This is a genomic window from Cupriavidus sp. 2TAF22 (assembly GCF_052115045.1).
Classification (GTDB): Bacteria; Pseudomonadota; Gammaproteobacteria; order Burkholderiales; family Burkholderiaceae; genus Cupriavidus.
The window spans coordinates 1-57,671 of record NZ_JBFRFX010000003.1 but is presented as its reverse complement, the minus strand read 5'-3'; the positions used below and the strand labels follow the sequence as shown (position 1 = coordinate 57,671).

Annotated in this window: 42 protein-coding genes, 1 rRNA gene and 2 pseudogenes; 33 read left to right on the top strand and 12 right to left on the bottom strand. The window is 62.5% G+C overall.

Features of this window, described 5'->3' with window-relative positions:
• The first annotated feature begins 524 nt into the window (after positions 1-524).
• From AB4Z48_RS04995 to drmC, 10 genes are all read left to right on the top strand, one after another.
• Positions 525-665 carry a helix-turn-helix domain-containing protein gene (locus tag AB4Z48_RS04995; protein ID WP_441612776.1) on the top strand — a complete coding sequence of 47 codons (141 nt, stop codon included), beginning with the start codon at positions 525-527 and terminating at the stop codon, positions 663-665.
• Positions 666-794: 129 nt separating this feature from the next.
• Positions 795-1,841 (top strand): DNA cytosine methyltransferase, encoded by a 1,047-nt coding sequence (locus AB4Z48_RS04990; RefSeq protein ID WP_441612775.1) that lies wholly within the window; start codon positions 795-797, stop codon positions 1,839-1,841.
• 21 nt (positions 1,842-1,862) lie between these two features.
• A complete protein-coding gene (locus AB4Z48_RS04985; protein WP_441612774.1) occupies positions 1,863-2,312 on the top strand; it encodes a very short patch repair endonuclease in 450 nt (149 codons plus the stop codon).
• An 18-nt stretch (positions 2,313-2,330) separates the two neighbouring features.
• Positions 2,331-5,468, top strand: a complete 3,138-nt coding sequence (gene drmD, locus AB4Z48_RS04980; RefSeq protein WP_441612773.1) for a DISARM system SNF2-like helicase DrmD — start codon at positions 2,331-2,333, stop codon at positions 5,466-5,468.
• On the top strand, positions 5,465-9,808 hold the full coding sequence (locus tag AB4Z48_RS04975; RefSeq protein ID WP_441612772.1) for an Eco57I restriction-modification methylase domain-containing protein: 4,344 nt from the start codon (positions 5,465-5,467) through the stop codon (positions 9,806-9,808). Before drmD (AB4Z48_RS04980) ends, AB4Z48_RS04975 begins: the two co-directional genes overlap by 4 nt.
• A gap of 15 nt (positions 9,809-9,823) precedes the next feature.
• Entirely contained in the window at positions 9,824-12,955 is a 3,132-nt protein-coding gene (gene drmD, locus AB4Z48_RS04970; protein WP_441612771.1) for a DISARM system SNF2-like helicase DrmD, read from the top strand.
• A gap of 350 nt (positions 12,956-13,305) precedes the next feature.
• On the top strand, positions 13,306-14,577 hold the full coding sequence (locus AB4Z48_RS04965) for a hypothetical protein (RefSeq protein ID WP_441612770.1): 1,272 nt from the start codon (positions 13,306-13,308) through the stop codon (positions 14,575-14,577).
• On the top strand, positions 14,574-18,569 hold the full coding sequence (gene drmA / locus AB4Z48_RS04960) for a DISARM system helicase DrmA (protein WP_441612769.1): 3,996 nt from the start codon (positions 14,574-14,576) through the stop codon (positions 18,567-18,569). Before AB4Z48_RS04965 ends, drmA begins: the two co-directional genes overlap by 4 nt.
• Before the next feature lie 2 nt (positions 18,570-18,571).
• Positions 18,572-20,443: a DrmB family protein gene (gene drmB / locus AB4Z48_RS04955; protein ID WP_441612768.1), complete on the top strand. Its 1,872-nt coding sequence runs from the start codon at positions 18,572-18,574 to the stop codon at positions 20,441-20,443.
• 1 nt (position 20,444) lies between these two features.
• Positions 20,445-21,206: a DISARM system phospholipase D-like protein DrmC gene (drmC, locus tag AB4Z48_RS04950; RefSeq protein ID WP_441612767.1), complete on the top strand. Its 762-nt coding sequence runs from the start codon at positions 20,445-20,447 to the stop codon at positions 21,204-21,206.
• Between the two features lie 46 nt (positions 21,207-21,252).
• Here drmC and AB4Z48_RS04945 read toward each other — a convergent pair whose 3' ends face one another.
• Entirely contained in the window at positions 21,253-21,945 is a 693-nt protein-coding gene (locus AB4Z48_RS04945; protein WP_441612766.1) for a hypothetical protein, read from the bottom strand.
• Between the two features lie 536 nt (positions 21,946-22,481).
• Between AB4Z48_RS04945 and AB4Z48_RS04940 the strand changes: the two genes are divergently transcribed.
• Entirely contained in the window at positions 22,482-22,895 is a 414-nt protein-coding gene (locus AB4Z48_RS04940) for a helix-turn-helix transcriptional regulator (RefSeq protein ID WP_441612765.1), read from the top strand.
• A gap of 111 nt (positions 22,896-23,006) precedes the next feature.
• Here AB4Z48_RS04940 and AB4Z48_RS04935 read toward each other — a convergent pair whose 3' ends face one another.
• The gene (locus AB4Z48_RS04935) at positions 23,007-23,156 is read right to left on the bottom strand and encodes a hypothetical protein (protein ID WP_441612764.1); all 150 of its coding nucleotides are present in this window, start codon (positions 23,154-23,156) and stop codon (positions 23,007-23,009) included.
• A gap of 239 nt (positions 23,157-23,395) precedes the next feature.
• Here AB4Z48_RS04935 and AB4Z48_RS04930 point away from each other — a divergent pair, with 239 nt between their 5' ends.
• The 14 genes and pseudogenes from AB4Z48_RS04930 (at position 23,396) to AB4Z48_RS04865 (ending at position 37,425) form a co-directional block, all read left to right on the top strand.
• A complete protein-coding gene (locus AB4Z48_RS04930) occupies positions 23,396-24,031 on the top strand; it encodes a TnsA endonuclease N-terminal domain-containing protein (protein ID WP_441612763.1) in 636 nt (211 codons plus the stop codon).
• A 55-nt stretch (positions 24,032-24,086) separates the two neighbouring features.
• Positions 24,087-25,955: an integrase gene (locus AB4Z48_RS04925; protein WP_441612762.1), complete on the top strand. Its 1,869-nt coding sequence runs from the start codon at positions 24,087-24,089 to the stop codon at positions 25,953-25,955.
• A gap of 16 nt (positions 25,956-25,971) precedes the next feature.
• Positions 25,972-26,901, top strand: a complete 930-nt coding sequence (locus tag AB4Z48_RS04920; protein ID WP_441612761.1) for a TniB family NTP-binding protein — start codon at positions 25,972-25,974, stop codon at positions 26,899-26,901.
• Entirely contained in the window at positions 26,885-27,970 is a 1,086-nt protein-coding gene (locus AB4Z48_RS04915) for a TniQ family protein (RefSeq protein WP_441612760.1), read from the top strand. The genes AB4Z48_RS04920 and AB4Z48_RS04915 overlap by 17 nt, the downstream gene beginning before the upstream one ends.
• Positions 27,958-28,287 (top strand): annotated as a pseudogene (locus tag AB4Z48_RS04910) (TniQ family protein); the annotation flags it as partial. The gene AB4Z48_RS04915 and the pseudogene AB4Z48_RS04910, both read left to right, overlap by 13 nt.
• A gap of 945 nt (positions 28,288-29,232) precedes the next feature.
• Positions 29,233-29,805 (top strand): hypothetical protein, encoded by a 573-nt coding sequence (locus AB4Z48_RS04905; protein ID WP_441613060.1) that lies wholly within the window; start codon positions 29,233-29,235, stop codon positions 29,803-29,805.
• Positions 29,806-30,657: 852 nt separating this feature from the next.
• Positions 30,658-30,792 (top strand): annotated as a pseudogene (locus AB4Z48_RS04900) (hypothetical protein); the annotation flags it as partial.
• Positions 30,793-30,920: 128 nt separating this feature from the next.
• Entirely contained in the window at positions 30,921-31,382 is a 462-nt protein-coding gene (locus AB4Z48_RS04895; RefSeq protein WP_441612759.1) for an IS66 family transposase, read from the top strand.
• Between the two features lie 388 nt (positions 31,383-31,770).
• On the top strand, positions 31,771-32,106 hold the full coding sequence (locus AB4Z48_RS04890; protein WP_441612758.1) for a hypothetical protein: 336 nt from the start codon (positions 31,771-31,773) through the stop codon (positions 32,104-32,106).
• A 669-nt stretch (positions 32,107-32,775) separates the two neighbouring features.
• Positions 32,776-32,997, top strand: a complete 222-nt coding sequence (locus AB4Z48_RS04885) for a hypothetical protein (protein ID WP_441612757.1) — start codon at positions 32,776-32,778, stop codon at positions 32,995-32,997.
• 297 nt (positions 32,998-33,294) lie between these two features.
• Entirely contained in the window at positions 33,295-35,118 is a 1,824-nt protein-coding gene (locus tag AB4Z48_RS04880; protein ID WP_441612756.1) for an ATP-binding protein, read from the top strand.
• A gap of 396 nt (positions 35,119-35,514) precedes the next feature.
• Positions 35,515-36,465, top strand: a complete 951-nt coding sequence (locus AB4Z48_RS04875) for a M35 family metallo-endopeptidase (RefSeq protein ID WP_441612755.1) — start codon at positions 35,515-35,517, stop codon at positions 36,463-36,465.
• A 31-nt stretch (positions 36,466-36,496) separates the two neighbouring features.
• A complete protein-coding gene (locus AB4Z48_RS04870; protein ID WP_441612754.1) occupies positions 36,497-36,892 on the top strand; it encodes a hypothetical protein in 396 nt (131 codons plus the stop codon).
• Between the two features lie 2 nt (positions 36,893-36,894).
• A complete protein-coding gene (locus AB4Z48_RS04865; RefSeq protein WP_441612753.1) occupies positions 36,895-37,425 on the top strand; it encodes a hypothetical protein in 531 nt (176 codons plus the stop codon).
• Between the two features lie 129 nt (positions 37,426-37,554).
• Here AB4Z48_RS04865 and AB4Z48_RS04860 read toward each other — a convergent pair whose 3' ends face one another.
• The 4 genes from AB4Z48_RS04860 to AB4Z48_RS04845 form a co-directional block, all read right to left on the bottom strand.
• A complete protein-coding gene (locus AB4Z48_RS04860; RefSeq protein WP_441612752.1) occupies positions 37,555-38,115 on the bottom strand; it encodes a hypothetical protein in 561 nt (186 codons plus the stop codon).
• A gap of 339 nt (positions 38,116-38,454) precedes the next feature.
• Positions 38,455-38,661: a hypothetical protein gene (locus AB4Z48_RS04855; RefSeq protein WP_441612750.1), complete on the bottom strand. Its 207-nt coding sequence runs from the start codon at positions 38,659-38,661 to the stop codon at positions 38,455-38,457.
• Positions 38,662-38,763: 102 nt separating this feature from the next.
• Positions 38,764-39,234: a cyanase gene (cynS, locus tag AB4Z48_RS04850; protein WP_441612749.1), complete on the bottom strand. Its 471-nt coding sequence runs from the start codon at positions 39,232-39,234 to the stop codon at positions 38,764-38,766.
• Positions 39,235-39,294: 60 nt separating this feature from the next.
• Positions 39,295-39,783, bottom strand: a complete 489-nt coding sequence (locus AB4Z48_RS04845; protein WP_441612748.1) for a carbonic anhydrase — start codon at positions 39,781-39,783, stop codon at positions 39,295-39,297.
• A gap of 372 nt (positions 39,784-40,155) precedes the next feature.
• Between AB4Z48_RS04845 and AB4Z48_RS04840 the strand changes: the two genes are divergently transcribed.
• Complete coding sequence (locus tag AB4Z48_RS04840) at positions 40,156-41,556, top strand: dihydrolipoyl dehydrogenase (protein ID WP_441612747.1); 1,401 nt, start codon at positions 40,156-40,158, stop codon at positions 41,554-41,556.
• 24 nt (positions 41,557-41,580) lie between these two features.
• On the opposite strand, the gene AB4Z48_RS04835 is transcribed toward AB4Z48_RS04840, so the two are convergent.
• Positions 41,581-42,072 carry a cysteine hydrolase family protein gene (locus AB4Z48_RS04835; protein ID WP_441612746.1) on the bottom strand — a complete coding sequence of 164 codons (492 nt, stop codon included), beginning with the start codon at positions 42,070-42,072 and terminating at the stop codon, positions 41,581-41,583.
• 331 nt (positions 42,073-42,403) lie between these two features.
• On the opposite strand from AB4Z48_RS04835, the gene AB4Z48_RS04830 reads away from it, so the two are divergent.
• A complete protein-coding gene (locus tag AB4Z48_RS04830) occupies positions 42,404-42,640 on the top strand; it encodes a DUF2188 domain-containing protein (protein WP_441612745.1) in 237 nt (78 codons plus the stop codon).
• Positions 42,641-42,752: 112 nt separating this feature from the next.
• Here AB4Z48_RS04830 and AB4Z48_RS04825 read toward each other — a convergent pair whose 3' ends face one another.
• From AB4Z48_RS04825 to AB4Z48_RS04810, 4 genes are all read right to left on the bottom strand, one after another.
• Complete coding sequence (locus AB4Z48_RS04825) at positions 42,753-43,760, bottom strand: Bug family tripartite tricarboxylate transporter substrate binding protein (protein ID WP_441612744.1); 1,008 nt, start codon at positions 43,758-43,760, stop codon at positions 42,753-42,755.
• Between the two features lie 87 nt (positions 43,761-43,847).
• Positions 43,848-45,014 carry an acyl-CoA dehydrogenase family protein gene (locus AB4Z48_RS04820; RefSeq protein WP_441612743.1) on the bottom strand — a complete coding sequence of 389 codons (1,167 nt, stop codon included), beginning with the start codon at positions 45,012-45,014 and terminating at the stop codon, positions 43,848-43,850.
• Positions 45,015-45,057: 43 nt separating this feature from the next.
• Positions 45,058-46,266 carry a CaiB/BaiF CoA transferase family protein gene (locus tag AB4Z48_RS04815; protein ID WP_441612742.1) on the bottom strand — a complete coding sequence of 403 codons (1,209 nt, stop codon included), beginning with the start codon at positions 46,264-46,266 and terminating at the stop codon, positions 45,058-45,060.
• Between the two features lie 10 nt (positions 46,267-46,276).
• Positions 46,277-47,053, bottom strand: a complete 777-nt coding sequence (locus AB4Z48_RS04810) for an enoyl-CoA hydratase/isomerase family protein (protein ID WP_441612741.1) — start codon at positions 47,051-47,053, stop codon at positions 46,277-46,279.
• Positions 47,054-47,218: 165 nt separating this feature from the next.
• Here AB4Z48_RS04810 and AB4Z48_RS04805 point away from each other — a divergent pair, with 165 nt between their 5' ends.
• From AB4Z48_RS04805 to AB4Z48_RS04780, 6 genes are all read left to right on the top strand, one after another.
• Positions 47,219-48,046 carry an IclR family transcriptional regulator gene (locus AB4Z48_RS04805; RefSeq protein ID WP_441612740.1) on the top strand — a complete coding sequence of 276 codons (828 nt, stop codon included), beginning with the start codon at positions 47,219-47,221 and terminating at the stop codon, positions 48,044-48,046.
• A 471-nt stretch (positions 48,047-48,517) separates the two neighbouring features.
• Positions 48,518-48,664, top strand: coding sequence for a hypothetical protein (locus AB4Z48_RS04800; RefSeq protein ID WP_441612739.1), 147 nt, complete (start codon positions 48,518-48,520; stop codon positions 48,662-48,664).
• A 14-nt stretch (positions 48,665-48,678) separates the two neighbouring features.
• On the top strand, positions 48,679-50,733 hold the full coding sequence (locus tag AB4Z48_RS04795) for a CHAT domain-containing protein (RefSeq protein WP_441612738.1): 2,055 nt from the start codon (positions 48,679-48,681) through the stop codon (positions 50,731-50,733).
• A 1-nt stretch (position 50,734) separates the two neighbouring features.
• Positions 50,735-54,550: a WD40 repeat domain-containing protein gene (locus AB4Z48_RS04790; RefSeq protein ID WP_441612737.1), complete on the top strand. Its 3,816-nt coding sequence runs from the start codon at positions 50,735-50,737 to the stop codon at positions 54,548-54,550.
• A 75-nt stretch (positions 54,551-54,625) separates the two neighbouring features.
• On the top strand, positions 54,626-55,957 hold the full coding sequence (locus AB4Z48_RS04785) for a hypothetical protein (RefSeq protein ID WP_441612736.1): 1,332 nt from the start codon (positions 54,626-54,628) through the stop codon (positions 55,955-55,957).
• The gene (locus tag AB4Z48_RS04780; RefSeq protein WP_441612735.1) at positions 55,954-57,447 is read left to right on the top strand and encodes a C25 family cysteine peptidase; all 1,494 of its coding nucleotides are present in this window, start codon (positions 55,954-55,956) and stop codon (positions 57,445-57,447) included. Before AB4Z48_RS04785 ends, AB4Z48_RS04780 begins: the two co-directional genes overlap by 4 nt.
• A 123-nt stretch (positions 57,448-57,570) precedes the next feature.
• Here AB4Z48_RS04780 and rrf read toward each other — a convergent pair.
• A 5S ribosomal RNA gene (gene rrf, locus AB4Z48_RS04775) occupies positions 57,571-57,671 on the bottom strand; the annotation flags it as partial.

The following is a 57,671-nucleotide window of genomic DNA, read 5'->3' as shown; positions in this document are numbered from 1 at the left end:
CGACGTTGCTGTAGGTTTTCAGAATAGTTGCGAAAAATCACAAATAAATGACTCGGATTGGGTTGAGCACTGCGTCCGCCCTTGGCGTAGAACCTTCATGGGCAGAGTTACAAAGTCAGCTTGATCCGAGGCCTACAGCACAAATGAAATCAAGGGGGCGCAGGATTTTTCCTGTAGCCCTTTGTGTTTTGCGGGCCGTGTAACCGTCATGCAACGTACTTGGCTCCTCATCCATCGCCGGTCACGGGCCTTGTCGCTTTTCCGCGAGTCTCATATACATACCCCAATCGCCGATGTCATGGTTGTCGCTTGCCGAGCTCAATTCTGTAGCGATAGGGGGCAAGTGGGACTAGCGCGTCGCCACAGAAGCATCGGCGGCATTGGGCATGGCGGCGAAACTGGGGAGCTACCAAACCGGATGGAATCGGTCAAAACCAGATTAAAGCCGATCAGATCATCCTTGATCACGCTCCAGAAGGACTGATTTCATGCGATGATGAGACTAGAAAAGTCCGGCCCTTTCGATGGAAGCCGACATGATAGATCGCTGGCTATCAGTCGAGGAGCTTGCCGCATGTTTCGGCGTAAGCAGGGACACAGTATATGCGTGGATCAACAAGCGGAATATGCCTGATCATCGAATTGGTCGATTCTGGAAATTTTAATCCGAAGAAGTCGACGAATGGATTCGATCGAGTGGTGCAGCAGATACTGAATATCGGGAAGGGAAATGAAGGACGACTTGGCTTCCGTTTGTTCCGATCGTCTCTCGACACTGGAAGAAGAGATTTGATGTGAAAAAAATTGCTTGTGTCGATTTATTCTGCGGAGCGGGTGGACTGACGCATGGCTTCCATTTAGAGGGGCTTCCCGTTGTCGCAGGCATTGATCTGGATCCTGCCTGCCGCTTCCCTTACGAAGAGAACAATGATCATGCTCAGTTCATCGAACGTGACATAAGTAAGGTCACGACGGACGAACTAGAGGCATTGTTCGGCGACGCCGAACTGAAGATCTTGGCGGGCTGCGCGCCTTGCCAGCCTTTTTCGACCTATGCTCAGCGCTATGAGCTAGACGGCAAGGACGGCAAGTGGGGCTTGCTCTATCAGTTCGCGCGTCTCGTTAAAGGTTCGTTGCCGGACGTTATCACGATGGAAAATGTGCCGACCGTCGCTAAGCACGAGGTATTTCACGATTTTGTGGATACGCTAGAACGGCTTGGCTATGAGGTCTGGTTCGACGTCGTCGATAGCTCGCGTTATGGTGTTCCACAGATGCGACGTCGAATGGTGCTGCTTGCTTCTAAGCACGGTAGCATCAAGATGATCTCGCCGACCCACGAAAAGCCGAAGACGGTGCGGCAAGCCATCGGGCACTTGCGTCCCCTCGGTGCTGGAGAGTCCGCACCTAGAGATAGGCTGCACGTCGCCTCCACGCTGTCTGAAAAGAATCTTAAGCGGATCCAGGTCTCCAAGCCCGGCGGCACATGGCGCGATTGGCCCAAGCACTTGATCGCCGAATGTCACCGCGCCGAAAGCGGACGCACCTATCCGGGCGTCTACGGACGCATGGAGTGGGACAAGCCCGCGCCGACCATGACGACCCAGTGCTACGGGTTCGGCAACGGTCGGTTCGGACACCCCGAGCAGGATCGAGCCATCTCTCTGAGGGAAGCGGCGATCTTGCAGAGCTTTCCGCGCGACTACGCGTTCGTCCCGCAGGATGGCCAGGTGAGTTTCACGGTGCTCGGGCGTTTGATCGGCAACGCGGTTCCAGTCAATCTCGGCCGGGCCATCGCTCGCAGCATCAATCAGCACCTTGCATCACTCGCGGCTCGGTGATGGGCTAACGAAGGTTACCCAATGCGTCGACCCGCGTCCTCGTCATCCGATGCCAGTCGTCGCATGGCGAAAGTGCGGCAAAAGGGAACGGACGCGGAAATGGCATTGCGACGGGAGATGTACCGCATCGGTCTGCGCTACAGGGTCGACTACGAAGTGCTGAGAAATCCTCGTCGCGTCGCGGACGTGGCGTTCCCCCGTCGAAAAATTGCCGTCTTCGTCGATGGCTGCTTCTGGCACGGCTGTCCCGAACACGCCACGTGGCCGAAGCAGAACGCGGAGTTCTGGCGCGATAAGATCGAAGCAAACCAGCGACGTGACGCGGACACGAACGAACGCCTGCAATCGCAAGGTTGGACGGTGCTCCGGTTCTGGTCGCACGAACCACCGATTGACGCCGCCCGAGTCGTCGCGCACACAGTCGCATTGGCCGACGCGAAGTATCGCGCGGCGTCGCACCAGCGTGAATGAGAAGAACTGAAAAGAAAGATGGCCAGCGTCCAGCACGAACAACAACAACCCCAGGCATATCGCGCTCGTCCCGAGCCAGGGCAACTCGTCGAAGTGCGTCGCCGGCAGTGGGTGGTGGCCGACGTCGATGCCGCTCGACTTGATTCCGGTACTCCTCAACACTGTCTGAAACTGTCGTCGATCGACGAGGATGGTCTCGGCGAGGAACTGGAAGTCGTCTGGGAGATTGAGCCGGGCGCTCAGGTCATTGAGCGGGCTGGCTTGCCTTCGGTCACGGGGCAGGACGACTCCGCCACGCTCGACGCTTTCCTTGATGCTGTGCGTTGGGGGGCAGCCACCAATGCAGACCGGGGGTTTCTCCAAGCTCCGTTCCGCAGCGGCGTCAGTATCGAGGACTTCCAACTCGATCCGCTGGTGCGCGCAATCGACATGGCTCGCGTCAACCTGCTCATCGCCGACGACGTGGGCCTTGGCAAGACCATTGAAGCGGGTCTGGTTATTCAGGAACTGCTGCTGCGGCATCGCGCCCGCACCGTTCTGATCGTCTGCCCCGCGTCGCTTCAAGAGAAGTGGCGCGTCGAGATGTTGGAGAAATTCGGCCTCGACTTCCGCGTGGTTGATACCGATTACATCAAGCAGTTGCGACGCGAGCGCGGCATCCACGCCAATCCGTGGACATCGCATCCGCGACTCATTACGTCGATGGACTGGGCCAAGGGCGGAGAAGGCTTGCGCGCCATGCGTGACGTGATCCCGCCGCACGTCGGTCATCCCCGTAAGTTCGACCTGCTGGTCGTGGACGAAGCGCACAACGTCGCTCCCGCCGCAGGCGCGCACTATGCGTTGGAGAGCCAGCGCACGCGCTTCGTCCGTGCCATCGGCCCGCACTTCCAGCATCGTCTGTTCTTGACCGCGACGCCGCACAACGGCTACACCGAGTCGTTTACCTCGCTGCTCGAACTGCTTGACGACCAGCGTTTCGCACGCAACATCCTCCCCGATGAAAAGCGGCTGAGTCAGGTGATGATTCGTCGCCTGAAGAGCGATCTGGTCGATGCCGATGGCAACCCCCTGTACGCCCGGCGCGCCTTGCAGGCGCTCGAAGTCGCATACACGGCGGAAGAGCGCGAAATTCATCGCAAGCTCGACGACTACTGCATCAGTCGCGAAAAGGATGCCGAGAAGGCAGGCAATGGTTTCGGCACGGCCTTCGTCAATCGGCTCCTCAAGAAGCGTCTGCTCTCTTCTCCTGCCGCGTTCGCATCCACTCTCGAAAAGCATGTGGCGTCGTTGTCCGAAGCACGGCTAGCGAAGCCCGATGCTATGACTGAGCGTATCCTGCACAAGGCCATCCTGAAGGCCGACGAGGACTACGCCGACGATCGGGAATTCGAGAACGCACAAGAGGAAGCCATTGAGGAAGCGACGCGCCGCGCGTCGCCGTTGACAGCGGAGCAGCGGGCCACACTCGACGAATTGAGAGCGTGGGCGCAGCATGCCAGGAATCAGGCCGGCTCCAAGGCCCAAGCTATCCTTGACTGGCTCACGGCCAATCTCAAGCCGGACGGCCGGTGGAACGATCGCCGGGTGATTCTGTTCACCGAGTATCGCACCACGCACCAGTGGATGCATCAAATCCTGGCCAGCCACGGTTTTGGCAGCGAGCGTCTCGGCCTGCTACACGGTGGCCTGTCCCAAGAAGAGCGCGAACCCATCAAGGCGGCGTTCCAAGCATCGCCGGAGGACTCGCCCATCCGCATCCTGCTTGCCACCGACGCGGCGTCCGAAGGCATCGACTTGCAGAACCACTGCAATCGGCTCATCCACTTGGAGATTCCCTACAACCCCAATGTAATGGAGCAGCGCAACGGGCGTATCGACCGCCATGGCCAGCGTGAAAAAGAAGTACTGATCTGGCACCCGGTCGATGGTGGCGGCGCAAGCGGCGCATCGGTCGGCGGGCATGGCGAGGACATCCTGCGCGCATTGCGCAAACTGGACTTGATGCGTGCCGACATGGGTAGCGTCAACCCCGTCATCGCGCCGCAGATGACCGGCCTCATTGAAGGCTCGCTGAAGGATTTGGACACCCGCATGGCCGAGGCGCGGATCGCTCGTGCCAAGAACTTCGTTCGTGCCGAGCGCGAATTGAAGGAGCGCGTCGCCAAGCTGCACGATCGCTTGCTTACTACCCAGCAGGATTTCCACCTCACGCCCGACCACGTTCTTATGGCTGTGAAGACCGGCCTCGCGTTGGCGGGCCATCCGCCGCTGGAGCCTGTCGAGCTGGCGGGCATGCCGTCGCGCAGCAGCGTCTTCCGGATGCCCGCGCTTTCCGGTTCCTGGGCGCGCTGTCTGGAGGGATTGCGTCATCCGCACACTCAGCGGATACGGCCCATCACCTTCGACCACAACGTTGCCAGTGGCCGGGACGACGTCGTGCTTGTCCACCTGAATCATCGCTTGGTGCAGATGTGCCTGCGCCTGTTGCGCGCCGAGATCTGGGCGCAGGACGACGTGAAGAAGTTGCATCGCGTCACCGTCCGTACGGTGCCTGACGCGCACATCGACGGATCTGCAGTGGTCGTTGTCTCGCGGCTGGTCGTCACCGGCGGCAACCACCATAGGCTGCATGAAGAGCTGACTATTTCGGGCGGCTACCTGCGGGACCAATCCTTCCGTCGCGAGGAAGGCGTCACCCGTATCCAGCAATGGCTGGATGAGGCAAAGCCCACCACCGCAGCCCCATCCTTGTTCGATGCGCTTCGGACCCGTTTCGACCGCCAGCAGGAAGCCATCCTGAAAGCAGTCGATGCCCGGTCGAAGGAGCGCCTCCGGTCCCTGACCAACACCCTTCAGACGCGCAAGCAGCAGGAAATTGACGACATCGGCACTGTGCTCGACGAACTGGAACAAGCGATCCATTCCGAATTGAAGAAAGGGCAGCAGCCCGAACAGCTTTCGCTCTTCACCGAGGACGAGCGCACGCAGCTTCGGCGCGACATCACGGCGCTGGAAGTACGCCTCGCGCGCATTCCCAATGAGCGGCAAATGGAAACGCAGACCATTGAAGCCCGCTACGCCAAGCTCGACGATCGTACCTTCCCGGTCGCCGTGATCTTCATTATTCCGGAATCCGCCGGAGGATCCGCATGAGCATCCGCGACATCCACCACGACTGGCTCTCTCTCATCGAGATTTCCGGCCCGTTCCTCGCCGTTCCGGTGTTGAGCGAAGCCTTCCCGCAGGGGTTGGAAGATCTCGATGCGGCCAAGCGCAAGCGGCTGCGGCAAACCTACGACGAATGGCGCGAGGCGCAGGAAACTAACGATCCACGTTTTGTCGACCTGCATGGGGCGTGGATAGACGAAGTCTTGTCGCGCGGGCTGGAACTCAACGAGGACGGTCGTGGCGACGTGCTGAAGGGTAAGGACTGGTGCGCCCAGCATTCGAACGTCAGCTTGCCAGAGCATGGCGTGAGCCTATCCCCGGATTTTGCGGTCGTCGGCAACGGCGACAAGCTGTTGATGCTCGTCCATGCCTATGGGCCGGACATCAATCTCGATGCCACCTCGAAACAGGACGGCTGGGCCAGCACACCATCGGAACGCATGGTGACGCTTTGCCGCGCCAAGGGATGCCGTCTCGGCCTCATCACCAACGGCGAACGCTGGATGCTGGTCGATGCGCCGGTGGGCGCCATCACCACCTTCGCCAGTTGGTATGCGCGCATCTGGGGGCAGGAACCCGTCACGCTCCAAGCCTTCGTCCACCTCTTGGGCATCCGGCGTTTCTTCGTGGACGAATCCGAACAACTTCCTGCGCTGTTCGACCGCTCTCTGAAGTTCCAGGACGAAGTAACCGACGCCTTGGGTGAGCAGGTGCGGCGCGCGGTAGAGGTACTGGTCCAGGCGCTCGACAAAGCCGATCAGGACCGCTGCCGCGAGTTGCTGCGCGGTGTGAAGGAAGCCGAACTTTACGAAGCCGCGCTGACGGTGATGATGCGGCTAGTCTTCCTGCTGTCAGCCGAAGAACGCGGCTTGCTGCTCTTGGGCGACGAACGCTACGAAGCCAACTACGCAATCTCGACCCTGCGTATGCAGTTGCGTGCCGAATCGGACGAGATTCTGGAACGCCGCTGGGATGCCTGGTCACGCCTGCTGGCCGTATTTCGCGCTGTGTATGGCGGTATCGAGCACGAAAACCTGCGCTTGCCCGCGCTGGGCGGCTCCCTGTTCGATCCGGATCGTTTCCCCTTCCTCGAAGGCCGCGCCCGTGGCTCGGATTGGCGTACAGATGTCTCCAAGCCGCTGCAGATCGACAACCGCACCGTCTTGCTCTTGCTCGAAGCTATCCAGCAATTCCAGGGCCGTACGCTGTCATATCGCGCGCTGGACGTCGAGCAGATCGGCTATGTCTATGAAGGCCTGCTGGAACGTACCGTCAAGCGCACGACCGAGGTCACGCTGGAGCTCGATGCTACCAAGAGCGCTCAGTCGCCTTGGGTCACGCTGGCCGAACTCGAATCCGGACGGCTGGACGGTGCAGAGCGACTCGCAGAACTGCTCCAGCAGCGTTCCGGCAGTTCCGCTAGCCGTGTGCGCAACGATCTAGCGCGTCCGGTGGACGATGCACTCGCCGATCGGATTTTGACGACCTGCCACGGCGACACGGCGCTGCGGGATCGGATCAAGCCGTTCGCCCATCTGGTACGCACCGATCCTTGGGGCTATCCGTTGGTTTATCCCTCGGGAGCTTTCGTCGTCACCACCGGCTCCGACCGGCGCGAGACCGGCACCCACTACACGCCGAAGTCGCTCACCGAAGCCATCGTTGTAGAGACGCTTACGCCCATCGCCTACGTCGGCCCGGCGGAGGGCGCGCCCCGCGCAGACTGGACGCTGAAATCGCCCACTGAACTGCTTGACCTGAAGATCTGCGATCCAGCGATGGGGTCGGGCGCGTTCCTCGTGCAAGCCTGCCGCTGGCTGGCCGATCGGCTGGTGGAGGCATGGGCTCAGGCCGAGGCTCAGGGCAGTACGGTCGGTGCCGATGGGCGGGTGGCGGAAGCCTACGCCAACGTTGAGCCGCTGCCCCGCGACGTCGAAGGGCGCACCATCGTCGCCCGGCGCTGCATCGCCGAACGCTGCCTCTACGGAGTCGATCTGAACCCGCTGGCGGTCGAGCTAGCCAAGCTCTCCATTTGGCTGGTGACGCTGGCGAAGGGTCGGCCCTTTGGCTTTCTTGACCACAACCTACGCTGCGGTGACAGTCTGCTTGGCATCCATCGGCTGGAGCAACTCACCGAGCTTTCGATGGACCCCACGGGGCAAGGCCAGCTTCGCCTGTTCGGCCAGAACGTCGAACGAGCCGTGCACGAGGCTTCCGAACTGCGCTCACGCCTGCGCGAAGTTCCCATCCGTGACATCCGCGACGTAGAAGCCATGGTGCATCTGGATGCCGACGCGCGTCGAAGGCTCGACGCGCCGGAACGCATCGCCGATGCTCTCGTTGGGGAGGTATTTGCATCGGGTGGCCACGGTGCGACATTGGATAATGCATTGATGGCGCTGACCATTCGGGCCGAACAGGCCATCGGCGGTGACCGCAACGTGCTTGCCTCAATGCACCGGAGGTCGCTCACCGCGCTCTCCACCGATCTAATCGCCGACAAGCCTGCGCGTCGGCCTTTCCATTGGCCATTGGAGTTTCCTGAGGTGTTCGCGCGCGAGTGCGGCGGCTTCGATGGCATCATCGGCAATCCCCCCTTTCTTGGTGGGCAGCGCATCACTGGTGTCGCAGGTACTGCCTTCCGAGATTGGTTGGTCGCGCGCATCGCCGAGGGGCGCCGTGGCTCGGCGGATCTGGTCGCCTATTTCTTCCTGCGGGCTTGGGGCTTGTTGCGAGAAGGTGGTGGTTTTGGATTGCTCGCAGTTAACACGATTGCGGAAGGCGACACGCGGCAGGTAGGCTTGGAGGCAATGGTCGGCGGAGGCGCCGTCATCCATGCTGCCTACCCGAACGAGCCTTGGCCGGGAAAGGCTGCGGTTATCACCAGTCGCGTGCACGTCCACAAGGGCGACTGGCAGGGCGAACGCTCGCTGCTTGGACGGCCGGCTCGCTTCATATCGGCATTCCTGTCCGATCGCGAGGAATGGAGTCCGAAGCGGCTAAAAGCCAACGAGGGAAAGGCCTTTATCGGTTCTTACGTGCTCGGCATGGGCTTCGTGCTCTCACATGACGACGCGCGGCAGATGCTGGATGCCGATCCGAAGAATGCCGATGTCATATTCCCCTATATCAATGGAGATGATCTTAATTCGCATCCGGAGCAGCTGCCGAGTCGTAGGGTAATCAGTTTTTGGGATTGGACTGAAGAACGTGCACGGAAATATCCACTACCTTTCGAACGCGTGCAGTCATTGGTTAAGCCTGAAAGGGATAAGCTTGGTAACAATCCCAGCGCCGAAGGCAGAAAGCGAAAATGGTGGTTGTACGGACGAGATGCAAAGGCCCTGTACCATGCCATTGGTCGCGGTCATCACTTTGAGCGGCATCCTGAAACTTGGTCACCAAGCGGGAATCGACCACCTAGGGTGCTACTGGTTACCCGTGTCAGCAAGACATTGGCGTTCACGTTTGTTGACTCCGACATTCTCTTCTCGGATGCAACCGTCATATTTCCATTCGAACGCGGCAGGGACCTCGCTCTATTGCAATCGAACTTTCATGCCATCTTCGCTTGGCAGCATGCATCGCGTCTCAAGAGTGATCTGAGATACAGCCCAACGGACGTACTCGATCCGTTCGCTTTCCCCGATGGATTCAGTGACGTGTCGAACGGTCCACTCGATGACTTGGGCGATCGGCTCCACGAAGGGCGCATCGAAGTTATGCGGGCCAACCGCATAGGCCTGACCAAGCTCTACAACCGTTTCCATACTGATACAGAACGCGATCCGCGCATCGCCGGGCTTCGCGCATTGCAGCGCGAAATTGATATCGCTGTCGCGCGCGCCTACGGCTGGGACGACCTCGACCTCGAACACGGCTTCCATGACGTGCCGTACCTGCCGGAAAACGACCGCTCTCGCTTCACTATTTCGGAGACTGCGCGCGTCGAAGTGCTGCGGCGGCTGGCGGATTTGAATCGTCAACGGTACGAAGAGGAGGTCGCCAAAGGGCTGCACGCCGACCCCTCACCGCGTGCTTCTACCCGTGCCCCGCGCGCGGGTCGGACGATCAGCGCCGTAATGGTTCAATCATCCCTTGACTTCGAGACAGGGGTTGCCCTCGGCGCCGACGGTGCCACACCAACCACAGCGATCCTCGACTTCCTTCGCATGCATGACGGCTGGCGCGCAAAAGCCGACGTCCTTGCGGCTACTGGCATCACGGACGCTCAGTGGAGCGCCGCGATCACAAACCTGATAGCAGTTGGCAAGGTCGAGCGCCAAGGTGAACGGCGCGGAACTCTATACCGATCAATCGAATAGCGAGGAGTGCTCCGTATGCCATGGAATCCAGGACAACTCGTTCGTCATATCGATGATCCGGCCAAGATCGGCACGATCACCGATCAGACTCGTGCGCGCACTTCCGGCTCTCAGTATCGCGTGAACTGGAATGGCCGCCTGGACTGGCACTATGAGGAGGAATTAGTTGCAGCCGATGCAGGCGGTGACGATCCTCTGGAGCTGATCCGTAAAGGACGATATGGACGTGTGGATGATCTGCGCCAGTTGCTGACGCATATCCATCTGGCCGGGCGTCTGGCGAACGTCGTATATGCCATGGGTTTAACGCAGACCGACTTCTACCCGCATCAATACAAGCCGTTGCTGACCCTACTGGATTCCCCCGTCAACGGCCTGTTGATCGCGGACGAAGTGGGTCTGGGCAAAACGATCGAGGCGGGATTGATCTGGACCGAACTTCGCGCCCGCTACGACATGCGCCGACTGTTAGTGGTGTGTCCCGCCATGCTTCGGGAGAAGTGGCGGTTCGAGCTTTCGTCACGCTTCGGTCTGGATGCTCGTGTCGTCGATGCGGAAACGTTGCTGCAAGAACTGGATTCGACCGAGCATCGGGAACGCGCATGGATCGTCAGCTACCAAGGCATCCGGGTTCCGAGTGATTGGGATGCCACCGACAGCGACAAGCCTAAGCGGTCGGTTCGCGCCCGTCTTGCCGACCTGCTCTACCAACATGCCGATCAAGAATCACTGTTGGATTTGGTGATCTTCGACGAAGCGCATTACATGCGCAACGAAGAAAGCGGCGCATGGCGAACGGGCAGCTTGCTTAGGGATGTCAGCACGCACCAGGTGATGCTATCGGCGACGCCGATCAATCTCGGCTCAGACGACTTGTTCAACGTGTTGCGGTTGCTTGACCCAGATCATTTCGAGTATCCGGAGGATTTCCGAAACGTCGTCCTCGCCAATCGCCCGGTGATTGCAGCGAGTGACGTCGTGCGTGACCCGACGAGCGATGCCGACCAAATCATGGCGGCAATCCGCGAAATCGAGTCGTCACGATGGTTCGAGCGATCTGAGCGTGTCGATCGCTTGATCGAAGAAGCCGAGGCGGTTACGGAATGGACGAATGACAGGCGCATCGATATCGCAGCCAAACTCGAACGGCTCAACTTGCTTGCGCACATCATCAGCCGCACGCGCAAACGGGAAGTACAGTCTGATCGAGTGTTGCGTGACCCGACCGTATTCGAGGCAGAGATGTCGCCCGTGGAGCGAGAGCTTTATCAAGCGATCACCGAAGGAACGCGAGAGTATGCACTGGCCAATGGCATTGAGCACGGTTTCTTGCTCTCCACGCCACAGCGTATGGTTGCCTCCAGTCCGGCTGCCTTGTTGCGGACTTGGCGCGACGACGGGCTGGATGCCGATGCAATGGCTGCGACGATGGACGAACTCGATGAAGACGAGGAAAAGCTGGCGGAAAGGACATCGGGCCTCAAACGCTGGTTGGCGAGCAGAACGCTGCGCCAGTTCGAGTTTGGTGATCTGAGCAGGAACGACTCGAAATTTGCCGAGCTTTCCAAAGCATTCAAGCGATTCATGGCCGAGGATCGAGAAGCCAAGGCGATCGTGTTCACTACTTTTCGCGGTACGGCGCGCTATCTCGTCGAGCGTCTCTCCGCCGAAAACGTGGAAGCTGGGCTATTGATGGGTGGCGCTGACTTCGACAAGGAGGCCGTGGTCTCCGGTTTTCGCGAGGATCGGAATTGCCGTGTATTGGTCTGCACCGACGTCGCTGCCGAAGGTGTGGATTTGCAGTTCTGCCGTCTCGTCGTCAACTACGATCTGCCATGGAATCCGATGCGCATCGAGCAACGTATCGGGCGTATCGATCGCATCGGCCAACAGTCCAAGCGCATCTTGGTGTGGAACTTCGTTCACAAGGAGACGATCGATGCGCTGATTCTCGCGAGATTGGCCAAGCGCATTGGCGTTTTCGAGAGCACCTTGGGGGAAACGGAGGAAATTCTCGGTCAAGTCAGAAAGCTCGAAAACGTTTTATTGTCGAAACACCTGACCGTCGACGAAGAGGCACGCTTGATCGAGGAGGTGGCGCTTGCGATCGAAAATGCCAAGCGAAAACAGGAGGAACTGGAACGAGAGGCGATCCAGCTGGTGGCCCACGGTCAGCAGTTACTGGCGCAGATCGAAGCGGCGCGCGGCGATGGAAAGATCGTCACCCGCCATGACCTGATCCGCTACGTCGCTGGATCCCTCAGGAATGCTCCCGGTTGTCGCTTCCTTGCGGCGCATGGTGATTCCGACACGTTCGACATCGGTTTGAGTCCCAGCGTTGCTGCAGAATTGGATGAGTTCGTGAGACGGGAGAATCTCGTCGGGAAGACTGGCCTTGCCTCCGGTCAGACGAAGCGTTGTCGCTTCACCGACAGGATCACCGACAAGCCCAAGCCAGGCGAAGAGATTGTCCATCGCTTTCATCCGATAGTTCGTTTCCTGTCGCGTAAAGCTGAGGGGGAAGAAGATCGCTTTCCTCTCTATGCTGCCAGAGTCGCCGCCGATGGCGTCAAGGTGGGCCGATATGCACTGATGACCCGATTGGCAAGCTTCTCCGGGGTCAAGGAGGAGGAGCATCTCCTTGTCGCTGCAGTTCCACTCGACCGTGATCTCCCCCTCGACGATCGGCTGGCGGAATCCTTGCTCGACTCGGTCAGGAAAGAGGGCGACGACTGGCCGACGGCGGCGGTCGATATCCCTCCTGATGTCGGGGTGATGGCCGCAGAGCTAATTGAGGAAGCACTCAGGGGTCGGTACAAGGCCATCAAGGATGAAAAATGGCGCGAGAACCGAGATCGCACCGACGTGCTTTCGCAGCTATTGGACGACCACGTTCGCAAGAAGCGTGAGGGGTTCGAGAGGCGGATCAACAGCCACGAATACTATGCATCACTGTATGGGAGTAGTCCGGACGGAAAACGACGCAAGGGCTTGGCGAACGCAGAGCGCAAGAAGATGGAGGATTTTCTGGCCCGGATGGACACCCGCCGAGCGACGCTGGCACGTAAGAGCGAAGCCTTTTCGGCTGAAACGCGTGATATCTGCGTCTTGCTCGTGGACGTGGTGCGGGCGGGAGATCGTCCATGAAGAGTTGGAAAGAGCAACTGCGGGATATCAAAGTGAGGTTGCGCGAGTCGGCACGTGGCAGAGAACGAGGAGATGAGCAATCCGAGGTCGAGTTCGAGCCGGCACCCTCCTGGCTGAATGGCGACGGTACTATCCCGAAGAGCCCATCTACTGGGAAGCCCGTCCAGCAATTCGCGACATCGGACAATGTCGGGACATCTGCCGACAAGCCGTCGGTGCGACCCGGCAGGTCATTGCCGCCACCCTTCAGACCTCACATCGATGGTGGCTGTTCCTTGATCATGCCCGAGTGGAGTGCCGTCGGTAGATCGTTGCAGCATCCTGAGCATCGGGGCGGAAGATCGACACCCATGGCCGTCAGAATCGGGGTGGATTTCGGAACTGCTTTTACAAAAGTAGCGATTCGAGCGGGCATTGATCTGGCACCCGTGGAATGGTCTCCTGTCACAGGGGACCATTCAGAGACTGGGCGCTATGTGGTGCCCGGTCTCGTCGTTCGTGCGCCAGATGGCGTGTACGGTTGGAAGCGGTTCACTGAGACCGATATCCAAGGGAATCTCAAGCTCCCGGTCATAGAGATGGCCGGATCGGATGAGTGCCCGATAGCCACCGTGGCGTACCTGGCGTTGGTCATCCGATACTCGAGAGCATTCTTGTACCGGAATACGGAGATCGGTCGAAAACTCGTCGGGCGTTCGCTGCGCTGGGAACTGAATATCGGTTGCCCCACCAAGCCGCACGAGAACCCCAAGGTCATTGAGGCATTTCGGCGCATTGCTCGAACGGCCTGGTTGTTGGCTGCGGAAGAGCAGATCAAAGAGCAGGATGTTGTGGCTGCATGGAACTTGGTCGAGTGCGACACAGACCTCGAGGCAGAACCAGGTGTCGTTCCGGAGTTCGTCGCCCAAATTGCGGCGTATCTTGGGTCTTCGCAGGTGAAGGAAGGGCTGCATGCGCTGATCGACATCGGTGCGGCCACCCTTGATGTAGCGACCTTCAATATCGTCTTGCAAAATGATCGAGCGTCTCCACCGCGCATTCCAATCTTCTTTTCTGCAGTTCGCCCGCTCGGAACTCACTATCTGCGCCACTCCCGTCATTCCAGACTCGACCTTGAGCTTTCGTGGAACGACGCAGCGCCCGTCGAATCTGCCGAGGACTTCGGGCAACGAAATGGCAAACCTCTGAACGAGGTCATTGCAGTTGATGAGGAGTTCGTGGGACAAATCGTTCGCTGCATTGTTGGGGTCATTGAGGGAACTCGCACCAATGTACGGGGAGACCCGCGTAGTGCGGCGTGGCGCGAGGGCTTGCCGATGTTCGTCACTGGCGGGGGGGCGAATTGCGTCCTGTATCGCCAAGCCATTGAGGCGGTGCAAGGAGAAGTGAGGTTACGAGTGGAGCAGCGACCGAGTTCTCCGAGACATTTCCGACTCATCGAATTGAATCCAGCCTCTGGAAATGTGCGACAAATCGGAGCAGGCGGCAGGTTGGGCGTGGCGCTCGGGTTAACGGAGGATGCAGAGAGCATTGCCCGTGTCGTCCCACATCGTGACATTGAGCCAATTGCCCACGGCACGAGGGAACGTGTCGATCAAACGGAACGGTATGGAGATCGATGATGAAAAGTGATTCGAACATCGAGATGACCGGCCATCCCAACGCGTGGATAGCCGTCGATCACGGTCTTTGCGCCGATCGTAGGCTCGGGCCCTACACCTTGGTCTTGAAAGGCGATCGTTCCCTGTATCAGGACATCGCAGAGGACGCTTGGGTGCTTGTCCTGAACGCCGCAGGGGCGATCGTCCGTGTCGGGCGGGTGCTGCAGCTTCGTTCCGACCTCGAAACCACCACGATCTTCTTCGACAGGCTGTCCACCGCCGATGACCCAGTGCCGCTCGCCAGCGTTTCGCTGGCCCCGCCGTCGTTGGGGAACGTTAGGCGCATCCTGTGGGACGAGTTTGTCGCAGCCTTGTCCACGGCGCTGCATCAAACCGTCGATGGCGTGTTGCCGGTCGAAGATCGGGCCTACATCCGCGAACTGCTGCAACTGGCCGCGGTGGACGACCTGCTCGGCCCGGCTGGCGGCCCGCATGAGCGCATCGTGGACATGAGTGTGCGCGACCGCTATTTGGTCGGCAAGCTGGCACCTCGCGACGATGCTCAGGGTGGCATCGAAGGGCTGGAAGGCCCCCTGGCTGAAGACGATTTGGAGGAACCCACCGACCCAATCGTGCCGGGCCAGCATGAACCGGGGGCCGAGTTCGGCACGGCGACCGGGCGGGTGGAGCCGGAATCTGACTCCACCGACGAGATCGACGCAGCCAGCAATCAATCCCTGGTGCCAAGCAGCTTCGGCATGACCTTCTGCGTCGATGGCGACGTCGAATGCATTGAGGTTGAGGCACGTTGGGGCAGCTACGAGCGTGTGTCCAACGAAGAACACGAGCTGACGCGACCCAACGGACAGAAAGCCAAGGTCTGGCAGCGCATTCCTTGCGGCGGGAAGCTGATGCTGCCGCTCACCGAGGGCGTGATTCGCCATCAGGCACCGGACGCAAATCGGCCGGCGGTGCGGATACAGGGTTCCATCCGAGCCAAGAACGCCAACGGCGACCGATTGGTGACGCTGTTCCTGATCAACGCTCAGAAGGAGCTCGACACCAACCGCGACACCGCGTGGTTGTTTCAGCCAGAATTGATCGTGCGCGCAGAAGGGGAGGCTTCGTCTCGGAACATCTTCCGCCGCCGCCCCGTGCTGGATGCCGACGGGAATGACCCGGAGCGCGAATCATTGGAGATGATCTACCGCAACCGCGTGGAGTTCGCGGTTGGGCATGGAGTTGCCATCCACGCCGAGACGGCGGACGATGTGACGCTGGCCACCGAGGTGCGCACCACCGTTATGCCGCAATACGAAGTGCAGGTCACGGAGACGCCGGGCCTTGACCCCTCCGACCGAGCAGCGATGAGGGAGATGGTGGCGAGCGGTCTGCTCGACATGCAGCGCCTCGCCACGCTTGGCGTGGATGAGTTGGTCGCCGCCCTGAACTTGCTGACGAAGGACTATTTGGCGTGGATTGCCGAGCAACGGGACCGCATCGGCGAGGATGTGATTGGGTATGACACGTCAGCGGCGGAGGCACTGGAACGGTGTCGGGAAATCCAATCGCGCTTGCAGCACGGCATCGATACGCTGAAGAACGACGAAAAGGCGCTGGAGGCTTTTCGTTTCGCCAACCGGGCGATGGCCATCCAGCGCGTGCGCGGCCAGTACGCGCTTGAAGTGCGGCGTGGCCGGGACGTGACGGTCGATCAGTTCGACCTGCCGAAGAACCGAAGCTGGCGTCCGTTCCAGTTGGCATTCCTCCTTCTGTCGATTCCGTCGCTGGCAGACCCAACGCATCCGGATCGCGTGCAGCCGATGGAGGCCCATGCCGATCTGCTGTGGTTTCCCACCGGCGGTGGCAAGACTGAAGCCTACCTGGGCGTGGCGGCCTTCACGATGGCGATCCGCCGTCTGCAAGGCAAACTCGGCGGCTATGACGGCTCGCGCGGTCTGGCTGTGATCATGCGCTACACCCTGCGCCTGTTGACTCTGCAGCAGTTCCAGCGCGCCACTGCCCTGATATGCGCGATGGAAAAGCTCCGACGCGATGCACTCGTACAAGGTGATGAGTCTCTCGGCAAGGAGCCTTTCAGCATCGGGCTGTGGGTCGGCAACAAGGTGACGCCGGGTACGACCGAAGAAAGCCACTATGCCATTCAAGCCCTGCGAGATTCAGGAAAGAACAAGGCAGGACGTACCTCACCTATTCAGCTCACCAGTTGTCCTTGGTGCGGCTCAGCGATCGATCCTGGAAAGGATGTTGTTGTTGATAGGGATCGTGGCCGAACAGTGGTTTACTGCGGCGACAAGAAGAGTAGTTGCGCATTTTCTCGCGGCAGATCGAGCAATCTCTCGCATCCCGGCATCCCGGTACTTACGGTGGACGAGGAAATTTACCACCGCCCCCCGACGATGATGATTGCCACCGTGGACAAATTCGCCATGATGGCGTGGCGCGGTCAGGTGCGCACGTTGTTCGGTCGCGTGAGCCAGGAATGCGAGCGCCACGGCCTGCTGTGGCGCGAGGCAGACTGTACCGGCAATCACACCGCCGGGAAAGGGCTGCCTGCGGTCAAGGTCAGAATCGTCGCGCCGATTCGACCGCCCGATCTGATTATCCAGGACGAGTTTCATCTCATCAGCGGCCCGCTAGGCACAATGGTCGGCTTGTACGAATCCGCCGTCGATGAGCTGTGCGGCTGGATGCTTGATGGCAAGACGGTCAAACCGAAGATCGTCGCGTCCACGGCGACGGTGCGCAAGGCCAAGGAGCAGGTCAACAACGTGTTCATGCGACGCGTATCGGTGTTCCCGCCGCACGGCTTGGACGTGGAGGACAACTACTTCTCGGTGCAACGCCTGATCGACGATCAACCCGGACGGCGTTATCTGGGCGTGTGCTCGCCTGGTAGTTCGCGCCCTGCGATGCTGATTCGCGTCTATACCGCTTTCCTGACCGCAGCCCAAGCCTTGTTCGACCGCTTCGGTGAACCCGCCGATCCGTACATGACGATGGTCGGCTACTTCAACTCGCTACGCGAGCTGGGCGGCATGCGGCGCTTGGCTGAGGACGACGTGCAGACACGTTCCTACCGCGTGCGAATGAGCATGGTCGAACGCCCCGCGCTTGCACAGCGCAGTGTCCGAAACATCAGTGAGTTGACCTCTCGTGTATCTAGCCAAGACATACCCAAATATCTCGACCAGCTTGAAGTTAAGTTCAAGTCGGAGTTTGACGCTGTCACAGGCAAATACGAAACCAAATGGCTCAAGGATGACCTGCAAGCGATCGACGTGGTGTTGGCAACCAACATGCTGTCGGTCGGCGTGGACGTGAATCGCTTGGGCCTGATGGCGGTGAATGGCCAGCCCAAAGGGACCGCAGAATACATCCAAGCGACCAGTCGCGTGGGCCGTTCTTTCCCAGGTTTGGTCTGTACAGTGCTCACATGGGCGCGTCCGCGTGATCTCTCACACTATGAGACCTTCGAGCATTACCACGCGACCTTCTACAAGCATGTGGAAGCGCAGTCGGTGACGCCATTCTCGCCGCGCGCGATGGATCGAGGGCTGACCGGTGCGCTCCTCTCCCTGATGCGTCTGGAGAACGATGCCTTCAGCCCGAACGTGGGTGCAGGAGAGCTGAACAAGTCCGACAACCCGGAGATCACCAAAGCAATCGACGTGCTGGTGCGGCGTGCTTGGAACGTCGGTGAGACGCCCACCATCAAGAATCTGGCCGAGCGTGAATTAAAGGAACGCGCGGACGAATGGGCGAAGGAAGTTAGCGTCCCCGGTCGCACGCTGGCCTACGAAAAACGCGGCGCGCAGGCGGCGACGATGGTCGCCCTGATCAAGTCACCAGGCATCCATGCGTGGGACAACTGGACGGTACCGATGTCGATGCGCGAAGTGGAGCCTGGCGTGCGCCTGATCATGAATACGGGACATATTTCGGACGACCAGGGGTGGAAGCCGCGTCCGATGCTGAATGACGAGGACTGACCATGACCACGAATAGAATACCCGTTGGGGAAGTCCGCCCCAGTCAACTGCTCTGGACATACGGGCCGGGCGCGCTGATCGACCTGCCGAGTCTCTCGGTGGTGACATTGGGCATCGACCAGTGGGAGAAGGATCGGTGCCAGCCCATCGGCGAGCCGCGCCTGCTCGCCGCGGTCCGCAAGGTGCTCGGACCGCAGGTGGAGAACCTACGCGTACCGCCATTCCAGAAGAGCGAACTTGTCGACCCGTGGTCGGCAGAGGCGAACATTGGTGTGCCAGTGCGCCCGTTCCCGCGCTGGATGCGGTGCGTGAAGTGCGGTTTGCTGTCGCCTTTTGATGCGGGACTGTTCGAAATTAAGGAAAACCGCTTCCGGCCGGAGCGAACCCGTTTCTTGCACAAGGGATGCCGTGGCTCGAAGGGCGAGCAGCCAGCGAAGGACGCCGACGCCGTTCCGGCTCGCTTTCTTTTGGCCTGCCGCGATGGCCACCTCGACGACTTCCCTTGGCGATATTTCGTGCACGGCGGCAACAGCCCTTGCAATGGGTCGCTCAGGTTCTTCGAGAGCGGTGCCTCACTACAGACTGAAAACCTCTGGGTCCGATGTGACGGTGACAATGTGCATTGCCGAGGCGTCTCACGCAGTCTTGCCCAAGCCTTCGGCAAGGCCGGGAAGGAGAATTTGCCAAGCTGCCGAGGCAGGCATCCGCATCTCGACCATTTCGACGAAGAGTGCGACGAGGAAGCGCGTGCAGTCCTGCTGGGCTCGACGAACAGTTGGTTCCCGATCACCCTGTCCGCGCTCGCCATCCCGCAGGCCAAAGACCCGCTCGGCCAACTGATTCGGGACGGATGGGCGATCTTTCAAGGTGTCACGGCTGAGGCTTTGGTGCCGATCGTGGTTCAAACGCTGAAGGTTACAGGTGGACTTCCGGGCATCGAAAAACATTCGGCATCGGACATCTGGGCAGCCATCGAAGCCCATCGAAACGGTGGTGGCCAGGAGATCGTCGGCGAGGCCGATATTAAGGGGCCGGAGTGGGAAGTGCTCACGGCCGCCAATCCGCCTGCCGACTATCCGCACTTTATGAGCAAGAAGGTCGCTACGCCATTAGGTTTCGAGAAGCACATCGGCAGGGTGCTGTTGCTGGAGAGGCTGCGCGAGGTCAACGCCTTGTTGGGCTTCACGCGCGTGGAACCTCCGGAGGAGACGAGCGATCCCAACGAGCGCCCGCAGAGGGCAGGTCTCGCGCGCCGCAAGCCGGATTGGGTTCCCGCGAATCAGGTTCACGGCGAGGGCATCTTCATCCAGTTCGATGAAACGGCCCTGCGGACGTGGGAAGTGCAGGATGGCGTCAAGCGAGTGAACGGAATGCTCGACGGCGGCCATCGCGGATGGCGCAACTCGCGCCACCTCGATCCGAACGAGGGGTACCCTGGCATCCGATACGCCATGCTCCACACACTATCACATCTGCTCATCCGCGAACTGGCGCTGGAGTGCGGCTACAACGCGGCGAGCATCCGCGAACGCATCTACGCGGACGTGTCGGACGCGAGTCCCCAAGCAGGCATCCTAATCTACACGGCGGCAGCCGATTCCGATGGGACGCTGGGTGGCCTTGTCGACCTGGGCCAGCCGGAAAGTCTCGGTCGCTTGCTCCGTCAGGCGCTGAACCGATCGAAAATTTGCTCATCCGATCCGCTGTGCTCGGAACATGATCCGGCCAAAGACCGCTCGTTGCACGCGGCGGCCTGCCATGCGTGCAGCCTGGTCGCTGAGACCTCGTGCGAAAGAGGCAACCGTTACCTCGACAGATCGTTGCTGGTGCAGACCCTCGACCGAGGGGATGCAGCGTTCTTTGCGGGACTGTGACATGGAAAGACTATTGGAAGCCATCACAGCCGTGGTCTGTCTTGTTTCGCCGGAGAAGGTTCGCGCACTGGCGGGCAGGATTCAGAAGCTCGGGGACGTGAAGGCGAACGCCACACTGTCCGATGTCGTTGGCACGGCTACAGCCAAGATCGTCGTCGAACGGCTCGCCGATGCGTGGCGAGCCACGTCGATCGGCTGCAGCGAGTTGGCCTCAATGCTGCTCGCCGCCAGTCACGCGTCCGAAAATGCTTCAAAGCACCAGTCCACCGAACTCGTGTGGACGGGGCCGACGACGCCATTCGTCTCCGCGCGCCGAACCGAACAGGCGTTACTGCAAGTCATTGGCGCGACCAAGCAAACTCTATTCGTTACCAGTTTCGTTGCCTACGATGTCTCGACCATAGTTAAGGCACTGAACGACGCGAACGCACGTGGCGTGAGCATTTCGATGCTGCTCGAATCGTCGCAGGACCACGGTGGCAGCATTTCCTTCGACGTGATCGGCAAGATGCGGGCGCTGGTTCCCTCCGCGAAGCTCTATGCTTGGCGTGAACGAGCGGCCTCGTTTGCGGGCGGGCGGGTTCACGCCAAAGTCGCCGTTGCCGACGGTGACATGTGCTTCATCACCAGCGCCAATCTGACGGGGCACGCAATGGAGCAGAACATGGAAGCTGGCGTGCTCCTCACCGGTGGGCAGGTTCCCAAGTTACTGCTTGATCATTTGCAGGCGCTAGTCGATACGAAAACGGTCTCACCTGTCTGACCCGTTACCTCGCAACCCAACCACCAAGACAAAGACTCTCGTCAGATCAGTCCCAGACGACTTCACAGCCAAGATATTCTCGAAGCACGATTTTCACTGCTAATCCGTTAGCATGGTTGACGCGAAAGCGGTAGTTCCCCTCTTGTACGGCCAGCCATCCCTCGGTGAAAGCATCGGTACCGACGACGAGCATCCGCTGCATCGCCCGACTCCCGACTTCTGGCCAAACATCAAGCGCATCGTCGCCACTTTCGAATGCGGCGCGCTCGCCTGCCGTCATGACCGACAGAGGCTTGAATCCAAGATATGATGGTTCGTGGAGTTGTGGCTCGTTGAACTCGAATGCGGTATGACAACGCGCCAACTTGAGGACGACGCGACTCACGCGGTCGTTCTCGGCTACCCAGACGGGGCCTTCCGCGCCAACCGTCCGTTCCCGCTGCAAGCGGGCTAAGAGCGAGGGGTTCGACCGTAAGATGCGGCCAATCTTTGCCCTGTGCAGTTCTTCGGGTGTGGTGTCCCCGGCGATGACACATTCGAGCAAACAGGCTAGATACTCTTCGTCGATCGAAAGGTCGTTATTACATTTGCGGCACGCGGGGGCCGCCATGAGATTTTCCGGATACGGCTCGTCTAAGAGAACTTTCGATGGGACGTGATCGACGGTTTCGCTTGGCCCGCCGCAGTGCACGCAGAACCCTTTGTTTCTATCGTCGCCGTAACATCGCAACTGCTGCATCTGGTCTGCCTCCAAGTCTGCGGTCCACATCGCGCGCTTTAGGCGACGCTGCTGATCTCACATGGTAGGGCAATCGACGAAAGCACACGGCGACATTTGTAACTTATTAGGGTTGCGCGGCCGGTTCTTCCTGCGAAGTCAGCGAAGGAGTCGCACGGTCGCTTTGCAGTCGGTCGTTAGGCGAGCAGCAGTGCGTCAAGCGAACCGCGCCGGCGATTGCATCCCAGAACCGGGAGCTGGGCGGAGTGCGGGCCGGCGCATGCTGGAGGCTGGCGTCGATCGGCACTTTGCTGCCCGGGCCCGACCGCGCTCGTACGGGGAGTCAGCATAACCCTTACAAGCCTGAGCTGTGAGCATCCATGTGTTTCCGCAATAAAACTGCCGGCAAACCGGTCAGAAATAGAAATTGGTCCATCTCTCAATGCAAAATTAATATTCTTTTTTGCCTAAGTATTTGATTTAAAAGGAGTTGTTGCGTTCCGGTCTCGGTCCCGGTATCTTGACAGCTCAGTGACCTCCTTTAGGCGACTTGGGTAATGACCGCGCTCGGCGAATTCATTCGACAGCATCGATTGGCAGCTGACCTCACGCAGGCCGAATTGGCGCGTCGCGTCGGGGTCGATTCAACCTATCTTGGAGCCATCGAGACAGGAAAAAAGCGGCCCAAGGGAGAGGCGCTTCTGGAAGGGATAGCGGAGTCACTGTCTCTGACCCGGGAGGGGAAGTATGAGCTTGTGATGGCCGCCAGACTTTCTCAGCGCACTGTTAGGCTTCCAGAAGAACTTACTCGTGCTCAACACGAGATCGTGCAGGAACTAGTGCGCGAACTGCCCCAGCTTGGTGAAGCAGACACCGATTCCCTGCAAAGCATCTTGGCTGCGTTCTTTGGCGTATGCGATCGACGCCGTAGCCTCCGGCCATCACCGTTGGAAGGAGAAACCAGAATGTAAAGAAAAAGCGCCACAGACCATGGGCCCGTAGCGCTTTTGGGTCGGAGCCTCATAGAGACGCCGGTTCGCACCTCCAGTCTCCAACGTCCCGTCCCAAGCGTCAAGCCCTTTTCATTGCCAGCCGTCCGCGGAGGGATTCGTGTCGCCAAAAATTGGTCGGCATGAGGCCTTCGCGCGGTAGCGCTCGCCCATTTCCCGACAGCCAACGGTAGTCGGGTTGGTGTCGTGCACCCCGGAAAAAGGACCTTCGATGTCGAGCATCCGTTGCTTCAAGACGCACTTATCCCAGCGCATTTCAACGCGCGAAACCGTTCGGCCACGCGATCGACGGCCCCACAGTCGAGAAGGGCTCGAAAGCGGCATCCGCCGCAGATTTTCAGGATCGCTGTCCTTCGGACCGGCCCATGCTCATGCGGAGGTTGGACTGACGCATGCGTGCGCGAAGCTGGATTCGCTGCAGATGCGTGCGGGAGAAAATGTATGCCCGAAGGGAGAGTTGCATGCCCGTGCGTAAAGTCATTACTCGGCGGTCGAACCACTTCAGAACATACATTCCGTCAATAAAAAACGGTCGCCCCACGCCTTGCGAATCAATGCTCGAAGGGATGTTTGCGCGCTTCTGTGAAGTGTCGCCCTTGGTGCGCAGTTATGAGGTTCAGCCGGAACGTGTGACGCTGGACTTCGGAGATCACACGGAGCGTTACGTCCCTGACATGCATGTCCAGCTTGCCACTGGTAAGGACGTCTGGGTCGAAGTTAAGCCGATGGTTCGTCTTAGGTCTCCCAGAGTTGCGAAGCGGATGGCAGCAGCGAAGGCTCAATTCGCAGCGATGGGACGGGAGTTTCGCGTTGTTACCGATGCAGTGCTTAGCATGCAACCGCGAGCCGCCAACATCCTTGAACTGATGTATCACAGGCGCGAACCGCTCAGTCTCGCAGACGCGAGCAATCTCAGAAGCTTCCTGATGAACGCTCGGCTTGAAACAGTAGCAGATCTGTCTTCGTTGGTGGGCGACCTTGAGGCGTGGAGGCTGCTGGGGCTCGGCATTGTGGGCATCGATCTGGACCTACCAATCACGAGCAACTCTGCAATCTATCTCCGGGGAGGGCATCGACATGCAGACATTTTCGCTTAGAGCCCGTCTGTGTGTACTCCTGCGCGGGAAACGATTGGTCCTTGTCAACAGATTGATGGACCACCGTCTCGCATTCAAAGACGACTTCGGGGAGCCGGTCGTTCTGTCAGAAGCCGATTTCTACCTGGCCTACGACAAGAAGGAACTGACTATAGACGTCGACCAGCCCTATCTCGATACCGTACCCCTCAGGACAAATGCACCCCCAGATTTAAGCTGCTTTGCGACGAAGCATTCCACTGAAGCTTTGCGCCGGCGGGCCTACCTTGATGCGCTAATAGGAATCGACACTGCGAGGCTTTCCGGCAACACCGAGTTGAGAAAGCAAATCGCCGACATTGCCCGCACCATTCAAGATGGGACACCTCCGAGTCCGTCCACGGTCAGAAAGTGGGTCACACGGTACGGGCTGACGAGGTGTGTCGTACGCCTTGTGCCAAAGCACACACAGAAAGGGCGCATGGCCGCGATTCGTGGGGAAATCGAAGACATTTTGACACCATGTCTTGAAGACGCCTACTTGCAACCGGAAAGGCCGACCGTCGCTCATCTCTACGAGGAGTTCAGGGGGCGGATCCAGGAAATCAATGCGCGACGTCTACCGGCAGATCGGCTCAAACTACCCTCAATAATGACGGTAAGGCGTTATATAGCGAAGCTGGATCCGTTCGAAGTGGACAGACTGCGTGAAGGGGAATTTGCTGCAAAAAGGAAACATCGGAACGCAATTGGAAAGCTCGAAATCGATAAGATACTCGACCGTTGGGAAATCGACCACACATTGCTCGACATACAAGTCGTAGATCCGGAAACCGGCGAGGTGATAGGGCGGCCATATCTGACTGTGATCATAGACCGGCATAGCCGCATGGTCATGGCCTTCCTACTACATCTCTCTGCGCCGAACACCGAGAGCGTACTTCGAACCATCGAGCGCGCTATCCGCCCAAAGCAAGCTTGGCTCGAAAAGTTCCCTCAGGTGATTAATGAATGGCGAGCGCGCGGCCTACCTCTATACCTTCTGCCAGACAATGCCGCGGAATTCCATGCCTATGATCTGATCCTCGCATTCAATGAGCTCGGAATTGAGGTCCTATTTCCGCGCTCGCGCGGTCCGGAGAAAAAGGGCGGCGTGGAGCGCTTCTTTCGCACACTGGCCGTGGACCTCATCCATCGACTACCGGGAACGACCTTCTCCAATGTGCAACAGCGGGGCGACTATCCCTCTGAGCAGCGTGCATGCATCACGCTTGCAAAGTTGGAGGAAATGCTCGCCCTGTGGATCGTCGATCGCTATCTCCAGCGTCCCCATTGTGGCCTAAACGGTCGCACGCCTGCGCAGGTGTGGAGAGACGGGGAATCACAACGTTCGCCTCGGCTTCCCCTTGATCTCGACTCGCTCGAATGCATCCTCGCGCATCGAGCCAGCGTAAGGCTGCATCACTATGGCGTGGAGGTCGATAGCCAGCAGTACCACTGCGAAGACCTCGCTGAGTTGCGGCATCGTCTCGGCGAGCGACCGAAGGTGGACTTGCGCTTCCGCGATGATCTGGGGCACGTATGGGTTCGCGATCCTTTAAGAAATACCTTCCTGCTTGTTCCCAATAAGGATAAGCGCATGCACGGTCTCAGTCGCGATCTGTACCGCGTTGCTCGCGCCCGTACCAAGAAAGAATCCAAAAACAACGCCCAAGCGAATGCCCACGCGGTTTTGGAGACGTACAGAACAATCGCTGCTGAGGCCAAGGCCGCGATGGATTCCAACAAGCTTCGCAAACGCAGGTATGCCGCCCAGTCCAGGCTGGATAAGGAGGGCAATGCCAGGGAAGCGCCTGCCGTCCAGCCCAACCTGGAAAAGCCGCAACTAGCCCTGGATTTCGATATCGAACCTCCAGCACTTCAAATCCGGCCGCGAGCATTTTGAACTCAGTCCGACATCTATGAGAGACCTCCATTTCTCCCTCCGTCGTCACTTCATCGAAACGCAGCAGGTGAAGCAAGTATTTCAGCGCATCGGCGATGTACATCATGATATGTTGCGGTCCGGTACGAGCAAGGGCCTTACGCTGCTCGGCGTGAGCGGCTCTGGCAAGACCACCGCTCTCCGACAATGCCTAGCTTCTTCGTTTCCGGACAGTCTGATCCCCGGGAAACTTCGCCGAACGTTGGAGATTGCTACGCCTTCGACCCCAACGAAAAAGAACTTGGCAAGCGCCGTGCTGACCGGATTGAATGATCCATTCGCTGATTCGCGTAGCCATACCGAAGGTGTAAAAACCAAACGAATAATCAAGCTACTCACGAACTTGCAGACCGAAATTGTTGTGTTCGACGAGGCCCAACACATCGTCGATTGCACGAGAAGCACCACCTATGAGGCGGCCGACTGGGTCAAAGAAATAATGAACGCGTGCAACATAGTTGTCGTGCTCGCTGGGCTTGAGAGGACACAGCAACTTCTCTGGACCAACGAGCAGTTGCGCCGCCGTTTCTCTGCAGTGGTACGCCTCAGGGGATACGACCTCTACGTGCGGGAGGAAGCAGAGCAGTTTGTCGCGATTCTCGCTGCGCTGCGCTCATTTCTTCCCGTGCCTTCCGTTGACTTCCTGACGAAGGAGATGATTCAGCGCTTCCACTTCGCGAGCAACGGCTTAATCGACTATCTGATCAAGGTACTCGACCACGCCACATGGCAGGTTCTAGTTGGACGGTCGAATGGGATCGACAGCAACCTTCTTTCCCAAGCGTTTCGGGACGAAGTATGGGCGGAGGCGCCGTTGGAACGTATCCCTTTCACCACGGAGTTCAATTTCAAACCGCTGAGCGGCACACGTGAACCGTTCGAGGTCTTCAATGGCATTCAGAGCTAATGCAATGCGTCGGGACTTCGAGCCTCAGCAGCGGACATTTCCGAGGTCAAAGGTCGAGTCGTTCCTTGGTACCCCCGGCTTTCGTCGCGGCTCACCAATCTTCCCCAGTAGTGTTGAATCGTATCCGGAGGAGAACTTCGAGAGCTATCTATTTCGTGTCGCAGAGCGCAATGGGGTGCCCACGATACCGGAAGTCATGCAGGCGCTCCGTCTTCCTGCGCGGAGAACGTATGCTCCAAACGAACACGAAGAGATTTGCTTTCGTCTCGACTACCGGCTGCGTAACCTCGTTCCAATAGAGCCAGTGCCAAGTCAGCACGAGGCAATGTTTGCTGGTCAATGGATTCGCGTCAAACATCTGATGACCTTCGCTACACGAATATGTCCTCAGTGTCTCGCGGAGGATGGCTATGGTCGAATTGGTTGGAAGCTGGTTCCACTGCCCGTGTGCGATCGCCATGGAACTTATCTCGTGGATAGCTGTCCTTGTTCCCCGAATCGGGCGATCGGCATACGAAGGCCTTGCTACTCGGAGTGTGAGTGCGGAATGGATTTGCGGTCAATCGCTTCATGCCGGGCGAGTGCAGAAGCTCGTTCGCTGGCAAGCCTCGTCATCAGGCGCTTGCTCAAGCAGCCAGTAGGCGATGCCGATTGTGCGCTTACTGGCCTCGCATCGATTCCACGCGAAATCTCTTGCACGGAGCTATTGGACATTATTGTGGTGCTCGGTTGCATGGACCCAAAGACTGGCAAATTGGGTCCTCGATACGGTTCGCCACCCAGCGAGCTGAGGCCGAATATCGCTCAATTCGAGCGGGCGGCCCAGATTTTGGCTGGCTGGCCGGAAAGTCTTCTTCCCTCTGTTCGAGTCTTGATCGCGCCAACCGCGTCCAAGGCCTTGTCATGGAGTGATCCGTCTGATCGTCACGATACAACGCGTCGATACTTGGATTCGGCCCTGTTCAAGTGGATTGCCGACGCTCAGTCGAGAGTTCTTCAGGAAAACATCCGCTGGATGTTGCAGTCTTTGGGCGCTGAACTGATTAGGGGGAAGACATGCTCTCACTAGCGGTGAGTGCGGCCCCTATGCCAGATGAGGGATTACTCGGCTATTTATCACGACTTGAGGGTGAAAACGCACTAGGATCCGGCGAATTGCTCCGACGATTTAGATCGATGCCGGAAGAAGAACTGTCGAGCATCTTCACGGCCGGAAATCACCCGTCGGGATGGGCGCATGAAGTCGCAGAGATCCGGCGCCCTTCAACCAGGCCGGCGCGGGTATGGAGTCATCGGATCTGGAAGTATTGTCCCCCTTGTCTACGACTTGCCGGCTACTGGCGTAATCACTGGAGCCTCACCCTGGTAGCTTGCTGTCCATTGCATAGCACCAGACTCATGGATCATTGCTCAAAGTGCGAAAGGAGAATCACTCGACAAGCGCTACTCGACTTCCGTTGCGACGAATGCGGGCAACCGCTGGCGGACGGCATTGCGGTCACGACACAGTCGCGGGGGGCGCTGTGGTTGGCGGCTGAGCTCGCTCGTCGGCTTAATGGCGCTCATCGCGACCGCGTGGAAGGGGTGCGGGCGCTCGGGCTCATCGAGTTGCACGAGTTGGCGCTGCGACTTGGTATTCGCGCTAGCCATACGCAACGTGTCAAACCATTGAAGGTCCGGGATGCCAGCCTAGTTCCCATAGCGCTGCCGATTGCCAAAGAAGCGGGGGAAACACTGATGACGTGGCCTGTGGGCATGAAGAGACTGCTCGGTCGTCTGTGCACTCAGGCTCCTCAAGAAAGTCGATGGCGGATTCAAAAAGCCGTTGGCCCCTTGTATCGAGATGTCTATCGATATCTCGATGGCCCTTGCTTCAATTTTGTGAGGAAGGCATTCGAGGCATATGTCGGGGAAGAGTGGCAGGCGCCGCTCGCGCGTCGCAATCGAAATTTTCCGCCCTCGGTCGTCCAACGGCACGGCTGGCTTAGCATAAGTAAGGCTGCGTCACGACTCGCTCTCCCTCCGTCACTGCTATTTCGCCTTGTAAATAGTGGCGAACTACGTGCGCTTGAGATCAAGCACAAGAGTGGCAAAGTCAGCCGATCGGTTGACCTCAACGAATTAATGGCAGCACAAAACACGCTGCGATCGGCGTTATCGCTACGACAGGCGTCCAGGAGCCTAGGCATTGGTCTGGAACGAGTGCGTCAGCTACTTGATGCGGGACTGTTGCGAGCTCTCGCTGGACGACCGAGGCCGGGAGAGAGATGGTGGATCGATCGAGAGAAATTGCCTGTGCCGGCAAACCGAAAAAGACGGAAGCGGAGGGAGGTGGATTCCGAATCCATCACGGTAGCGGACATCGCGAAATACCTGGTCGCCGATGCAGATACCTTTGTTGCCTTAATCGGTGCAATCTGGTCAGGTTCACTGTCGGCCGGCGTAGGCGCGGATCCCGCGCGAATTGGCGAGTGGCGTTTGGATCGAGAGGAAGTGGCAACGTGGATGCTTGAGAGGCACAAGACTGAGAGTGTCAGCCTGGTTGAGGCCGCTGACCAACTGGGCGTGAAGCAGGAGGTCGTGTATGCATTATCGCGGGCAAAGATCCTGACGACGAACGTCGTTCGGGTTGGGCGGCGCGAGGCGCGAAAGGTCTCAAACAGTTCGTTGTCGGCTTTCCGCGATCAATATGTGTTTGGCACCGAACTGGCTCGGCTTGCCGGGACGAGCCCGAAGCACTTGGCACGCCGACTCCTAGCCATTGGTATCCACGCTGTCGCAGGGCCAGGGGTCCATAACTGCATGTGCCGCCAGTATGTGTGGGAACGGAGTCAACAGACGTTAGACGTAGCCATGAGCAGCTTCGTTGGAAAACCCCACGAAAGAAGAGGGCTGGAACGATGAGCCCAACCCTTGCGGCCCTTATCGCACTACCGCCAAACCAACATGGCGGCTGGCGCCGTCAGCATGTGAATTGAAGGAGCATCGTGTCTGAGAAATTTGTTCCGCCCTCCTTTGATGGCTTTAGGCGAAAGGTCCACTATCTCCGCTCTCTTGTCGGGAAAGACTCGCTTCCGGTAAGTCGGGCCTACGAGGTAACCGCGCGCATATGCGGTCATCGGAGTTGGCATGCATTGAGTCGGCTACTCAAGAGTCCGACGCCGCAACTGACCATCTGGGATGAGGATTTGGATCACTCGGAACTGATGCGGCGACGTGAGGTTCAGGTGTCAATCCTCATGGAAGAAGCCGGGGTAGCCAAGTCCGAGGCAGAGCACATCCTCGATATCGTTCGAATCTCCGCGAGAGTGGGATGCGAAGTGGTGGCTCCTGAGGCGGACGCCGACGTCAACGCACGGGTCGATGCCTTGAGGGATCGGCACGTTGAGCCGAAGACGCAGCCAGTGCCGTCGGTCATATACCGGAAACGTCGAACCCTGGTGCGTAAAGCGGTGTCATAGATGGGCTGGGGGATTTGCCGACGCGGTCGACGGAATCGACATGTCAGCAGTGCGCCCAGCTGACATTTGCCAGGAAATCTGGGCGGCGGTTCCCGCTGGCACGAGCGACACTGCGGTTAACTATTCAGCATGTTAGTGGTTGTAAACATGCTGAAGGCACTGCATTGTGTGGGAAATGACAAGAATGCCGAACCTCAAGGACTTGACGCCGAAGCAGAAGGACGCGCTCATCATGGATTTGGTGATGCGTCCGAATGCGTTCGAGGCGCGGCTGGAGTAGGATAGTCACAACTCAAGCAAGCCGCCTTCGACGGATGGCCTGAAGCGCAAGCCGAAGTCGCTGCGCGAGCCGGGGACGAACCAGCAAGGCGCTCAACCGGGGCATCAGGGCAAGACACTCAAGTGGATGGCGGACCCGATCATACGGTGATTCATCCGGTGGCCGAGCATTGCGAAGCCTGTGGCAGGCGCATCGCGGCAGATCAGGTCACGGTGCTGCCGCAGGGCCGCCAGGTCATCTAGTTACCGGCTATCCGCTTTGAGGTTACCGAGCATCGTGTGCAAGTCGCGCAATGCCGCTGCGGCAAGACCCATACGGGTCAGTTTCCGGCCGGGGTAAGCCAGGCGGTGCAATATGGCCCCCGAGTCAAAGCGGCAGCGGTCTATTTGACGCCGTATCAGCAAGTGCCGATTGACCGGGCAGCGCAGGCCTTGCAAGATTTGTTCGGGCTGTCGGTAAGCACGGGCACCATTCAAAACTGCATCAACGAGACCGCCAGTGCCCTGGCACCGGCGCTCGAGCAGATCAGCCAGGCGATGATCGCGAGATACATAGCTAGAACTGGGGCGCGCGCGTCGAACTGGATGGCGGTTGACGATGATGACGGTGGTTGGCCAGAAACTCTCGGGAGCCGGTTGATCGTGACCGACAGCGATCTCGGACTCTCGTGCCCGAACACTCAGGAAACGCTTCGATCGAGAATACCGGAGTTCTATGGGAGGGACGTGTCATGGCTTTAGACGTGGACAGTCGGTTGAGGATGCCGCTCACTGTAATCGCTGAGCCCAATGTGGTGCTTGTTGCCTGGGAACTCATGCAGGTTCAGGTCGGCGCTGTGCACTTCGTTGGCCGCCGTCTCGACAATGGTGTTTGGCGTGTGAGTTCGACTGTGGAGAGTTTCGACGCAGGCCGGTCGGTCGGAGTTACACGCTCGGGACGCAGGTATGCCCTTCAGGGCAATCGTGGATTCGATGCGCACGGTGCGATTGCCTGGATGGCATGGTGTAAGGCTAACGGCGTAACGGCGCCGGTGAGGGTGCAAGCACGTGGTCGCATTGCGATATGTTGCCGCAAACAAACATTCTGTCTATGTGAAGAAGTGTATGTGGACGTTACTGGGGATCGATTATGTTGAGGGTACAAATCGAGTTGCTGCCGAACGGCGATGAGACGGCGAGTCGAATTCTTGGCGAAGTTACGATTGCAAACGATGGGTCCGGCTCCATACATACGGGAAACTATCTCGTCGTGATGAATGAATATGATGAGCGGATCCCAGGTCGAAAGGCCACTTACAGAACTACAGCCGTTATTGAGGACCTGGAGCGCGACATCGTGCGTCCGATGCAGATTGTGGGTGTGGCGCTCAGCTTCCTCGCGCCCGTAAAACGAAGCATCAGTAATACGACGGTATCCTTGGGCAGAATACTTGCCCGAGGCGAAGTCGATCCTGAAGTGGAGTAGATGTCTCGTAGGAAACTGCCATGCGCCTATACGTTGACTGCGAGTTCACCGACCTCATATGCCAAGAACCGATCAGCATAGGCATCGTCGGCCAGAATGGCGAAGAGTTCTGCGCTGAGCTCTGCGACATCGACGAGTCGGCGTGCAGCCCATTCGTCCGCGAGGTCGTGCCTCCGAAATTGTCCAGACTTCTGGAATGCACATACACCACCGGTATGTCTCCTAATTTATAAGAGGACTTAGAGCGCTACTTTCCAATGCTGGGCACGCTTGAGTCTAGTCCCCGCATTGGCTCTCTTCCAGAGCGCCTAGCTTCTCACGAAGGGTATCGACGATCCACGAAACAAAGGTTTCCCATCCCGCTTGGCTAATTGCCATGCCCTTGGGTCCCTCCATAAGCACACATTCCGCGGAGTCGTGTTCGGTCAGTTCAGGGTGCAGCATTAACCAGCGTGCTATTAGGCTTTCCAGTTCATAGGGGACGTCCTTCAGGTGAAGGTAAGTTGTGCTCCCATGGCTGAAGTACGGAAGACCAAGCGGCAACCATCCCGAAAGGAGGCGTAGTTTCTGATTTATTGCCATAGCGGAAGGCGTGGACTAGAGGATTTCCTACTATACGCCGAGATTGATGGAGGCAGGCACCGGATGACAAGACTTCGTTAATTCGCCGTGCGCGCGAATCTGACCTATACCCAGCGGTCTGCCAAGGTGGTCGAGGAGATCAAGGGCGGCCGCATGCAGGGACATGTCGTGGAAAGCGTGAAAGCCCTTCCCGCTGAGATGACACGCACGTTCTTCCTGGCCCGCATTCATGCCATTCACGATGTGGGTCCGGGGATGTGCAAGAAGGTGGTCTCTGATAAGACCGTACGACCGAAGCGAACTCGCTGAGCTTGACCGAGCGATGCACATAGGGTCGCGCTCACTTTGAGGTTGCTTTGATCATACGACGTTCAGCGGTGCCAAATGAAGCGTTCGATTTTCTCTGAGAACAGCCATCTGCTCATCCGGCTATCACGAACTTGCGACCTGTCGGAGCAGGTCGCCGAGACAGCGTGGAAGCGATCGAGGTCCGTAGTGCTGCGCATCGTGTAGCCCCGTCATCAGCGTATCCCCTCTGAATCCGGGTTGACGCGTGTGCAGCAAACCGCCAACTTCTTGGCTCGACCTGCCCCTCTGAGAGCACACATGCGGCTGCAATCTGTCTCGATCCGAAATTTTCGATGCTACCGTGACGAAATCACGGTGGGCCTGTCCGATCTGACTACGTTCGTTGGGAAAAACGATATCGGGAAGTCTACCGTCCTTGAAGCATTAGAGATTTTCTTCAACAACGAAACAGTCAAGATCGATAGCAGCGATGCCAACGTCTTCGCCGACGATAAGACGGTAGCCATCACTTGTGAGTTTTCCGATCTACCCGAGCCATTGACCCTCGATGCCGGCGCGGAGACGACGCTGGCTGCAGAGTATCTGCTGACTGCCAATGGAACGCTGAAGATACGCAAGACCTTTGACTGCGGCAAGAAGGCGGTCTCCTGCGAGGTTGCTATCCTGGCTAACCACCCGACGGCACCTGGTGTCGCAGATCTACTTGATCTGAAGGAGCGCGACCTGCAGCGACGTGTGGAAGAGCAGAAGCTTGCTGTTGCAAGAAAGGGCAATCCTGGCATGCGTCAAGCGCTTTGGGCAGAGGCCGGTGACCTTAACTTGGCGGAGGTCGAGATCCACGTCACGAAGCCGAAAGAGGACAGCAAGCGCATCTGGGATCAACTCGAGCCGCATCTTCCACTGTTCGCGTTGTTTCAAAGCGATCGTAGCAGCCGCGATTCGGATGGTGAGGTGCAGAATCCCATGAAGGCCGCAGTTGCCGCTGCAATCGCGGAGGTGCAAGATGATATCGAGCGCATTCAGTTGAAGGTGCGTGAAAAGGCCGAACAAATCGCCAGAACCACACACGAAGCGCTGAAGACCATCGATCCGAACCTTGCCAGGGAACTGACACCGCAATTCGCACCGCCGACGGCCTCCAAGTGGACTGGCCTCTTCTCAGTTAGTCTCGATACCGATGACGGTATTGCGTTGAACAAACGTGGCAGCGGCGTTCGCCGCCTCATTCTAGTGAGCTTCTTCAAGGCTGAGGCAGAACGCAGGCTACGCAGTGGCACCACTCGAAACATCATCTATGCGATCGAGGAACCCGAGACGGCTCAGCATCCCAACAACCAGCGCATCCTCATCGAGTCGTTCAAGGTCTTGGCGAGTGAGCCGGGGTGCCAAATCATCCTCACCACGCATAGCCCAGGGTTCGCGTCTGAACTGCCCACTGAAAGCATCCGATTTGTGACTCGCGATGATGGCTTGAAGCCGAGGGTCGAAGCAGGTGCCGACGTCTTTGGCAATGTCGCGGAGACGCTCGGTGTCGTCCCGGATAGCCGCGTCAAGGTACTCCTCTGCGTCGAAGGTCCAACGGATATCGCCGCACTAAAATGCTTGAGTCGGGCGTTACATGCAGTCGACCAAACGCTACCGAATCTCGAGACTGATCCGCGAGTGGCATTTGTGCTCTTAGGGGGCTCTGCTCTCAAGCACTGGGTCGCGGAGCACTACCTGCGTCAGCTTAACTGTCCTGAGGTTCATATTTACGACAGCGACGTCGCCAGCTATGGCGAAGCAATCAATGCCGTCAACCGCCGTGAGGACGGCTCCTGGGGCGTGCTGACTGCCAAGCACGAGATCGAGTGCTATCTGCATCCCGACGCGATCAGGGAGGCCTTTGGTGTCGATGTGGTTGTTGCAGATCAACCAGATGCTGCCGGCAAGGCCGTGCCTAAGTTGTTTGCCGAGGTCTTTTCGGCCCAGCAAAGATTCGACGGCGTGATGAAGGACACGCAAGCGAAAAATCGCTTGGCCGACAAGGCGTTCCCCTTGATGACCGCGGAGCGATTGGCTGCCCGCGATCCGGCGGGTGAAGTGCTCGGGTGGCTACGCAGACTTGGCGCCATGCTTTGACGCATTCCTACGACCACATCTTGACCAGCAGCAAAAAGCAGCCTGTCGATTCACGGCTGGCCTGCATGCCCTGCTGGCCCCGCTGAAACAGCAGTTGGACCACGCAGTCAACCGCGTGCAGGCACTGTGCTGACCCGGGTATGAAGATGATCGGCGCTTGCGTCACCGCGTCTTGAACGTGGCCAACGGCGGCAGCCCGGAGGGGCGTTGTGCGCAGGCAGTGCCTGCCTGCCGCCCGTCTTCTCGACACAATTGACGCAACTCAATCCCCGCTCTCAACAAGACGTTTCTTCGCATTCCTGCAGCCCTCTCCCGATCTCAACTGGCCGATCCCCTGGAACACTGGATGTCGGTTCGACCATTTTGAGGGTCATCCACCCGACAACGGAGAAAGGCATGACGGATATGCGAGAGGCATTGAAGCATGGCGACAAGACAAGCACAGACGGGACGCTGATTTCCACAGTGATCGGCTTCGCGCATCACGGTGTCAGTGTGGCAGCGGAAGGGGATCACGCTACCTGTCCGGCTTGCAAGGTGGGTGGCCCGGTGATGAACGACGCCTGTCCGGACTTCACACTCATGGACGGGCGCCAGATTCTGGTACGGGGTGCGAGAGTGATGTGCCAATGCACGGACAAGCCATGGGTCATCCCGTCACAGCAGGACTTCACCATTGAAGTGAACCGGACTAGCCATCCCCGACCCGTGACCGCACCGAGTAGCTACGCCCCGGTCAGTGCGGAGAAACTATCCGATGGGCCTGGCAGTCCCGTAGACGATTCGGAGCGTATCTGCGCGAACATGAGCAATGCGGAGTTTCGCAGCCTCATTCTCAGGCTACGTGATACGGCTATCGCGTGCTGTGCCAAGAGGCTGGTGGAGCTTCGGCGATGGGAACACGCGGATCGGGCGCGTGTGGAGACTTGGTTCGGTGTGTCAGACGAAAGGGTCCGCCAACGCCTGCTTGAGGGCATCCCTCGCATCGAAGCGATCCTCCGGAGTCTGACCGCCGACAACTTTGTTCGATACTCCGACGAGAAGATGAAGTACATCGGTTGCACGCCCAAGACTTCCAACAATCCGGAAATCGTAGCGGCCGTTTGCGCTCCCGATACAAAGACGCACACCATCGCCATTGCGCCTATATTTTGCGGGTTATCGCCATACGCTGACAGTGTCGATTCGCAGTTGCTAACGCTGGTGCATGAGGTTTCTCACTTCCAGGATGCAATGGCGACCAAGGATCTCTTCTATCGGATATACACATCCAAAAAGGAAGCTGCGGCAAAGAATCCGCGGTGCATTGAGAACTCAGATAACGTGGCTGCCTATGTCATTGTCTAAGTCCTTCCGCGCTGTCGTAGCAGTAGCGGCCATGCTCGCCCAGCCCGCTCTGGCATGCAGCTTCAGCATTGCATTCAACACCAGCTTTGAGCCTGATACCGATCGCCTGCCCGCCTCGGAAGTGCGCAGGCTGGCGGAGTGGATGATCGACGGGCCTGGAAAATATGAGAACAAGGAGAGTTTTCATATCGTCCTGTATGAGCACCCTCTCGCCGGTATCGGTCATGCGCGCGCGCGCGAACGCGTATCCCACCTGCAGCATTTGCTGACAACGCTTGATGTGCCGACCAGCAAGATTTCCTGGGAAGTCGGCCGTTACAGACCAGGCAGAACTATGGAGCCCCCCAATTTCGCGCAGATCGACTTCCTGCCGGGGTGTCCGCATCCTTGCTGTCCAGGTCCGCAGCCGATCCAGCAGACGCAATAGGCATGGACACGATGACTGGCAGCCTGTTGTCGCTCAACGCGCTGCGGCAAAGAACCCGCTGTGCATTGAGAATGCCGATAGCGTGGCTGCCCGGGTCATTGTCTGAGTACTTCCGCCACATCGCTACAGCCGCAGCGATCCTGACGCAGCCCGCCCTGGCCTGCAGTTTCGACATCTCCTTCAACAGCAATTTCGAGCACGGCGCGGATCGCTTACCTGCTTCGGAGGTGCGCAGGCTGGCGGAGTGGATGATCGACGAGCCGGCAACCTTTGAGAACAAACAGGGGTTTTACATTGCCGTGTATGAGGCTCCCTCCGTTGACGTCAGTCATGCTCTCGCGCGCAAGCGCGTATCTCACCTGGAACAGTTGCTGATGACGTTTGGTGTGCCGGCGAGCATGACCACTGTCGAAGTTCATCGCTACAGGCCAGGAAAGTCTGCGGAGCCGCCGGACTTTGCACATATCAACTTCATGCCGGGCTGTCCGCATCCATGCTGCCCGGGTCCGCAGCCGATCGAACGGGCGCGATAAGTACAAATGGCAGACCTCGCCAAGCCAATCGAAATGGAGTTCGCGCTATGAGGCCCGCTCCGCTCTTGGGCACGCATGGGTGCTCATGATGTCTGCCTCGCCGATCATCGAATTCCTGGTGTTCGCCGTTTAAGCAAGCGCACCGTCCGTGAATACATCCGTGCTACCGGCCCGCGCGCCCTCGGAGAACGGATCGCGCTTGCCGTTGTTGGCGCCATCGGTAAAGGGGTCGCGCTGGTCGATGCGCGCGCCGTCGGTGAACGGGTCGCGCTTGCCGATGTGCGAAGCGCTGGCAACGACCTGCTGCGCCGCGCCGCTGTATGCGCCTTCCGAGAACGCGTCGCGCTTGCCGTTGTTGGCGCCGTCGGTAAAGGGATCACGCTGGTCGATGCGCGCACCGTCGGTGAACGGGTCGCGCTTGCCGATGTGCGAAGCGCTGGCAACGATCTGCTGCGCGGCGCTGCTGTATGCGCCATCGGAGAACGCATCGCGCTTGCCGTTGTTGGCGCCGTCGGTATAGGGATCGCGCGCGTCATTGCGTGCAACGGATACGTTGTAGCGATACCCATGTTCCACGCCCACATCGGCGGCAAAAGCCGCGTGCATCCCGCCAGCGGCGGCGGCGAAGGCGACGATGGAAACAAGGCGCTTGGCGAGGGTGGTGACGTTGGTGACGTTGGTGGTGTTCATGATGAATCTCCAGGGTGATGTATCGGGCTGCGGTGGCGCTGTTTAGTCGCGGCCGCGTTGCGTCGCTGGCGGGACCATCTGGTCTTTGCTGCCACCGCCGCGCTACAGGAAGCATTTAAGGTGACCGATGTATCCGGCCCGTAGTGACTTGGCACCCGGCCGGTGAGCGTGCGTATCGCATCGGGCCGCTGATACAGACGGATACCAAGTCGGCTGTCGCGGCGGCGCGGCAAGCGGCGCCCGGTCTACATGGCTGATCAGGGAATGCGTTGTGAACGGTGCTTCGTCAGGGCGCGGTGCGCACGCCCTCGCGATGGACCGCTGCGTCACCCACGTATGTCACCGGCGCCCGCCGTCCGCGCGCGGCGCGCAGAACGCATGATTGGCGGGGTGCTGCGCGAGGCAGGACGATGGCTCCGGGTTCTGGCGCTGCGCCCGCGCTTGCGCGCGCGCCCGCTCGATCACGCTCCAGTCCGGGCCGGCGAATGCCGGCCATGCCGACAGGAGGGTGGTGACGCTGAACAGGGTGAGGAGAATCTGCTTCATGGCTGGCAACTTCATTCGATGCGTGGGGGTCCGGCGGGCGCCGCCGGGGGCGGTGGACGGATGGCCGCTTGCGCAGCGGCCATCCCGCCACCGGCATGTCGTTCAGAACGGCTTGGTCGGCAGGTACTTGCCGTCGAGCGTGATGACCGCGCGCTGGCCGCCTTCGGGGTCGTCCACTTTCTTGATGTCGAGCTTGAAGTTGATGGCGCTGATGATGCCGTCGCCAAACTGCTCGTGCACCAGCGCCTTGAGCGTGGAGCCGTAGATCTGCACGATTTCGTAGAAACGGTAGATGGTCGGGTCGGTCGGCACGCCGCCGGGGATGCTGCCGCGCACGGGGACGGTCTGCAGCTGGCGCACGGCGTCGTCGTCCAGGTCCAGCTTGGCGGCCACCACCTTGGCGGCATTCGCGGGCAGCGGGTGCTGGCCCAGCAGCGCGGCGGTGACGAAGGCCACGCTCAGGCCGGTGCCTTCGTTGATCTGCTCGAACGTCAGGCCCTTGCGGATCTTGGCGTCGATGATGAGGTCGCTCAGGGCCTGGCGGGGGGCTTGGCTGTATTGGGATTGGGTCATGGCATTACTCCTTGGARTGGATARAGACTGGGAACAGGGGGTGAAGCGWTCAGGCGGCGATCAGGCGGCGATCAGTTCGCGCCTGGCAGGGGTTGCGGATGCGCCGGGACGCGCCGCGAGGGAAACGAAGCGGTTGGTGTTGCCGTCCAGCGTGTCGATCGCGCCGGTTTCGATGTCGTAGACCCAGCCGTGCAGGTTCAGGCGGCCTTGCTCCAGCGCGAGCGCCACGGACGGGTGSGTCTTGATGTTGGCSAGCTGGGCGATGACGTTCTCGCGCACCATGGAGTCCACGCGGGCGTGCTCCGAGGCGTGCTCRCGGGCCTCGTTGACGGCCTTGGCGGCGTCCGCGTGATGCAGCCAGCCTTTCACGGCGGGCATGTGATCGAGGCACTCGCGCTGCGTGAGCAGCTCCGGCACCACCCGGCTATCCGAGCAGGCGATGAACAGGGTGCTGGGGCTCTGGCTGGTGGCCAGGCGCTTGAAGAGGTCCGAGCGCTGGGGGAAGGCGTCGCGCTGGAACTTCAGTACGCCGTCGATGATTTCTTGCATGTCTTTCGCTCCATCGGTTGATCTGGTGTGGATCGGGATTCGATGGAGCAAGAATGGACCGGATCAGCCATAGGGTCCAAGACCGATTCATTATCCAAACCATAGGCAACACCAATAGCTAGAACTGCCGCGGCGGCGGTGCCTTGTGCTTCGCCGGCATGGCCGGGCGTGGCTACGGCAACCGGTGCCGGGTGAGATGGATAGTCATGAAATCGATACGCCACGCCATATCCAGGCCCATGTCCCGCTCCTAACATTGGGCCCATCAACGCAGGGATCCCGCACCGGTCCCGCGCAACCGGGCCCCGGATGGTCTTGCGGTTTGCGCGGTCGGGGCGGCTCCCCGGCACAGGCCATTCAAAGGGAACAGACATGAATACGATTCAGACCGATGTCGCTGTGATCGGCGCGGGTACCGCGGGCCTTGCCGCCTATCGTGCCGCCAGGGCCGCCAGGGCCGCCGGCAAGCGCGCCGTCATCATCGAGGGTGGCCCGTATGGCACCACCTGCGCGCGCGTTGGCTGCATGCCCTCCAAGTTACTGATTGCCGCCGCCGAGGCGGCCCACGAACTGCGCCACACGGCGGCGTTTGGCGTGCATGTCGACGGGCGCATCCGCATCGACGGGCGCGAGGTGATGGATCGGGTCAAGCGCGAGCGCGACCGCTTTGTCTCCTTTGTCGTGCGCGGCGTGGAGAATATCCCGGCCGAAGACCGCATCCGCGGATACRCAAGGTTCGTCGACAACACCGTGCTGCAGGTCGATGAGCACACCACCGTGCGGGCCAGCCGCGTCGTGATTGCCACTGGCTCCAGCCCGGCGGTGCCGGCGCCGCTGCATGTGTTCGGCGAGCGCCTGGTGGTCAACGATGACGTCTTTGCCTGGGACGACCTGCCGCGCAGCGTGGCGGTATTCGGGCCTGGCGTGATCGGGCTCGAGCTTGGCCAGGCACTGTCGCGGCTGGGCGTGCGGGTGCATGTATTCGGCGCGCGGGGCGGCGTGGGCGGATTGTCGGATCCGGCCATCAAGGCCTACGCGGCCCGGACCTTCCAGGACGAGTTCGCGCTGGATCCGGCCGCGCAAGTGACCGGCATGCGCCGCGATGGCGACGAAGCGGTGATCACCTTCATCGACCACGCGGGCCAGAGCGTGACGGAGCGCTTCGAGTATGTGCTGGCGGCAACCGGACGCCACCCCAATGTGCGTGGCCTTGGCCTGGAGAATACCGGGCTGGAACTGGACGCCGGCGGCGTGCCGAGGTTCGACCCGGCAACCCTGCAATGCGGCCACGCCCCGGTCTTTATCGCCGGCGATGCAAACGATATCCTGCCCCTGCTCCACGAAGCGGCCGACGAAGGCAAGGCTGCCGGCGAGAACGCGGCGAACTACCCCGCCATCAAGCCCGTGCCGCGCCGCGCGCCGATCGCCGTGGTGTTCTCCGATCCGCAGATCGCCATGGTCGGACAGCGTTACGCCGACCTGGAGCCGGGCACCTTTGTCAGCGGCGAGGTCAGCTTCGAGGACCAGGGCCGCAGCCGCGTCATGCTGAAGAACCGCGGGCTGATGCACGTCTATGCGGACCGGGCCAGCGGCCGCTTTCTAGGCGCGGAGTGGATTGGCCCCCGCGCCGAGAATATCGCGCACCTGCTGGCCTGGTCCTGCCAGCAGGGACTGAGCATCGACCAGATGCTGGCCATGCCGTTCTATCACCCAGTGGTGGAAGAAGGGCTGCGCACGGCGCTGCGGGACGCGGCGGCGAGGCTACAGCAGTAAGCCGCAGCCTCGCCGGCGGGCGCGCTATGCGGCAGCGCCCGGCCCGTTCTCCGACCAGATATCGCCGGACCGCAGGACGTGGCCGAAATGATGACGCCAGAGCCTGATGCCAAGCCCGCCGGACACATCCAGCGAGGACCCCACCGTGAGGTCTTCGAGCAGAGTGGGTTGCAGCCCGGCATCGAACAAGGCAAAGCCGGCCGCCAGCACGCAGGTTTCGGTCTGGATGCCGCAGACCAGCACCCGGTCGAGGTTCAGGCCTTGCAGATGCGCGATGGTGTCGGGCGAAGGCGCGTAGCCGTGCTTCACGAACACCTGGTCGGCCGCGACCAGGCTGTCGTCTGCCGGCGCCGGCGCCCATCCCAGCTGGCGCCGGAACGGAGTGACGGCTTCATCGTGGCGCTCGACGGTGGCAACGGTTGGCAGCCTGCCGACCAGCGCGGCGACCCGTTCCACCAGCCAGGGCGGCGGGGAGAAGCTCGGCTGGATATCGATGATCAGTAGTGCCTGACGCATGGGCTCCTTGTCTGTCATTGCGCATGTTTCGCCCGGATCATAGAACAGTCACCACGGGTTTCGATAGCCCCGGCCGGCTGATCGTGCCGGCGACCCCGCCCCGGTTAGCCGCGGGCTGAAGGGAAGCTGAGGGGGCCTTCCACGATCTATACTCCACAACGGGAACGGCGGCGGCTGCTCCTGTACCTGATGGAGCACAATCGATTGAAACCCCGGATCCGCCACTTGCGCACTTGCGCCGCTTGCGCCAATCATCCCGCTTGCGCCACCTCCGTCCGCGCCCGCCGTGCGCGCTGTCCTCGCCGCGCCGGACATCAGGCCATCGCCCGCCATGACAACGCCCGCTAACTCCAATGTTCACGTGATCCTGAGCAGCGAGGGTCACTGGACCGTCGCTGTCGAGGGTGTCGGGCGCGTGACAAGCTGCATATCGCGCGAAGCCGCGATCGAGGCCGGCACGGCACTCGCGCTCGAGCACCGCGTCGTCCTCTACGTGCACCTGCGCGATGGCCAGTTCGACTGGTGGAAGGATTTCGGCGACGGCGGAACGTCATCGTCGCTCAACTGAGCGCGGTCAGGCTGCCTCGCCTGCGGCGCGCCGGGCCGCCCCGCGGCCGGAGGCGGGCGCCGGCGCGGAGAAGAAACACGCGCCCGCACCGCCGAGGCGGCGCTGCCTATGCCTATTGCAACTCGATCTTCGCAATCGCGGCCAGCCGCTTCCAGCGTGCGATCTCTTCCTTCTGGTAGTCGCGCAGTTCCGCCGGTGTCGAGAGGATCAGCACGGTGGACTGCCGCTGGTAGTACTCCTTGACGTCGTCGGCTGCGCCGGCAGCGGCGAACAGTTCGCCCAGCCGTTGCGCGATGGGTGCCGGCGTCCTGGCCGATACCGCCGCCGCGACCCAGTTGTAGGCCAGGAAATCGGGCACGCCGGCCTCGGCGGCGCTCGGCACGCCCGGCAGCAACGGCGAGCGCTGGGGCGCGGTATAGGCCAGCGCGCGCACCTTGCCGCCCTTGACCAGCTCGATCGCCCCGCTGGCGTCCACCACGGCGAAATCCACGTTGGCGGCCATCACGCCGTTGATGGCGTCGCCGGCGCCCTTGTACGGCACCGCGGTGGTCTTCATGCGGCTTTGCTCGTTGAGCCATTCGCTGTACAGCGTGTACGAGACCGAGCCGGTGCCATAGTTGAGCGCGCCGGGCCGCTTGCGCGCGTCCTCCACCAGCGCCTTGAGCGTGTGGTACGGCGAGCTGGCGGGAACGATGATCAGGCACGGCCCGCGCGATAGCAGCGTGATGGGTGTGAAGTCGGTCAGCGGGTCGTAGGGCAGCTTGCGGAACGTGGCGGCGTTGGTGGACAGCGTGGAGTTGCTGCCGATGAACACCGTGTAGCCGTCGGCCGGCGCGCTCAGCAGCGTCTGCACGCCGATGAAGCCGTTGCCGCCCGGCTTGTTCTCCACCACCACGCCCTGCCCCGTCAGCTCGCCGATCTTCTTGGCGAACATGCGCGCGGTGGTGTCGGTGCCGCTGCCCGACGGGAACGGTACGATAAAGCGGATCGGCCGGCTGGGAAACGCCGGCTGCTGCGCCAGGACGACGCCGGGAATGGTCGCCAGGGCCGCGGCGGCAAGCGCGCCCTTGCCGGCAAGGCTGGCAAAACGGCGGCGCGAACAGGTGGTGGAGCGGGTCATGCGGTCTGTCTCCTTGGTGCTCCGCCCGGCAGTGGGTTCTCCCGGTGCGGATATGGCATTGATTCACAGCGCGGGGCGGCTGGCCCGCTAGCGCTTCAGGCCCAGCAGGTCACGCGCGATGACCCAGCGGTGCACTTCCGACGGCCCCTCGTAGATGCGCATCAGGCGCGTTTCGTTGGCCATCTGCTGCAGCGGCATTTCCTTGGTCATGCCCATCGCGCCGAAGGCTTGCATGGCGTGGTCGATCACGTCCCAGGCCATCTCGGTGGCGAACACCTTGATCATCGACACCTGGGTGCGCGCCTCGTCGCCGGCGTCGATGCGCGCGGCGGCCTCGTAGGTCATCAGACGGCAGGCATGGATGCGCGTGGCGGCATCGGCCACCCACCACTGGATGGCCTGGCGATCGGCCAGCGCAGCGCCGAAGGTGCGGCGCTGCGGCGCGTACTCGCACAACATGTCGAGGGCGCGCTGGGCGCGGCCGATGCACCAGGCCGCCATCTGCACGCGCCGGCTCGACAGCCGTGCCTGCATCGGCGCGAAGCCCTGGCCTTCCACGCCGAGCAGTTGCGTGCCAGGAATGCGGCAGTCTTCCAGCACCACCTCATAGGTGGAAGCACCGCCGATCATCGGGATGCGCCGCTCCACCTTGAAGCCGGGCGTGCCGCGGTCGACCAGGAAGGCGGAGATGCCTCCGCGCGCGCCGCGCGCCTTGTCGGTCACCGCCATCACGATGGTCCAGTCGGCGCGTGCGGCGCGGCTGATCCAGATCTTGCGGCCGTTGAGCACCCAGTCGTCGCCTTCGCGCTCGGCGCGGGTGGACATCATGGCCGGGTCGCCGCCCGCGCCCGGCTCGGAAATGGCGATGGCGGAGATGGTCTCGCCCCGCGCGTAGGGCTCCAGGTAGCGCGCGCGCTGGGCCTCGTCGGCGGCCTTGAGCAACATGCGCAAGTTGGGCGAATCGGGCGGCAGGTCATAGGGCGTGATGGTCTTGCCCAGTTCCTCGTTGACGCCGACCATGGCCACCACCGGCAGGTCGGCGCCGCCCATCTCGGCCGGCGCGTCCAGGCCCCACAGTCCCAGCTCGCGCGAAAGCCCGTCGAGCCGCGCCTGTTCCTGCGGCAGCAGCGCGAGCTGGCCGCCCTGCGCCTCGCGCGCCAGCACGCCCGCTTCCAGCGGAATCAGCTGCTCGCGCACGAAGCGCGCGACCAGGTCCTTGAGCATCTGGTGCTCTTCGTCCAGTGCGAAATTCATGCCTTGTCTCCTTGTCTTTTGTGCGCCTGCATTGCGGGCTGCATCAGGCCGCGTTCCTGCCGCCCGCCACCAGCGCGATCTCGTCCGGCCCCAGCCCGGCTTCGCGCAGGACTTCCTCGGTGTGCTCGCCCAGCCCGGGCGCATGGCGGCGCAGCGACAGCGGCGTGGCGGAAAACCGCGTCGCCGGCCGCATCTCGCGCAGCGGGCCTTCGGTGGGATGTTCGGTCTGCTGGAACAGCCCCACCGCCGCGAGGTGCGGATGTTGCGGCAATTCGTCCGGCGTGCAGATCGGCGTGGCGGGAATGTCGAGCTCGCCGAACAACGCCATCCACTGCGCCGTGGTGCGCGTGGGCGTGATGTCTCCCAGGTGCTGGTACAGCGCGCGGATATTGGCATTGCGCTGGGCACGGCTGGCGATGTTGTATTTGTCCGCCAGGTCGTCGCGGCCCACCGCGTGGAAGAAGGCCTTCCAGTGGCGGTCGGTATAGGGCAGCGCGCAGATCCAGCCGTCGGCGGTCTGCGCCGGCCGGCGCCCGCCTTGCAGCAGGCGCGCGTAGCCGGCGGCACCGGTGGCCGGCTCGAAGGTGAGCCCGGCCAGGTGCTCGGCCATGACGAAGCTGGCCATGGTTTCGAGCATCGGCACTTCCACCGACTGGCCGCTGCCATGGCGCTCCCGGTGCAGCAGCGCGGCCAGCACGGCGTTGGCCAGGGCCAGCCCGGTGGTCTTGTCCGCGATCAGGCTCGGCACGTATTCCGGACGGCCACCCGCGGCCGAGCCCAGCGCCACCAGCCCGCAGGCGGCCTGGATGATGTCGTCGAAGGCTGGCTTGTCGCGATGCGGTCCGTCCTGGCCGAAGCCGGTGGCCACGCAGTAGACGATGCGCGGATTGAGCGCCGCCACCGCGGCATAGCCGAAGCCCAGCCGCTCGATGGCGGCCACGCGCATATTGTGGACCAGCACGTCGGCACCGGCGATCAGGCGGCGCAGCGCGGCCGCGCCCGCGGGCGTCTTCAGGTCCAGCACCACGGAGCGCTTGTTGCGGTTGAGCGCCAGGTAGATCGAGCTCATGCCGGCATGACGCGAGACGCCGTTGGCGCGCATCAGGTCGCCCTCCGGGCCTTCAACCTTGATCACGTCGGCACCCAGGTCGGCCAGCGCCTGCGTGGCCAGCGGGCCCAGCACGACCGAGGTCAGGTCGAGCACGCGGATGCCGTCCAGCGGGCCGGCCGAAGCCGGAGTTGGCTTGTGCATGTGGCCTCCCTCAGCGGCGCTGGAATACTGGCGCACGCCGCTCGGCCATGGCCGCCACGCCTTCGCGGAAGTCGTCGGTGGCGAACTGCACGCGCTGGATGGACAGCTCGCGCCGGTTGGCCTCGGCGATGCGGTCGGCCAGGCCGAGGCGCAGCGTCTCGCGCGTGCTTTCCACGGCCAGCGGGGCCGACGCCGCGATCTCGTGCGCCAGCGCCAGCGCGCGCGCGCGCACTTCGCCCTGTGCCACCAGTTCATCGGCCAGTCCGATGCGCACCGCCTCCTCGCCGCCGATGCGCCGGCCGGTATAGAACAGCAGCGCGGCCTGTTGTTCGCCCACCAGGCGCGGCAGCGTCACGCTCATGCCGAAGCCGGGATGAAAGCCCAGCCGGTTGAAGCTGGCGCTGAAGCGCGCCTGCGGGCAGGTCACGCGAAAATCCGCCACCAGCGCCAGGCCCAGCCCGGCGCCAATGGCTGCGCCCTCCACCGCCGCCACGATCGGCTTGCGGTTGCGGTAGAGCTTCATGGCCTGCGCGTAGAAGGCCGACGGATCGCGCGACACGCTGCCCTGGTCCGGCGCGCTGAAATCCGCGCCGGCGCAGAAGGCGCCGACACCGGACGACAGCACCACCGCGCGGCAGCTGTCGTCCTCGTCGAGCTGCAGCAGCATTTCGGCCAGCCGGCGCATGACATCGGCGTCGACGAAATTGTGGGGTGGGCGGGAGATCTCGATCTGCGCGACGTGCTGGTCGCGGGACAGATGGATTTTCGGCTGGGATGCCAAGGTCATGGCGAAGGCTCCGGGTGGATGATGGAGAACGGGGAAAGGCCGCGCCGCCGCTTGCCGGCGCCGCACCACTAGCCGACAGTATTCGCCGATGCCGTCGGCGGCGCTACACTACAATTTCGGATACCGAAATTACTGGCGGCTCGCAAGGTGCGCCAATCCACTCGCATGCCCGCTGCCACCTCGACCCGCCAGATCACGCACAGCACCGGCCGTTTCACCCGCCAGACCGAAGGCAGCCAGTCGCTCGAGCGCGGCCTGACGCTGCTGCGTGCCTTTCGCGTCGGCTCCTCCAGCCTGACCAACGCCGACCTGGCCGCCCGTACGGGCCTGCCGCGTCCTACCGTGAGCCGGCTCACGCGCTCGCTGGTCGATGCCGGATTCCTGCACTACGACACCACCGAGCGTGCCTACCGGCTGGCGGCCGTGGTGCTGAGCCTGGCCGATGCGTTCCGCCATGCCACCGTGGTGGCGGATATCGCCCTGCCGCTGATGCGCAAGATCGCCGAGGCGGAGAAGGTCAACGTGGGGCTGGCGGTCGGCGACCAGACTGCGATGGTCTACCTGGCATCGGTACGCCACAGCCGCGACAGCGTGTCGCGCACGCGGCGCGTGGCGCCTGGCACGCGCGTGCCGATGGAGCTGACGGCGATCGGCCTGGCCTATCTGGCCGCGCTGCCCGCCGGCGTGCGCGAAGACCTGGTTGGCAAGATCGCCGAGAAGGCCGGCGAGCAATGGCCAGGTTTGCGCAGGGAGGTGAGGCGGGGCATCGCGCAGGCACAGGCGCTGGGCTATTGCAGCGCCAACTACCAGCCCGGTCACCTGACCGCCGTGGGCGCGGCCTTCCGCGGGCCGGACCATCAATGGTACGGACTCAATATCAGCTTTCCGCACAAGGCCAGCGAGAAGCCGCGCGATGTCGAACGCTACGCGCCGCTGCTGCTCGGCCTGATCGCGCAGATTGTGGCGGCCTGCGGAGATGGCGCGGCCGCGTGAATGCAGCCCGGCAGGGCTCAGGCGCCGGCGTGCGGCGGCTTAAGCAGCGGCATCGGCATCAGCAGCGGCATCGGCGGCGGCAACGTTCGCCGGCTCCGGCGGGCGGTTGCGTCGTTCGGCATGGGGTTCCGGGCATCGCACAGGCGCGGTGTCCGGGCGCGGCCAACGCGGCCAACATCACGGCCCGGTGATCGGCAGGTGCCAACGGATGCGTGCTTGCGCCGCGTCGCACGCAACGGCACGCGGCTCCGTGCCGGATGGCGCTTGCATCACCATCCCTGCCCTCGCCGCCACGGCGACGGCGACGAAAATTGCATTTTTCGCAAATATCATATTCATTAGCTAGGGAAGCCAGAACGGATGAATAAACACAGGCCCCCGCTTCGCGGGCCGCCAGCATTGCCTTGCCGGGACCGGTGCGGTGCGCCGTCGCGCGCCTTTGCGCAAAGCCCGGACCTGCGGGGAGGGACCATGATCACCATCGCGCTGAAAGCTGCACCGCGCCGCGACTGCGAGGCGTTGTTCAGCAGCGGCCAGGTCAACCCCACCCGCGTTGCCCCGCTGCCAGCGCGCTCCAGGTCGCTGGTGCTGCCAGGCGATCGGCGCGATTGCGCGTAGCCGGCCAGACGCCCATGCCCCGCAACTACTCGGAACTCGAGATCGTCATCGGTACGGATAGCGATGGCAGGTACGAGGTGGAAGCGCGGCATCGCGTGCCGGAGGGCGACGCCATCACGCCGCGCGTGCCGCTGGCGCTGGCGCCGGACGCGCCTGCGCTGCGCGATGCCGATCCGCAGGTTTGCGGGCGCGCCCTCGCAGCCAGCCTGTTCGCCGACCCGGTGGTGCGCGACGCCTTCGTGGCCGCGCAAGCCGCGGCGGACGAGCGCCGCCTGGACCTGCGCGTGCGACTGCGTATCAGCGTGGAGGCGCGCGAGCTGCACGCGCTGCCCTGGGAAACCCTGTTCGACCCCGCCGGCGAGCACGCACTCTTCATCGCGCAGCGCTGCTTCTTCTCGCGCTATCTGTTCGCGCGCGAGATGCGCCTGCCCAAGCTGCGCGCCAAGAACGACGTGACGGCCGTGGTGGTGGTGGCCAATCCGAGCGGACTCGGCCCGGAACTGACGCCGATCGACGCGCCGGGCGAGGCCGCGCGGGCCGCCGCCGCGCTGGCTCCGGTGCCGGTCACGGTTCTCGCCGAACCCGGGCAGGCGTCGGTGGAGCGCTTGCTGAGCGCGCTGCGCGACGGCGTGGACGTGCTCTATCTCGTCTGCCACGGGGCGCTGGTGGACGGCGAGCCCATGTTGTGGCTCGAACGCATCGATGGCTCGCGCGACCTGGTGCCCGGCAGCGTGCTGGTCAACCGCATCGGCACCCTGGACCGCCCGCCCGGCCTGGTTGTGCTGTGCTCCTGCCAGAGCGCCGGCGCGGGCGCCGCGCGCGGCGGCAGTACACTGATGGCGCTGGGCCCGCTGCTGGCGCAGGCCGGAGTGCCGGCGGTGCTGGCCATGCAGGGCAATGTGGGCATGGCCACCATGAGTGCCTTCATGCCGGTGTTCTTCGGCGAGCTGCGCGATCACGGCGAGGTGGACCGCGCGGCCGGCGTGGCGCGCGCGGCGGTCAGCCAGTTCCCTGACTGGTGGATGCCGGCGGTGTTCACGCGGCTCGACAGCGGCCGCATCTTCTACCCGCCGGGCTTCGGTCCAGACGAAGGTGACGGCACCGATGCCTGGCACGCCGTCATCGAGAATATCCAGCATGGCGAGACCACGCCCATACTCGGCCCGGCGATGAGCGAGACGGTGTTCGGCTCGCGCCTGCAGCTGGCGCAGATGTGGGCCGAGGCCTATCACTTCCCCATGGCGGCGCACGAGCGCGATGAACTGCCGCAGGTGGCGCAATACCTGGCGGTGTCCCAGCAAGGCGTGTTTCCGCGCCGGTTGTTCTACAAGTTCGCCTACCAGCACCTGTGCCAGCAGTACCGCGACATCCTTCCGCCGGCGCTCTGCGCGCTGCGCAACGAAGACATCATCGCCCAGCTCGGCGACGTGGTCTGCGCGGTGGGACGCGCGCAGCGCCAGCAGGATGGCAATAACCCGTACCGCGCCATGGCCCGGCTCAAGCTGCCGGTCTACCTGACGACGGACCCCAGCGACCTGCTGGCCGACGCCCTGCGCGAAGGCGGCGCCGATCCCGGCATCCGGCTGTGCCGCTGGAACCGCCAGGCCGAAGCCTGCGACGACACGCTGGCCGAAGGCCGCAAGCGCGCCAATCCCAGCGCGCAGGCGCCGATGGTGCTCAAGCTGTTCGGCGATCTGCGCGAGCCCGGCTCGCTGGTGCTCACCGAGGACCAGTACTTCGACTACCTCACCAGCGTCTCGGTCAACCGCAATGCGATACCGCTTTCCGTGCGCGCACGGCTCAACGACAGCGCGCTGCTGTTCGTCGGCTTCGACGTGCAGTCGTGGGAATTCCGCATCCTGTTCCGCAGCATCCTCAACCTGGAGGGCGCGGATCTGCGCCAGGAGTACCAGCACCTGTCCGCCCAGCTCGACCCCAACAGCATCGTCGACCCGGTCAGCGCGCGGCGCTACCTGGAGCGCTACTTCCAGGACAAGGCGCGCCTGAAGCTGTACTGGGGCGACGTGGGCATGTTCACCACCGAACTGTTGCGGCGCCTGGAAGGATGAGATGGCAGCCAATCCCGCTCCCGCCAACGCCGCACCCGAGACCCCCGAGCCACGCGCCAGCGCGCGCGGGCCCTATATCGGGCCGATGCCGCTGGGCGAGACCGACCCGATCTTCGGCCGCGACGCGGAGATCGGGGAACTGCGCGACCGCCTCATCGCCGACCGCGTCGTCCTGCTGTATTCGCCCTCCGGCGCGGGCAAGAGCTCGCTGATCGAGGCCGGGCTGCGCCCGCGCCTGGCGGACCGCTTCGACGTGCTGCCGACCGCGCGCGTGAGCGTGCCGTACGAGGGCGAGAACCGCTACGTCACCAGCGTGCTGCACTGCTGGGCCGCGCGCAGCGAACTCAGGCCGCGCCCGGACGATACGCTGCTGTCCTGCCTGGCGCGCCTGGAAGACCAGAGCACGGGCGGCCGCACGCGGCGGCTGCTGATCGTGCTCGACCAGTTCGAGGAGATCTTCACGCTCGACAGTACCGACACCGGCGCGAAGCAGGCCTTCTTCGCGCAACTGGGCGAACTGCTGGGCCGCAGCGGCAGCCCGGTCTGGGCCCTGGTGGCGATGCGGGAGGAGTATTTTTCGTGGCTGGACGCCTACCGCGACCTGGTACCGACGCGCCTCACGAACACCATGCGCATCGACTTGCTGTCGAGGGAGCAGGCGCTGGAAGCCCTGCGCGGCCCGGCTATGGCGGCCGGCGTGGACTTCCGCGAAGACGCCGCGCGCCGGCTCGTGAAGGACCTCGCCCAGGTGCGCACGCGCGACGCCGCCGGCCAGGTCAGCCTGCGCGAGGGGCGCTTCGTCGAGCCCGTGCAGTTGCAGGTGGTTGCCCTGAGCCTGTGGCAGGCGTGCTTCGGGCCGGACGGGCCGCCCGCGGGCGGGGGCACCATCACGCTCGAGCAGGTGCAGCAGCTCGATACCAGCGCGGCGCTCGCCTCCTACTGCAATATGACGCTGGACGCGGCCAGCGGCACGCGGCTGCGCCAGCGCGTGGTGCGCGACTGGATCGAAAACAGCCTGATCACCGCCAACAATATGCGTGCCCAGGCAACGCTCGATGCAGGCTTGCGCAACTCCCCCACCGCGGCCGAGCTCGACATCCTGCAGCAATATCACCTGGTGCGCGCACAGAGCCGCCAGGACGCACAATGGCTCGAACTGGCGCACGACCGGCTGATCGAGCCGGTCCGCGCCAGCAATGCGCAGTGGCGCACCCAGTACCTGCCGCACTGGAAGCAGCTGGCGCGGGCGTGGGCGCTGTCGGGCGAGAACCCGGGCGTGTTCGGCAAGCTCACCTCCACCGAGGAACTCGACGACACCCTGCTCGAAGCGGAAGACCGGCACAGCGAAGCAGAGAACCGCTTCCTGGCCGCCTACCAGCGCCATCGCGCCGAGTGCGAGCGCGCCCGGCGCTGGCACATCTTCGGCTACTCGCTGGCGGGCGCCACGCTGCTGTTCCTCATCGTGGTGGTGGTGCTGGCGTGGCAGTTGCGCACGACCAAGCAGGACCTCGCCATGCAGAACGCCTTGTTCTCCCTGCTCAGCTCGCGACCGGCGCCGGACGCCGCGCTGCTGGCCGCGGTCGAAGGCACGCGCGGCCAACACAGCCATAAGCGTCCGGAAGCCTTCGATTTCCGGCGCTCGCTGGTCGGCACGATGAACCGCGCCCGCCATATCGAGACCTACCTCGCGCGCGCGGACCAGCAGATGCTGGCGGTGCAGGCCGATGCCGGCTATCGGGTCAGCGCGCGCCTGGGCGGTGGCCACTGGATCGTGGATATCACCGGGCTCGGTCCCGGCGGGCATACCGTGCGGCTCGACGAGACCGCGCTGCGCAACCAGCATCCCGAGGGCGTGCGCGTGGTCGCGCTGACGGGGGCCGGCACGCTGGCCACCGGCGGGCAGGACGGCAGCGTGGCGCTGTGGAATATCGCCCAGCCGGCACGCGCGACGGTACTGTCGCTGCCGGCGGGGGCCAGGCGCGAAGGCGGATGGGGTCCGGTCTCCGCGCTGTCCGGCGACGGCCAGCGGCTGGTGGCGGGCTACGACCGCGGCCGCATTGCGGTGTGGGATCTCACCAAGGCCGGGGACACCTGGCGCAGCCCGATTGCAAGCGGGCGCGCGCACGCGCTGCGCGTCACCGACGTTGCGCTGTTCGGCCAGGGCCGGCAGCTTGCCACGGCGGGGCGCGATGGCAAGGCCAGGCTGTGGCGCCTGCCGGATGATGCGCAGGCAGCGCCGGCGGTGCTGGGCACACCCGAGCAGGAGCTGGCCGCGCCGGCCGACAACACCGACTGGTTCGCCGGCTACCACAGCATCGCCGTCAGTCCGGACGGCAGCCTTGCCGTGGCCGGCACGCGCGGCGGCCGCATCAGCGTGTGGCGCACCGCCGATGGCACGCTGTGGCCGCGTGCGCTGCTGGGCCACGACGACGCCGTGGTGCAGCTGGTGTTTACCGACGACGGGCAATTGCTCTCGGGCGGCTGGGACGGCCGCGTGATCCGCTGGCGGCTCGAACCTGAGCGCATGCAATTCACGCGCAACGAGCTGCTCGACCTGCCAAGCCAGATCACCGGACTCGCGCTGGCGGGCAAGGACCAGCGCCTCCTGGCATCGACCGATCAAGGCGAACTGCTGCAGATGCGCTTCGACGCGCCGCGGCACCCGATGGCTACCATCGTTTCGCGCGGGCAGGACAGCGCGCCCCCGCTGCTGCTGGCGCTGGCCGGCATCGCCCCGCCTCTGGTTGCCGCGACCGAGAACGGCAAGCTCGTCCTGCTCCAGACCGAGGCGGGCAAGCCGGCCAGCAGGCGGCCCGTCGCCCTGCCGGCCGCCCCCGTGCGGGCGCTGGACTGGGCACGCGGCGCGCGGCGTCTTGCGGTGGCCGATGACAACGGCCAGATCTGGCTGCTCGCGGCCGACGGCAGCGGCAAGGCCATCCTGCCCGGCGTCATGGCCGGTGCCGGCGCCCGCCTGACACTCAGCGAGGACGGCCGCCTGCTGGCAATCCGCTCTGGCGAACCGGCCGAGGACCGTCGCCTCGAACTCTGGCGCCTGGCGCCCGATGCCGGCGCGGCCGCGCCGGCAGGATCTGGCTCTACCGCCACCCCAGCCGCGCCATCGACCGCCGCCGACGCCGCCACCTGCCGCATCCCGCTGCCCGATCCGCTCGTGCACGCCGCCTATGCCACCTTCAGGCCGGGAACGGCCGAGCTGGCCGTGGCCGAGGACGACAAGATCAGCCTGTGGCGGATCGGCCCACCCGGCGCCGATTGCCTGGATACCAAAGCGATCCTGGTCCAGCGCTTCGAGGCGTTGCCGCGCGGCCAGATCACCAGCCTTGCCTTCGACGCGCGCGGCGCCACGCTGGTGGCCGGCAACTATCTCGGCAAGGTGTACCGGCTGGCGCTGCCCAAGGCTGCCGCGGCCTTGCCGCCGCCGGCGCAGGCCGCACCCATCATCCTCAAGCAGGATGCGGCAGGCGTCATTACCGCGCTGGCCGTGCCCGACGCGCCGTTTGTCGTCGCCGGGGACGACCACGGCAATCTCTTCCTGCTCGATCGCGAGACCGACCGGCCGCTGCCCATCCCGCAGACACTGTATCGCGACCAGCGGCAACCGATCGCCGCGCTCTCCGTGAGCGATGACGGGCGCTGGCTATACGCCGCGGGGACCGCGCTGGCGGCGATCTGGGACCTGGACATGGAGCAATGGCGCAGGCAAGCCTGCGCCATTGCCGGCGGCGGCTTTACCGCCAGACAGAAAGCGGATTTCTTCCCGGGCGATACACCGCAGCCAAGCGCATGCGAGCCGCGCTGAGCGCGCCGGGCACCACGGACTGGCCGGCGCATCGACAAAGATCCGCCGGCCAGGTTCTCAGACGAGGGATTTCTCATGCCAATCCAGGACATTGCCGGCAGCAGCGCCACCTACGCCCTGCTGGCGCTCGACGAGGCAGGCAACGAACGCAGCGACGACCCCGACGGCACCGGCGGATACCTGTCCGCGCGGCTGCTGGAACAATGGCAGGCCGCACCGCCTACCGATGTCTTTTTCTGGAGCCACGGCTGGCAGGGCGACCTGCCAGCGGCGCGCGCGCAGTACGACCGCTGGATCGGCGCTTTCTCGCGCAGTGTCGGCGACGAGCAGGAAATGCGCGCGCGGCATCCGGGCCTGGCCGTTGCCCACATCGGCCTGCACTGGCCCAGCCTGCCCTGGGGGGACGAGGAGATGGGCGACGGTGCCAGCTTTGCGCCGCAGGCTGGCGGCGGCCCGCAGGCAATGATCGACACCTATGCGCAGCGCCTCGGCGATACCCCGGCCGTGCGCGCCGCGCTCGCCGCCATCTTCGAAGCCGCACGCACCCAGGCCGATGCCGCCAGCCTGCCGCAGGACGCGCGCCAGGCCTACCGGCAGCTCGACCAGGCGCTTGCGCTCGGCAGCGCGGGCGTGGGCGGTGACGCCGGCTCCGACCGGCTGCCCTTCGATCCCGATGCCGCCTTCGCCGAAGCCAGCCAGCTCGGCGCCGCCTTCGGCGGTAGCGGCTTGCTGGGCGGGATCCTGGCGCCACTGCGCCAGCTGTCCTTCTGGAGCATGAAAAAACGGGGGCAGACCGTCGGCGAGCAAGGCGTGCATGCCCTGCTGAACCGCATCGAGGACGCGCTTCCGGGCGCGCGCATGCACCTGATGGGCCACAGCTTCGGCGCCGTCGTCATGTCCGCCACGCTGGGCGGCCCAGGCGGGACCGCGGCGCTGCGCCGCCCGGTGGCTTCGTGCGTGCTGGTGCAGGGCGCGATGTCGCTCTGGGCCTATGCGCCGGACATCCCGGTACGGCCAGGCACGGCTGGCTACTGCCGCCACCTGCTGGAAGATGGCAAGGTCAGCGGCCCGCTGGTGGTCACCCGCTCCCGGCATGACAGCGCGGTCGGCACCTTCTATCCGTGGGCCGCGGGCGTGGCCGGCCAGGTTGCCTTCGATCCGGCGCAGGCCTATCCCACCTTCGGGGCGATCGGCGCCTTCGGCATCCAGGGCGTGGATGGCAGCGCGGACGCGGCCATGATGCCTTACGACGGGCGCTACGACATGGCGCGCGGCAAGGTGCTCAACATCGAAGCCAGCGAATTCATCTGCCACAAGAGCGGGGTCTCGGGCGCGCACAACGATATCGACGGCCCCGAGGTGGCCCACCTGATCTGGCAGGCCGCACTGACCGGAGCGGCATCATGAGCCCGGCACCGGAACCGACGCCGGCCGGCGGCGGCGACTCCATGCCGCTCCCGCTCGGCATCCAGGCTGACACCGGGCGGCCGCTGGCGGAACTCGATGCGCAGGGCATCGAGGCCTTCGCCGCGCACGAGCAGGCCGGCCGCCGCGCGCCAGAACGGGCCGCGGAGAAGGCCCGGCAGGCCGACACCTATGCCGTCCTGGGCGACATCGACGGCGACAAGCTGGGCGAGGCCGGCTGGGGCCTGCTATTCCCCTCCGACGTCGATCCCGCGCCTTACCTGGATGCGCTGGCGCCTCTGATCGCCTGGCGGCGGCGCGAGGCGGGCGATATCACGGTGTTCCAGGGCGCCGACGGCTGCCTGCCGGGCGAGACCGCCGCGACCTGGCTGGCACGGCACAAGGTCTCGCTCAACGTGGTCGATCCCGCGCTGGGCGTGCCCTATTACCTCGTCCTGATCGGCCCCCCCGGCAAGATCTCGTTTGCCTTCCAGTACACGCTCGACCTCTACTGGGCGGTCGGCCGGCTGGACTTTCAGGAGATGGCGGATTTCCGCAGTTATGCGGACAGCGTCGTTGCCTATGAAACCGCCGCCAGCGTGGCGGCTCGCCGCAGCATCGCGCTGTTCGCCACCTGCCACGACTTCGACCGCGCCACCCAGCTGCTCACGCGGCAACTGGCCACACCGCTCGGCCAGGGCACCGCGCAGGCCAAGCCCTTGGGCGAACGCCAGGGCTTCTCGATGCAGGCGTTGCTGGGCGAAGCCGCCAGCAAAGCCGCCCTCACCGACGTCCTGCGCGGCAAAAGCCCCGGTGGCCAGCCTGCCCTGCTCTTCACCGGCTCCCATGGCATGGCCTTGCGCGCCGACGACGCGCGCCTCGCCGACACCCAGGGTGCCCTGGTCTGCCAGGACTGGCCCGGCTACGGCAAGATCGGTCCCGAGCACTGGTTCGCCGCGCAGGACGTCCCCGACGACGCGCAGTGTCACGGGCTTATCCAGTTCTGTTTTGCCTGTTTTGGCGCAGGATGCCCGGAATTCGACAATTTTAGCGGCATCTCCGCAGGCAGCGCGGGTGTTCCTGCCCGCCTCGCACCCGCCCCTTTCACCGCGCGCCTGCCGCAGCGCCTGCTCGCGCATCGCCATGGCGGCGCCCTCGCCGTGCTCGGGCATGTCGACCGGGCATGGGCCTACGGCTTCCAGTCCGAGCGTGCCGATCCGCAGACGCAGGGATTCCGCGATGTGGTCGGCAGCCTGTTGCGTGGCGAGCGTGTTGGGCAGGCCACCGATCGCTTCAATATCCGCTGGGCCGCGCTGAGCACGGAGCTGGCCGACCTGCTGCGCGACCGCTGCGCGGGGGCCGCGGTACCGGATACCGATATCGCGCTGCGATGGGTGGCGCGCGATGACGCGCGCAATTATGTGGTGCTGGGAGATCCGGCCGTGCGGCTGAGGGTACGGGATATGGCCGCGACCGGCGCACCGACGGGCTAGACGGGCATTTCGGGACCGCAACACCGCCGCCGCGGACCGGTTGCTGCAAATTGGTCGCTATAAATCAGCCGCCCCAAAAGCAAAACCCCCCAGTACGTGCGTACTGAGGGGTTTCAAGGGAGAGCCTGGCGATTACCTACTTTCACACGGGTAATCCGCACTATCATCGGCGTGGAGTCGTTTCACGGTCCTGTTCGGGATGGGAAGGGGTGGTTCCAACTCGC

What these genes read in the sequence shown, in the direction of transcription:
- drmB (WP_441612768.1), top strand. Translation starts at nt 18,572, where the DNA reads ATGACCACGAATAGAATACCCGTTGGGGAAGTCCGCCCCAGTCAACTG.
- drmC (WP_441612767.1), top strand. Translation starts at nt 20,445, where the DNA reads ATGGAAAGACTATTGGAAGCCATCACAGCCGTGGTCTGTCTTGTTTCG.
- AB4Z48_RS04945 (WP_441612766.1), bottom strand. Translation starts at nt 21,945, where the DNA reads ATGCAGCAGTTGCGATGTTACGGCGACGATAGAAACAAAGGGTTCTGC.
- AB4Z48_RS04785 (WP_441612736.1), top strand. Translation starts at nt 54,626, where the DNA reads ATGCCAATCCAGGACATTGCCGGCAGCAGCGCCACCTACGCCCTGCTG.
- AB4Z48_RS04965 (WP_441612770.1), top strand. Translation starts at nt 13,306, where the DNA reads ATGGCCGTCAGAATCGGGGTGGATTTCGGAACTGCTTTTACAAAAGTA.
- AB4Z48_RS04930 (WP_441612763.1), top strand. Translation starts at nt 23,396, where the DNA reads ATGCCCGTGCGTAAAGTCATTACTCGGCGGTCGAACCACTTCAGAACA.
- AB4Z48_RS04995 (WP_441612776.1), top strand. Translation starts at nt 525, where the DNA reads ATGGAAGCCGACATGATAGATCGCTGGCTATCAGTCGAGGAGCTTGCC.
- AB4Z48_RS04860 (WP_441612752.1), bottom strand. Translation starts at nt 38,115, where the DNA reads ATGAACACCACCAACGTCACCAACGTCACCACCCTCGCCAAGCGCCTT.
- drmD (WP_441612773.1), top strand. Translation starts at nt 2,331, where the DNA reads ATGGCCAGCGTCCAGCACGAACAACAACAACCCCAGGCATATCGCGCT.
- AB4Z48_RS04880 (WP_441612756.1), top strand. Translation starts at nt 33,295, where the DNA reads ATGCGGCTGCAATCTGTCTCGATCCGAAATTTTCGATGCTACCGTGAC.
- AB4Z48_RS04780 (WP_441612735.1), top strand. Translation starts at nt 55,954, where the DNA reads ATGAGCCCGGCACCGGAACCGACGCCGGCCGGCGGCGGCGACTCCATG.
- drmD (WP_441612771.1), top strand. Translation starts at nt 9,824, where the DNA reads ATGCCATGGAATCCAGGACAACTCGTTCGTCATATCGATGATCCGGCC.
- AB4Z48_RS04915 (WP_441612760.1), top strand. Translation starts at nt 26,885, where the DNA reads ATGGCATTCAGAGCTAATGCAATGCGTCGGGACTTCGAGCCTCAGCAG.
- AB4Z48_RS04800 (WP_441612739.1), top strand. Translation starts at nt 48,518, where the DNA reads ATGATCACCATCGCGCTGAAAGCTGCACCGCGCCGCGACTGCGAGGCG.
- AB4Z48_RS04975 (WP_441612772.1), top strand. Translation starts at nt 5,465, where the DNA reads ATGAGCATCCGCGACATCCACCACGACTGGCTCTCTCTCATCGAGATT.
- AB4Z48_RS04835 (WP_441612746.1), bottom strand. Translation starts at nt 42,072, where the DNA reads ATGCGTCAGGCACTACTGATCATCGATATCCAGCCGAGCTTCTCCCCG.
- AB4Z48_RS04830 (WP_441612745.1), top strand. Translation starts at nt 42,404, where the DNA reads ATGACAACGCCCGCTAACTCCAATGTTCACGTGATCCTGAGCAGCGAG.
- AB4Z48_RS04795 (WP_441612738.1), top strand. Translation starts at nt 48,679, where the DNA reads ATGCCCCGCAACTACTCGGAACTCGAGATCGTCATCGGTACGGATAGC.
- AB4Z48_RS04890 (WP_441612758.1), top strand. Translation starts at nt 31,771, where the DNA reads ATGTTGAGGGTACAAATCGAGTTGCTGCCGAACGGCGATGAGACGGCG.
- AB4Z48_RS04940 (WP_441612765.1), top strand. Translation starts at nt 22,482, where the DNA reads ATGACCGCGCTCGGCGAATTCATTCGACAGCATCGATTGGCAGCTGAC.
- AB4Z48_RS04790 (WP_441612737.1), top strand. Translation starts at nt 50,735, where the DNA reads ATGGCAGCCAATCCCGCTCCCGCCAACGCCGCACCCGAGACCCCCGAG.
- AB4Z48_RS04935 (WP_441612764.1), bottom strand. Translation starts at nt 23,156, where the DNA reads ATGCTCGACATCGAAGGTCCTTTTTCCGGGGTGCACGACACCAACCCG.
- drmA (WP_441612769.1), top strand. Translation starts at nt 14,574, where the DNA reads ATGATGAAAAGTGATTCGAACATCGAGATGACCGGCCATCCCAACGCG.
- AB4Z48_RS04810 (WP_441612741.1), bottom strand. Translation starts at nt 47,053, where the DNA reads ATGACCTTGGCATCCCAGCCGAAAATCCATCTGTCCCGCGACCAGCAC.
- AB4Z48_RS04815 (WP_441612742.1), bottom strand. Translation starts at nt 46,266, where the DNA reads ATGCACAAGCCAACTCCGGCTTCGGCCGGCCCGCTGGACGGCATCCGC.
- AB4Z48_RS04925 (WP_441612762.1), top strand. Translation starts at nt 24,087, where the DNA reads ATGGACCACCGTCTCGCATTCAAAGACGACTTCGGGGAGCCGGTCGTT.
- cynS (WP_441612749.1), bottom strand. Translation starts at nt 39,234, where the DNA reads ATGACCCAATCCCAATACAGCCAAGCCCCCCGCCAGGCCCTGAGCGAC.
- AB4Z48_RS04875 (WP_441612755.1), top strand. Translation starts at nt 35,515, where the DNA reads ATGACGGATATGCGAGAGGCATTGAAGCATGGCGACAAGACAAGCACA.
- AB4Z48_RS04855 (WP_441612750.1), bottom strand. Translation starts at nt 38,661, where the DNA reads ATGAAGCAGATTCTCCTCACCCTGTTCAGCGTCACCACCCTCCTGTCG.
- AB4Z48_RS04985 (WP_441612774.1), top strand. Translation starts at nt 1,863, where the DNA reads ATGCGTCGACCCGCGTCCTCGTCATCCGATGCCAGTCGTCGCATGGCG.
- AB4Z48_RS04805 (WP_441612740.1), top strand. Translation starts at nt 47,219, where the DNA reads ATGCCCGCTGCCACCTCGACCCGCCAGATCACGCACAGCACCGGCCGT.
- AB4Z48_RS04920 (WP_441612761.1), top strand. Translation starts at nt 25,972, where the DNA reads ATGAGAGACCTCCATTTCTCCCTCCGTCGTCACTTCATCGAAACGCAG.
- AB4Z48_RS04820 (WP_441612743.1), bottom strand. Translation starts at nt 45,014, where the DNA reads ATGAATTTCGCACTGGACGAAGAGCACCAGATGCTCAAGGACCTGGTC.
- AB4Z48_RS04870 (WP_441612754.1), top strand. Translation starts at nt 36,497, where the DNA reads ATGCTCGCCCAGCCCGCTCTGGCATGCAGCTTCAGCATTGCATTCAAC.
- AB4Z48_RS04825 (WP_441612744.1), bottom strand. Translation starts at nt 43,760, where the DNA reads ATGACCCGCTCCACCACCTGTTCGCGCCGCCGTTTTGCCAGCCTTGCC.
- AB4Z48_RS04865 (WP_441612753.1), top strand. Translation starts at nt 36,895, where the DNA reads ATGGACACGATGACTGGCAGCCTGTTGTCGCTCAACGCGCTGCGGCAA.